Here is a 40,933-nt window from a genome sequence, read left to right as displayed (position 1 = left end):
TACTCTTCACAAAGTAAGCCTAAATTGATGTTTTCCCATAAGCCCATCAACTAGGTTGTTCTCTTAACTCTCGAAAGAGGTAAGAAGAATATGGTGGAGGGAGACGGATTCGAACCATCGAAGGCGGAGCCGGCAGATTTACAGTCTGCTCCCTTTGGCCACTCGGGAACCCCTCCAGGGTGTTTTTCCTAACTCATAATGGATAGGCTAAAGAGATGTTTTTCCCAACGCATCTCTCAAGTGCGGAGCGCATCATAGCAAACACGTTAAACCTGTAAAGAGTTTTTCTTATGGTTTTGTGTTGAATGCTGCCTTTTTGGGCAAAGATGGCGAAAAGTACGCATATTGCTCGGGAAGTGAACATCTGTACTAAGGTTTACGTAGTGATAGGTAACACCTTGAGGTAACTCGCTTTCTACATTGTGTTTGGTTTGTGCAATTCGCCAAGAAACGTAAATGGAATTTAATCTAGATTTACACTTCTTGACGTTACAGCATTCATCAGTTGATAGAATACGGTTAATTTCATTTATAGATATTAAACCTTACTTGCAGACCATTATTATGAAGCATAAATCTGTTTTAACCCTGCTTAGCTTGTCTATTCTTATGGCGTCTCCAGCCGCACTAGCTAAACGCATGGGCCCTAGCACTGTCACTGTTGTTACTGAGCAAGTTGATATTCACCAAGTTAGCCAATCTCTTTCTTTGGTAGGTAAGTTAGAAGCAGAACAATCTGTGATCATTACCTCTGAAGTAGCGGGCAGAGTTGACTCTATCAACATCAAAGCCAATCAAGATGTCACCAAAGGGCAGATGTTGGTTCAATTAGATGACGACAAAGCAAAAGCTGCAGTTGCAGAAGCGCAAGCGTACCTAAAAGACGAGCAACGTAAGCTAGCGGAATTCCAACGACTAGTGAAACGCAACGCGATCACGCAAACTGAAATTGACGCTCAGAAAACTAATGTAGAGATCGCCAATGCTCGCCTAGCTGCCGCCAATGCCAATCTTAAAGACTTACACATCAGCGCACCTTTCTCTGGCACGGTCGGTTTTATCGACTTTAGTCGCGGAAAAATGGTGACAGCAGGTACTGAGCTTGTGACTTTAGATGATTTGTCTGTGATGCAGTTAGATCTTCAAATTCCTGAGCGTTACCTTTCTAAGCTGTCTAAAGGCATGACAGTGACGGCTCGCACCAGTGCGTGGGGCGAGACTCAGTTCACTGGCACAGTGGTAGGCATTGATTCTCGTATTAATGCTGAAACCTTGAACCTTCGAGTTCGAATCCACTTTGACAACAATAATGATTACCTAAAGCCGGGCATGCTAGTGGCAGCTGATATGGATTTCCCTCCTGTAGAAGCGCCGATTATCCCAGTTCAAGCGCTTGAGTATTCTGGTACTAAGCGTTTCGTCTATGTTATTGGCGAAGATAACAAAGCGACTCGTACCGAAGTGTTCTTGGGTGCACGAATCGATAACGAAGTTGTGATCGACAAGGGCATCGAGATTGGCCAGAAGATCGTGGTGCAAGGTATCGTGAACATGCGTGACGGAGTCTTGGTTCAAGAGCTTGCCGTTAATCGCCCAGCTAAACTTGATGAAAATACAGCAGCACAAGAAGGCGCTAACTAATGTTGTTATCTGATGTTTCTGTAAAGAGACCAGTAGCGGCTGTCGTATTGAGTCTGCTTTTGGTTGTGTTTGGTATTGTCTCTTTCAATAAGCTTGCAGTTCGTGAGATGCCTGATATTGAAAGCCCGGTGGTATCGATCAGTACTCGTTATGAGGGTGCGTCTGCCACCATCATTGAAAGTCAAATAACCTCCAACCTTGAAGACCAGTTATCCGGCATCAGTGGTATCGATGAGATCGAATCCACAACGCGTAACGGTATGTCGCGTATCACGATTACTTTTGAGCTTGGTTATGACCTCAATACTGGTGTCAGTGATGTTCGTGATGCCGTAGCGCGTGCTCAGCGTTCATTGCCAGACGAAGCCGACGACCCAATTGTTTATAAGAACAACGGTAGTGGTGAAGCCTCGGTCTACATCAACTTAAGCTCGACGGAGATGGACCGAACGCAGTTAACCGATTACACCGAACGTGTGTTGATTGACCGCTTTAGTTTGATCTCAGGTGTGAGCTCGGTGGATATTTCTGGCGGTTTGTACAAAGTAATGTACGTGAAGCTCAAACCTGCGCAGATGGCTGGTCGTGGCGTTACTACTTCGGACATCACTTCTGCGTTAAACAGTGAGAACATTGAAAGCCCGGGTGGTGAAGTTCGTAACGATGCGATTGTGATGTCGGTTCGTACCGCTCGTTCATATACCCAAGCTGAAGATTTTGAGTACCTTGTTGTTAAGCGTGCCTCTGATAACACACCTATCTACTTAAAAGACGTAGCGGATGTGTACATTGGGGCAGAAAACGAGAACTCGACCTTTAAGAGTGACGGCGTTGTTAACGTTAGTATGGGGATTGTGCCTCAGTCAGATGCGAACCCACTTGAGGTTGCTGACTTGGTCCATAAAGAGGTCGAAGCAATTCAAAAGTTCTTGCCAGATGGTACTCGTTTGGCGGTCGACTATGATTCAACTGTCTTTATCGATCGTTCGATCTCAGAGGTTTACAGCACACTCTTTATTACGGGTGGTTTAGTTATCCTCGTGCTTTACGTCTTCATTGGTCAAGCGCGTGCAACGCTGATTCCAGCAGTGACCGTTCCTGTATCGCTAATCTCGTCGTTTATTGCAGCGTACTACTTCGGCTTCTCTATCAACTTGATTACCTTGATGGCACTGATTCTGTCTATAGGTCTGGTGGTTGATGACGCTATCGTAGTGGTTGAGAACATCTTCCACCACATTGAACGTGGTGAATCGCCACTGCTTGCGGCTTATAAAGGGACGCGTGAAGTAGGATTCGCGGTAATCGCAACAACGCTTGTATTGGTGATGGTATTCCTGCCAATCTCGTTCATGGATGGCATGGTCGGTCTCCTGTTTACGGAGTTCTCGGTACTGTTGGCGATGTCGGTGATCTTCTCGTCGCTAGTCGCATTGACGTTAACACCGGTTCTGGGTAGTAAAATTCTGAAAGCGAACGTGAAACCAAATCGCTTCAATCGATTTGTAGAACGTGTGTTTGGCAAGCTAGAAGCCGGGTACAAAGCGGTATTGCGCCGTGCTTTAAACTGGCGTTGGGCAGCTCCAATCATCATTATCGCGTGTATGGGCGGTAGCTATGGCTTGATGCAACAAGTGCCGTCGCAACTGACGCCTCAAGAAGACCGTGGTGTTATCTTTGCGTTTGTTCGTGGTGCTGATGCAACCAGTTACAACCGTATGTCTGCCAATATGGACATCGTTGAAGAGCGCCTAATGCCGCTGCTTGGTCAAGGTTTCTTGAAGTCATTTAGTATTCAATCACCAGCGTTTGGTGGTAATGCTGGCGACCAAACGGGCTTCGTTATCATGATCCTGGAAGATTGGGACGAACGTGATGAAACCGCTCAGGAAGCGTTGAACGAAGTTCGTAAATCTTTAAATGGTATTCCTGATGTACGTGTATTCCCGTTCATGCCGGGCTTCAAAGGTGGTTCAAGTGAGCCTGTTCAATTTGTACTGGGTGGCTCTGATTACTCTGAGCTTCAGAAATGGGGCGAACTGTTAAAGCAAGCGGCTGAAGACTCTCCAATGATGGAAGGTGCGGACATCGATTACTCTGAGAAAACGCCAGAGTTATTGGTAACCGTAGATAAGCAACGTGCAGCCGAGCTAGGCGTTAGCGTTTCGGACATTTCAGATACGTTAGAGATCATGCTTGGCGGCCGTAGTGAAACCACCTTCGTTGACCGTGGTGAAGAGTATGACGTATACCTTCGTGGTGATGAGAACAGCTTTAATAATGCCAATGACTTGAGCCAAATCTACATGCGAACTCAGTCTGGTGAGCTAGTAACGCTCGACACGCTGACGCACATTGAAGAAGTGGCATCCTCGATTCGTTTATCGCACTACAACAAGCAGAAATCGGTCACCATCAAAGCGAACCTAATGGAAGGCTACACGCTGGGTGACGCACTCGATTTCCTTGATGAACAAGCGATTGAACAGCTACCGGGCGATATTTCAGTGAGTTACTCTGGCGAGTCAAAAGACTTTAAAGAGAACCAATCGAGTATCCTAGTGGTGTTTGCGCTAGCGATGCTGGTCGCGTACTTGGTACTTGCGGCGCAGTTTGAGAGCTTCATTAACCCGTTGGTGGTGATGTTCACCGTACCTATGGGTATCTTTGGTGGTTTCTTAGGTTTGGTGTTGATGAATCAAGGCCTTAACGTCTACAGCCAGATTGGTATGATCATGTTGATCGGTATGGTGACCAAAAATGGTATCTTGATCGTAGAGTTTGCTAACCAACTTCGTGACCGTGGCATTGAGTTTGAAAAGGCGATCATTGATGCTTCGGCTCGACGTTTACGTCCAATCTTGATGACGGCGTTTACCACACTAGCCGGTGCAATCCCATTAATTACTTCAACGGGCGCAGGCTATGAAAGCCGAGTGGCAGTGGGTACGGTTATCTTCTTCGGTATGGGTTTCGCGACACTGGTAACTCTGTTCGTAATCCCTGCGATGTATCGACTGATTTCTGGCTCAACACACTCTCCGGGTCATGTGGAAGCGGTTCTAAATAAAGAGCTGAGCCACGATAACGTGGGAAGAAGCAGTCACGGTTAATGAACACGCACGGCTAATGAACATGCAATAGTGTAACAATATTGAAAAGCCTGCGTTTGCTCCTAGCGAATGGCAGGCTTTTTTTGTATAACAAACAGAGCTCAACGAATTAATACAATAAATCGAATAAAGGAAAGTAAAGTGGCTGAATTTAAATACAAAGATCTTTCTCAAGAAGAACAAGATAAGCTGGATGCAGCAACCTTTCGTCGCCTGTTAGCACACCTAGACAACAATAAGGATGTTCAGAACATCGACCTTATGATCTTGGCTGGCTTCTGCCGTAACTGTTTCAGCAAGTGGTATAAAGCGGAAGCTGAGCAACAAGGCCTAGACTTGGATATCGATGACGCTCGTGAGCGCGTATACGGCATGACTTACGATGAGTGGAAACAAAACCATCAGCCAAAAGCGACACCTGAGCAACTAGCGGCGTTTGAAGCGAAGCAGAAGCCAGAATAATTTGTTCTCGCTAGAAATTGATGAATAGAACAAACCAAAAAAGAGCCCATCAGGGCTCTTTTTATTTTTGCGTCGGTGTTTGTTCTGTGGTTAAGCCAACTCACCCGTTTGCGAGAAAGCTTCTAGCTTCGCTGCATAAGGTTGTAGGTCACCGATATTCAGATTTACCCACTCGTCATTGAAGTAAGTATCTAGGTAACGCTCACCGCTGTCACACAGTAAAGTCACGATAGAACCTTTCTCGCCACGTGCTTTCATTTCACTGGCTAGCTGAAGCACACCGTACATGTTAGTACCAGTTGATGCGCCAACCTTGCGACCAAGAATGTCAGATAACCAATGCGTCGTTGCGATACTTGCTGCATCTGGAATTTTACGCATTTCGTCAACCACACCAGGAATGAAGCTTGGCTCTGCTCGTGGGCGACCAATACCTTCAATCTTGCTGAATGTACTGCCTTTCACATTCACATTGCCTGTTTGGAAGTATTCGTGGAATACAGAGTTTTCAGGGTCGACAACACAAAGCTTAGTTTCATGCTGTTGGTAGCGAATGAAGCGGCCGATAGTTGCAGAAGTACCGCCAGTACCTGGGCTCATTACAACCCAAGCTGGAACTGGGTGATCTTCCATCTGCATTTGATTGAAAATCGAGTTCGCGATGTTGTTGTTACCACGCCAGTCGGTTGCGCGCTCAGCGTAAGTAAATTGGTCCATGTAATGGCCATTCAGCTCTTCTGCTAAACGGCGAGACTCATCGTAAATTTCATCTGAGCGGTCAACAAGATGCGCTTGGCCTCCGTAGAATTCAATCTGCTCAATTTTCTTCTTCGCTGTGCACTTTGGCATCACTGCGATAAACGGAAGACCTAGTAGGCGAGCAAAGTACGCTTCAGATACTGCAGTGCTACCCGATGAAGATTCAATGATCGTTGTTTCTGGGCCAACCCAACCGTTACAGATAGCGTATAAGAACAGAGAACGCGCTAAGCGGTGCTTCAAAGAGCCCGTTGGGTGTGTGCTTTCATCTTTAAGGTAAACATCAATGCCTTCGATACTTGGTAGTTCGAGCTTAATAAGGTGCGTATCCGCTGAGCGTTGGTAGTCCGCTTCAATTTTACGAATCGCGTTGTTAATCCATTGATGGTCAGTGCACATAAGCGTTCTCCTGATCGAGTGTAGGAATTCTTTGTAATTGGTATGGTTCTAATTTAGCTACAATTAGAGAGAAAAACTTTGCCATATTTGCTTTGTTTTGCTTAAATTGTAGAAAATAATTCTCTTTAAATGCGACTTGGTGAAAGTGTGATAGATGCCGTAGATAAAAAAATATTAGGATTACTGCAAGAAGACAGCACCCTGTCATTGAATGACATTTCTGAAGCGGTCAATCTCACCACAACGCCTTGCTGGAAAAGGCTTAAGCGCCTCGAAGAGAACGGCATTATTGAGAAAAGAGTCGCGCTGCTGAACCCAGAAAAACTCGATCTTTCTTTTACCGCGTTCGTATTGATTAAAACCAGTGATCATTCTCACGAGTGGTATGGTCGTTTTGTGAATACTGTGTCGGAGTTTCCAGAAGTGATGGAGTTTTATCGTATGGCTGGCGAATATGACTATATGATGAAGGTTCAGGTGAAAGACATGAAGTGCTTTGATGATTTCTACAAGCGTTTGGTGAATAGCATTGACGGTATCTCTAATGTGACCTCGACATTTGCGATGGAACCATTGAAGTACACGACAGCATTGCCGCTTTAAGCTACGCCTAGTTACGCATTAACAATCGTCTGAGCTTAACTATCGTCTCAGTTTAGATATCGCCTCTGCGATAAAGAAAAGGATTATTCATGTTTGCAAAAGTATCTACCGCTATCCAGCTGGTATTGGCGGTCGCCATTTTTTACTTGGGTTACACCATCTACTCGTTTACTAATAAAGTAGGGGAGATCGTCGATACTTATCCGCAGGTTATCGAAGATTTATCCGGTCTCACTAAAGGGCTCAAAGTGGAAGAGCTGCTAGCGTTTGCTGAACATGTCAGCGAGCTTGCTCCTCAAGTTTTGAACACAGTCGAAGAGGTCAGAAAGACGATCGATGACGTGAATCAAACCGTTTCATCGGTCGACAACAAAATCCCTGCGATATTAGATGAAGTGAAAAATGTCCGAACGGAAGTCGAGCAGGTAAGAACCGATGTCATCCCACCAACATTGACTGAGCTGAAACGATACCGTGTGGATGTCATGCCACCGATGCTCGCTGAAAGTAAATCGTACCGCGAGCAAACTATCCCCGCCGTTGTTACTGAATCTGAAATGCTAAGAGCGGAAGTGCCGAATATTTTGGTGCAAGCTAATTTGTTGGCAGATAAGAGTCAAGCTTTGGCTCAGGACGCTGCAGAAGGCGCTGTGAAAGGTGTGGTGCTATCACCATTTAACCTTCTGCGAGATGCCGGAGATGGCATCAAAACACGAGTACAGAGCGAGTTTGAGCCTACGCTAGAAGCAGAATAGATTTTAGTCACTCTTAAGTGACGGATTTTCGTTAGTGTTATAAAAAAGAGAGGCTAGGTATTAAACCTAGCCTCTCTTTTTGTTTTCTCGTACATATTTGGGGCTTTTAAAACAGCGCTTGATCGCTATTTATTTGATCGCTATTCATTTGATCGCTATTTAGTAAAGCGCATCACACCTTCTTGTACTGCTGTCGCTACGAGCTCACCTTTCTGATTAAAAATTTCGCCGCGCACTAGGCCACGAGTGTTCGCCGCCGTCGGGCTTTCAATCGCATAAAGCAGCCACTCATCCATTTTGAACGGGCGGTGGAACCAGATTGAGTGGTCAATCGTCGCCACTTGGAAGTTAGGCGTCATGATTGACACTTCATGTGGGTGAAGTGCTGTCACCAAGAATCCCCAATCGGACGCGTAAGCCAGCAGATATTGGTGAATCAATTGGTTGTCTGGCATTGCGCCATTTGCTCTTACCCAAAGGTACTGCTTCGCTTCCGCCTTCTTAGGATTGAGTGGATTCACGACCGTTACAGGGCGCATCTCAATCGGCTTTTCACCACAGAAGGTTTTACGCAGTTTCTCTGGTAGGAACTCAGCAATGTGGCTCGCTAACTCGGTTTCAGATGCAAAGTTCTCTGGCCCAGGAATATCAGGCATTGAAATCTGGTGCTCAAAGCCTGGAGCATCACCGTGATAAGAAGCCGTGAGATAGAAAATAGGGCGGCCATTTTGAATCGCTTTAACACGACGTGTGCTGAAGCTGCGTCCATCTCTTAGGTTCTCAACATCGTAGATAATTGGCTTTTCAGGATCGCCAGGAAATAGAAAGTAACTATGAAACGAGTGCACACTACGGTCGTCTTGAACGGTATAACGAGCAGCAGAAAGCGCTTGCCCTAATACTTGACCACCATAAACCTGTGGTAGACCTAGGTTCTCACTTTGCCCGCGGAACAGACCTTCTTCCAGCTTCTCTAGCTGAAGTAAACTTAATAATTCTTGTAAAGGTTGACTCATCGCCAGCATGCCTCTTGGTAAAATGGATGTCAGATTATTGTGTTAATCATTTAGCTTAGTCAGATATCTGTCAATAAATCATAGGGTTTCAAGACAGAATATGAAAGCTCTCTTATAATTGGTGAGTAGATTTGCCGAGTCCGGCAAACATGTTGAGAGAAATTGAATATGAAAAAGGCTCTAATTCTTATTACGTCTTTAGTATCGTTTGGCCTACTTGTTGGTTGCCAAGCAACATCAGAAACGAACGCTTCTCAGGAAGTGGTTGCAGAGAACACTCAAGTGATTTCAGGAACAGTAAGCTACCGTGAAAGAATTGCATTGCCAGAGAATGCCGTGGTGACTGTTACGTTAGAAGACATCTCACTGGCTGACGCACCATCGACAGTTATCGCAACTCAAGAGTTCACCACTGACGGTAAGCAAGTGCCGTTCGCATTCGAGCTGAGCTACGACAATAACAAGATTAAAGCTAACCACCGTTACAACATGCGCGCAACTATTCATGTTGACGGTAAACTGCGCTTCACTACTGACACTATTAAGTCAGTAATTACTGATGTAGAAAATACACAGCAAGCAGACCTACGTTTAGTTGGTGTTCGTTAACAAGAAATCGATGCCACTGTTAAGGCATCTTGATTGGCTTAACTTAGCCAGTTGAATTAGCGATTAGTGGCAGCTCTAGGGCTGCCATTTGTATATTCTGAGTTTGATCTTTCCTGCATCACTCACCTCAACCCCTTCTTTAACCAAATGCTGCTTTTGTCGGTCGAACGAATCACCCTTTAAAGATATTTCACCCTTGCTGTTGATTACCCGATACCAAGGCAGTTTGCTACCTTCTGGCAGGTTACCCAGCGCTTTACCAACATGGCGCGCATAGCCCGGAAATCCTGAAAAACGTGCGATGTCTCCATAAGTTGTTACTTTCCCATATGGAATTTGGTGAATCACAGCAAAGATTTGAGGCAAAAATTGGTCCATACTAAATGTTCCTAGTTCATTAATACCACGGATCGGTAGAAGGAGAGGGCTATGGTATTTACAACGTTTCAGTTCTTGATAACCACATTATTAGCGGTTGTCTGCGCGAGAGCAATCAGTTTAAGTGAGGGAGATATCCCAGTACTTGCAATGGTCATTCCTGCTTTATGGATTTTGCCGCAAGGAGGTATCGCAGGATTAGCTTTGCTTGTCTCCATGACCACTTATGGATTAACGCTACCACTACAACCCATCACGCTATCAGTCAGTGTATGGGTATTATTCCCACTATTGATGGTGGTCTTTTCAAAACGCAGCAGTTTGTCGGTCGTGATTATTTCTGGCTTGATCGTCGCGACGCTACAAGTCGGGATTATGGTCACGCAATCAGCAGGTAAGCTTGATGGCGTTCCGTGGGTTACCACACTACAAACCTTGTCAATCATCGTTATTTGGTGGGCGGCAAATCATCTTAAGCCAGCCAGCCGACACAGCTGGTGGTCATTAGGCTTGATACTTCCATTATGGATGGCCGATTTACCTTATGCCGCTTTGGTTGCTTTGTGTGTAACGGGCATCATGGCATCGATGGAAACACTGACGCGCTTGAAAACCTTCCGCTGGAATAAACTATTGTGTTGGACATTGCCCACGGTTGGTTTTGCGGCACTGGTGATTACCCCAAGCATCGAAGTGCCTAGTCCAGTCTTTGTGGTGTGGTTATGTCTATTAGGCACCGCGTGGATGACAGACTACATCATTCGTACAGAAGATAACGAAGACATCGATATCTAGTACGTAGATAACCCGAACCTTACAAATGCAGGTAAATGGTGAATTTACCTGCTATTTTCTAGTGGTTTGAATAAAGGATAAGCACTTAGACAGCAATTGTTCAAAAATAGGGTGGAAGGGCTTGCAATGGTTGCTGTGATGCTTAATAATCCAATCACTCTTTGAGGCAAGCCTCTTAGAAAACGAATCTATGGGGGCCTGGTCCTCCCGCAACAATAACTCGTGAACTCGGTCAGGCCTGGAAGGGAGCAGCCGCAGCGAGTGACTTGTGTGCCGGGATGTGGCTGGGTTCCCACCCCTTAAAAAAGCCGCTCTTTATGAGCGGCTTTTTGCTATCTGAAACTTTCAAAAAGTGAACAACAGTTCGTGATTGGTGGTGTTCACTCTGTACATCAGCCTACTCGTAAATGCTGTATGAAAAGTATTTACTTGCGATTTTTTGATGTTGACCATTGTCGATCAGTCTTTGTATTCCACTATCGATAAGATCTTTTAATTCGTCATCTTGTTTTCTAACAGCGACTCCAATACCACGACCAAACCACTTCTCTTCTGTAAATTTAGGGCCTGTAAAGTGATAGTCCTTACCCTGATCCGTTTCAAGAAAGCCTGCGTTGAGCCCCATTGAACCACCAAACACGCTATCTAAGCGGCCGTTGAGTAAATCGGTAAAGGCTTCATCGAATGAGCCGTAACGTTTGATATCTACATCTGGATAGATCTCAGAAAGGTACTTGTCACCAATAGTTGCTCGTTGAACCCCAATTGTTAGTTCATTTAAGCTGCCGTCATCCATATTGATTTCACGCCCCTTTTCCATGACAAAACGAGTGGGAACTTTAGCGTAAGGCATAGTGAAATTAACTTTCTTTTCACGTTCTTCGGTAATGGTCATAGCCGCTATAATTGCATCGTTTTTACGGCTTAAAAGTGATGGGATAATACCGTCCCAATCAGTCTTTGAGATGATACATTTTACTTCTAATTCGATACACAAAGCGTTGGCTAAATCGACTTCAAACCCCTCTAATTCACCATCTTGCGTTGTCCAACTGAACGGTGGGTAGGCCCCTTCAACAGTAAAGCGAATTTGTTTCCAATCTTTTGCGTATGTGAACACAGAGAAAACACTGACGAATGCAACAAGTATCCATTTCATTGGTTATTTCCTTATAGTATTAATGGATATGGATAATTAACCAATTGTTAACATTTATCAATGCAAATGTATATTGATGTGAGCAAAGGCATGCAGATCAATTAGTTTGCTCCAGTTTTATTGCCAGAAATACTGTTAGCGCATTTAAGGACGTTAACAATACTTATCCGATTAATCCGAAGGTAGCGTTACAGCAGACATTTCTTCCTCAGAATCATCGTTGTTGGATAGAACCCTCTTGCTATCTGAAGTATGTCTAAAATTGAGATGTGTTTACGTATTTTTTCCTCCCGAATGAAACTCAATTTATTGTTTTTTCCTTTACTGGCTCGACTATAGGTTGGAGCTGTGACTTGTTACTGCGAGTGCGATGGCTGCAGTTAAAAGCGCTGAGCCACCGATTTTATTCAGGTACGTTGGGTGATCTTGCATAAACCCAAGAAGCTTCTTGGCAGAGATGGCGTAAATCATCACCCACGTAAAATCCAACACTGCCATTGTGGGGCACATCACCAACATTTGTGATAACAGGGGCTTGGTTGGGTCTATGAACTGGGGGAAGAATGCAGTGAAAAAGACAATCGCTTTGGGGTTACCCGCTGCAACGAAGAAACCACTTAAATAGAGTCTGTGGCCTGAAATCGCGGTGGGTGAATTGGTGGTTATTTGTGCATCACACTCAGGTTTATCACGCAACATCTTGATACCCATATACAGCAATGTTGTGACTCCAAGCCACTTGATAACGGCGAACGCTAGTTCAGACGTTGACATTATGATGCCAAGTCCAACTGCAACAATGATCATCTGTATGAAGTTTGCTGAGATATCGCCTAGTGCCGTAAAAACAGCTTTATTAACGCCATATTTCATTGAATGAACGACGCCCAACAAAATGCTTGGACCTGGCGTCATGGTTAAGATAAGTGAAGCGAGGCAGAAGGTTAGCCATGTTTCTATAGTCATTTGTTTTCTCCGGGTGACTAGTATCTATTTTTCGGAAAAAGTAGTCTGCTAGCATAGAGATAGATATCAAAATAACCTGAGGTTATATGAATGGTTGAAGACTTGGAAAGCATCCCATCATTAGTTCCCAAATTACTTCTGCAGCTACTAGCGCTCGGAAGTATCACTGATGCCGCTCTGGTATTAGGAGTCAGTCAACCTGCTGCGAGCAAAGCTCTTCGACGTGCTGAAGATGTGTTAGGTTTCGCTTTAGTCCGAAGAGACAGTCGTCCCTTATTGTTAACAGAGGAAGGGAGGTTGATTGCTGAGTTCGCTAAACAGCAGGAATTGCAGGGAGAGGTGTTATTGAGACAGCTTCGACTTATTCAAAAAGATGGCGCTGGACAGGTGAAAGTGGCTTCTTTTGGCGCATCCGCTTCCACACATATTTTACCCAGCCTAATTCATGCGATCAGCCAACACTTACCTCAAGTTAAAATTGAAATAAGCGAGTTTACTGACGAAGGAGCATTATTAGCATTACGAGAGGGGCGCGTAGATTTTGCAATCGCGGTTGATAAAGAGTATTTGGATCTAGATATCATCCCAGTTTTTACTGACCGTATGGTGGCTTTAGTTCATGAAGATGACCCTTTATCCCAGTTGCCAGTTTTGTCGGCTGTGGATATCGAAGATCGAGATTTTATATTGAGTAAAGGGGGCAGCGAGGCGCTCATTAGAGAATGGTTTAAGCTATCAAAATCTCGCCTTAAAGAAAAACACACCATTGTTCAATTGACCTCGATACTCGCTTTGATTAGAGCGGGCTTAGGTGTTTCTATTGTTGCAGAGCTTGCCGTTCCAGAATCTCATCCCGGCGTAAATGTTATTCCTCTTGCGCCCGAGTACCCTCGTAATATTTGTGTAGCGAAAAGAAGCGGTTGTTTTTCTTCGAACGCAGCCAGGTTAACTTGGGATTTTTTGAGTAAAAATAGGTCACACAGTTACCTAAGCAAGCGAGGTCATTAAGTGCGAACAGGCGTTTATCTATCATTGCCTCATTTAATTCGCAGGCAACACAACGGCAGACGCTTCTTCCTCCGAATCTTCTTTGTCTTCTACTTGGTCAGCAACCCAATCAATTGTCTTTGTTAGATAAAGCTTGTTGGTTTCGGTGTCACACCAACTCTTAGATAATCCTCTTCGATTGAATTCACTGCCAATTGCTGCGAGTGTCTGGTTGCTTGATCGCCCGTAATACAAGGTGTCGCACAATTGCAGGTTCGACATGGATTGAGGATACGTATTGACTGGCGAGGAGTTCATGCTCAGTGCTTTTGATTGGTTATGAGTGCACCCAGTTAGGCTCAGGAAAAAGAAAAGGATTAGCGTATTTTTCATGGTGTATCAGGTCTATTGCCGATGATTTGAAGACAGTATTGCCATGATAGCCACACTAATTTGTCAATTTCTCGCCAACTAGTTATAGACCAAGACTTTCCTCCCAGTTAGAAAGCGTTATTAAGCCAACGATAAAAACAGTATTAACAAACAAAAGCGCAATTTTGTACAAAAGCTGAAAGAGACTATAGAGTAGACTGATAAGTCACTCGATAATCAACAGGCTTGGGGATTGTTATGGAGAACAAGAAACGCTCTAAAGAAAAGGCCGAATATAAGATCACAGAAGAGCTCGGTGGCCTTGAAACCCTTAATGCTGAATACGAAAAGCAGAACTTCTCGCGCCATAGCCACGAGGGCTACACACTTGGTGTTATTGAGCAGGGCGCTCAGCGTTTCTATCGGACGGGCGGGCATCATATAGCACCACAAGATGCGATCATTCTGGTCAATGCCGACGAAGTTCATAGTGGTCACTCTGCCACTGAAGGTGGTTGGGCATATCGAGCCATGTATCCTCTCCCAGAGCAACTTGCCAAGATCACTCAAGAGCTTAACCTACCGAACTACGGCGCGCCTTACTTCCCAAGAGCGGTTGTTGAAGACCCTGAACTCGCCAATCAATTGAGATTAGTCTTTAACACGATTGATGAATCTGACAATCGCTTGTTAAGAGAAACCTTGATGTACGGGATGTTGGTTAAACTGATTAGCCGACACGGAAAATCGCCGCTTAACCCTCAACTCGATGGGAAAACTCAGCGCCAACTTGTCTTAGTGAAAGAGTTCTTAGATGATTTTCCACAAGCCGATGTGTCCCTAGAGGAGCTATCTAAGCTAGCGGCATTGAGCCCGTTTCACTTAGTGCGTTCTTTTCAGAAAGAATTTGGTCTTCCGCCACATGCTTATCAGATCCAGTCTCGATTAAGGTTGGCTCGTACGTTACTCAAACAGGGGCATTCGATTTCCGATACGGCGCAAGAATGTGGTTTCCACGACCAAAGCCACTTTCATCGTCACTTTAAGAAAGCCAACGGTTATACGCCGGGTCAGTACGTTAAGATGCGTTGAGATTTGTGCTTTATACCTTAGATATAGAGCAAGTTTGTACAATCGAATAAGTTAACCCTCTCTTACATTGAATAGCCAATGCAAAGAGAACTAGGAAAATATGGATAACAACACAATGAATAGACGCTCGCAGTTATGGAAAGGCGTTTTGGCTGCGATGCCATTGAGTATTGCTGTAATACCGTGGGGCATATTAGCTGGCTCGTATGCAATAGATGCTGGTCTGAATCAGCTTCAAGCTCAGGCTATGTCTGCGATTTTGTTTGCGGGTTCAGCGCAATTAGTGGCGGCGGGGATGTTCAAATCGGGCATTGGGTTAGGGACTATGTTGTTAACCACGTTCTTTATTACTTCAAGGCATTTTCTTTATAGCGTATCGATGCGCGACAAAATTAGTCATCTTCCCGCTCGGTGGCGTTTACTGCTTGGCTTTTGGCTAACGGATGAACTGTTCGCGATTTGCAGTGGGCAGTCTCAACAAGAATTTAATCGTTGGTATGCAGCGGGTGTAGGTGGTGGTTTTTATCTGGTTTGGAACATCGCGAGTTTCGTCGGCATTGTCGCAGGAAGTCAGATTCCGTCACTCAATGAAATCGGTCTCGATTTTGCGGTGGCAGCGACCTTTATTGCTTTGGTTTTCCCATTAATCCGAACATGGCCCGTGGTGGTATGTGTTGTGGTGTCTTTGATCGCCTCAGTTGCCTTGTCAGTCAACAATGTTGAAGGTGGCCTTATGATTGCTGCTATTTCGGGTATGTTAGCCGGCTTTATCAGCGAGTCATTTGTGGAACGTAGAAACGGCAATAAGCTCATCAAAGAAGGGGAATCGGCATGATCTGGCTATCGATATTCCTCATGACGGCGATTGTGTTTCTTAGTCGATATTTGTTTCTAGAACCGGCCATCCCGCTTCGATTAAACAGCACTGCGAGACGGTTGTTACGTTATTCGAGCCCTGCGGTATTAACGGCGATCTGGGGGCCGATTGTGTTCGCACCAGAGCAAGCTTTTTGGCCAAGCCTAGAAAACCCTTATTTGATCGGCGCGGTAGTGACTGGGCTTTTGATTTGGAAAACGGGCAATGTGCTACTAACGATCGGTGTCAGCATGGCGGTGTTCTTGTTCTACAACCTTGTCGCGGTTGATTTCCTTTTTCATTAATACGCAGCTCAATTGATACGGTGTGTCACGGCATTAGTTATCCTCGTTTCAAGTGTATGAGTCATTACTTGAAACGAGTGGCCCTAGGTTCTATCTAGTATAAATATCTGTGCTTCTTTATTCCGAGGCGATCTGTCCTTACCTCCCTAAACATTTCCGAATGATGTTTCTTATTTGAATGCAATTGATTTTATATGGCTTCGTGCTGTTTAATTCGTTTTACTTATGGATTAAAAGAAAGTAAATTTGCAAATAATTCAACATGTTGAGTTGCTATTTTACGTATGTCGATTTCGCAATTAGGTAAGGTTTAAATGAATTGGTTTATTGAAGTATTAAAGAAGCCTGTGGAGTTTAGAGGGAGAGCTCGTCGCAAAGAGTACTGGTACTTTTTCGCTGTAAGCGTCGTAATTACTCTCGTTTTAACTCTCATAGATCAAGGGCTAAGTTGGTATAACTCGAATTCTGCGATCGGAATTTTAAGTGGGGTATTTTCTTTATTTATCATCTTACCAAGCTTATCAGTCACGGTCCGAAGGTTACACGATATGGGAAGGACTGGATGGTGGGTACTTCTCTTTTTTGTTCCAGTAGCCGGCTTTTTTATCATACTATGTTTCTTAGCATTTAATGGTACTGCAGGTGCAAACAAGTATGGTGATAATCCTAGATCGGTAACCCAAGTTTAATTCGCTCAATATGATGCGTTATGCGTGGCATTTAAGGGTGTGTTCGATGAGCTATCTATATGTCGAACGCATAGCGTAATTAATTTAACAGGATATAAGGGCTTAACAATGTACAGATTTCTCGTAATCTTATTTTTACTCGTACCTCTGAAATTATCGGCTGCACAAGATACTAAGCAAGCATTAGTACAAGAGCTTCTTCAGATTATGGATGTCGATTCCACGTTGGACGCGGTATACGTTCAAATGGATAGCATGATGGCTAATATGTCTAAAGACCTAGGGGTTTCAGAGTCAGAACAAGCTATTTTTGATGATTACTATCAGGGCATGAACGACTTAATGAAAGAGGAAGTTAGCTGGCAAAAGCTAGAGCCAGGAATTGTAACGATTTACAGCAATCAATTCACTGAAGAAGAGCTCAGTGCAATGATCGATTTCTACAAAACAGAACATGGAAAAAGCATTCTGAAAAAAATGCCAACCGTGACAACAGAGTCAATGATCATGACTCAGTCGTTAATGCAACAAGTTCTCCCAAAAGTTAAAAAGTTAACGACCAAACTAAAACAAGACCTTGAAGCACATAGAGGTTCTTGATCAGAAGCCGTTAGGTTTGTGATTAGAAATAACGCTCTATACTTGGTCGATAACGTAGATATTCTTGAAACACACGCTGCATTTCATGCAATGATTTATGTGTTTCAAGCGTAATCAGGCATAATTACTACCCCATAGCTGAATCATTTTAGGTGTGGGTATTGTGTATTTAGGTTTTGGTAAGGAGTTAGTTTGGCTAAGAAATATTATGTGGTTTGGAAAGGTCGTACACCGGGTATTTTTACCACTTGGAACGAGTGTAAATCCCAAGTCGATGGCTTTGCAGGGGCGAGATATAAATCGTTTCCAACACTAGGTGAGGCTGAGTCTGCTTTCGGTGGTAAAACGTCGTCTGCGTCAGGTTCTACAGCGACAAAGCCAAGCTCTGCGGGTAAGGCGACGAAAGTGAAGGTGCCGCCTCTTTCGGAGCAGCAAATCACAGATATGCCTTTTGATATCAAGATCTTTACCGATGGTGCTTGTGAGCCAAATCCTGGTGAAGCGGGGACGGGTTTAGCGGTATACCAAAACAACCAATTAACAGAATTGTGGTATGGCTTGTATCAGCCTGTTGGTACCAACAATACCGCCGAGTTACATGGGCTTAAGCAAGCGTTTATTCTCGCGAAAGAGAAGTTAAACGCGGGTCTGTCTGTTGCGATTTATTGTGACTCTAAGTACTCAATTGATTGTATTACTAAGTGGGCAACGGGCTGGGAGAAAAAGGGCTGGACTAAGTCGGGCGGCGAGATCAAAAACCTCGATATTATTAAGCCTGCGTATGCTTTCTACCAAGAACTGGCTTCAAAAATCACCATCTACCATGTGAACGGACACGTTGGTATTGAAGGTAACGAATTGGCCGATAGAATGTCGATTGTGGCTATTTCATCGAAAGAGCAGGAGCTAGCTCAATATCGTGACATCGAAGATATTGAGTCTATTTTGGCACTTCGAGCCGGCTAGCTAGGCTTCTTAATGAAAAGCTAATGAAAGTTACTGAAAGCATAAGTTGCCATCATTAGGCTGTGCTAAGTTGAGCGTTACATTCCAAATTGATGTAGCGCTCTTTTGATCTTGTGGTGCTCAGTCGCTTTTGTGAGGCATAGCTGTCTGAGTTAATCCTTATTGAGCTGGGTTCTCTATCCAACGAGATAATTGCTGAGCTTGTTTGATCGAATTAAAACTGTCTTTCACTCTCTCACGTGCCTTTAAACCCATCGATGCTTTATCGTTACTGCTTAGCTGCGCGAAACGCTCAATCGCTTCTCTTAATTCTTCCACGTTTTTTTCGCTAACCACAAAACCTGTCTCTGGTGAGACGATCTCTTTGCATCCCATTATATTGGTGGTAATGACGGGAGTTCCCACGGCCATCGCTTCTTTTAAAACAAGTGGTCCTGTATCCACACACCCAGTTTCGGAAAAACAGAAGGGCGCGATTAGGCTGTCATAGTTCGATAGTTTTTCTTTGACCCACTCGTGAGGTTTAGCGCCAAGAAAGGTCACGTTTCGAGTGAGCCCTTGCTCTTTGACCTGCAATTTTAACTGTTGCTCTAAATCGCCAGTACCGATGATATCGAGATGAATATCGAGAGGTTCGGCAATCGGCGCTAATGCATCAATAAGATGGTGGATGCCTTTTTGCTCGACTAACCGGCCAAGGAAAACAAAGCGAAGTTGCTTCGTTTCGGTTTTTGGGTTGAGTTGGAATTGTTTGGTATTGACTCCGCAGTGCAGGAGCTTAATGTTTCCTTTTGCCATGGTGTTGAAGTCAGCGAGCATGTCTTTGCACACTGCGACCACAAAATCACTCGACGAAATCTTCTGTTCAATATCATAAGCGAACTCGTAAACATCATGACCGTGAGCAACGAACGAGCAGGTGATATTCAGAAGCTTTGCCGCGACGATGGCGTGAGCTGTGGTGTGCTGACAGAAATGCGCATGAACGTGTTCGACGTCATTTTCCGCGAGTTGCAGCGCCAGTTTGAATCCATAAGCGAACAGTGATTTTTTGGGCATACTAGTTTGCTTGGAAACAAAGGATACCGCTCTGACAAAGCCAAACCAACTGATGTTTGTGATCTTACCAATTCGAATATCTCGACCAATTTTAACAATGTCATAGTCAAATGACTTTTCATTCTCCTCTATCTCAAATGCCATCACGCAAACATCGTGTCCACAAGCTTTCACCGAGTCGACTTCTGTTTGGATGAAGGTCTCACTGAGTACAGGATAAGTTGGTGCTATAAATGCTACTTTCTTCATTTTTTGCTCCTTTGACTAATGCTATTAAAGTCAAATAAGCAAAATACGAACCAAGATAAAATCGTAGCTTTGGAGGGCTTTCGGTGGTTTTCCGAAGGTTATCCCTCCAGAAGTCGCTCATTTTCTCAAATTGATAATCAAATTGGAGTTTTGACGCTCATGTCTGATCACCCTGTTCGTCATTTTGAGAGTGTCTGCGTAGGCGACTGATCTAAAAGTGATTTCATAGCAATACACTCTCGGCATAGAACCTGCAACGTCAGCCATATAATGTATAATTCTGGGGGCGTCATTATGGCTAAAGTAAGTGTTGTTATCCCGACCTACAATTGTTTGGATTACCTGCCGAAGGCAATTGGCAGCGTACTTAAGCAGACTCATCAAGACTTGGAGTTGATCATTATTGACGACAACAGCAACGATGGAACGTCTACTTATCTCGCGTCAATCCATGATGAACGCATCATTAAATTATCCACTTTGGGTGTTGGCGCGCCTCAAGCGAGAAACCTAGGGATTGAAAAGGCGACCGGTGAATACATTGCTTTTTTAGACGCGGACGACTTTTGGTTTCCAGAAAAAATAGAGCGCCAACTCGAATTTCATCAACGATACTCAGATCTCGCGATGAGCTTTACTAACTACGAACACCTTACTGAAGACTATCAAGTGATAGTCGACTGCTTTAGTTATTGGTCGCAGTTTCAAGACCAAGATGAAGCGTTTATCAATATTGAAAACCCGTTAGAGTTGATCATTGAAAACAATGTTATTGGAACATCAACGGTGATGGTGAAAGCGGATGTGTTCTCTCAAACAGACAGTTTCAATGCTGACATTAAGTATGGGGAAGATTGGGAACTGTGGCTTCGAATGAGTGAAAGCCATCAGATCGGTGTGTTGAACTCCGTGCAGGTTGGTTACTTGATGAGAGCGAGTTCCGTTACCCAAACGGAAAGTCTTAAATTGAGAAATTTGCAGTCTATAGAGACCATTCTCCAGCGTTACCAAAATGACAATCAACGATGGAACCTACCGACGTCCAGTTTCAAAATTGCAAAGGCAAGAATACTAGAAGGTTACGCCGACTATTACAGAGGCTTACAACAGAACCGACGGGCCATGTCTTATAGCATCCGCTCGTTAGCGTTGGCTCCTCAAAAAAGAACCTTACGACATCTTCTTGGGGACTGTAAAAGTTTCCTAATGCCTGCATTGTAAGGAATAGGTGACTTCTATGGGTTCATTAAAACAGTCGGCCTATTACGCCATCGGCATCGTGATGATGAAAGGGATCTCGCTCGTGATGATCCCCTATATCACCCATAAGATGACGTTGGCTGAATACGGTTCTTTAGAAGCCATCGTCTTGTTGGCTGACATCGGGACGATCTTGTTTAGCTTTGGGATTGTTGAGGCAATGTACCGGTATGTGGGCGTCGCTGAGGGTGAAGAAAAGAGAAAGCTTGTCTCGAACTGTTTCACGTTGAGTGTCTTGGTCTGTGTGCTAGGAGGGGCTTTAATTGCTCTTAGTATGCCGTTGTTGTTACTGATGCTTCCCGTCGAGTTCCAACCTTATCAAATCCTACTTTTGCTAATACCGACCATGTTAGATGGTGCGATTTCTATCCCGTTAACATTGATGCGAATGAATGCGATGGCTAAGCGCTTTTGCATGCTCAATGTAATGAAGGCGAGTGTGCAAGCTGCTATGACGTTTGCATTGCTTGAAGCGGGTTATGGCATTGATGGTGTACTAATATCTGCCGCTGTTTCGAGTGTGTTATTGATGCTGTGTTTACTGCGTTATCAATGGCAGGAGATGGGCTCATTTGGCAGCCTCAAATACTCCGCTAAGATCCTAAAGTTTGGATTGCCCACGTTAGTCGGTGGAGCTTCGATGTATATGATCACAGGGCTAGACCGCTGGGTGATGGCGAGCTTTGTGGGCGTTGAAGAACTGGCGATTTACGCGGTCAGTGGTAAGTTTGCGTTGCTTCTTGGCTTACTACTACAGCCTTATGCTTTGTGGTGGTTTCCAAATCGGGTGGCCATGCTGCAACAACCTGATGGTAAGAAAGAGTGTGCGGACAGAGCGCTAGTCGGCGTTAATCTGGCCATTGTGTTGGGTTGTTTGATGATCCTCACTGTACCCGGTTTTATTACTTTGATTTTGCCCAGCAGTTATCAATATGCGGGTACCATCGTCGTGGCACTCTTGGCCATCGGCGTGATTAAGAATGCAGGGGATTACCTTAACCTTGGTTGTTTTAGCGGTGACTCAAGTCAGTCGCAAATGTGGATACAGGGTGGTTGTGCGATCTTAGCAACCATTGGCTATCTTGTTGTGACACCGATTTATGGCGTGTGGGCCGTGGTGGTGGTGCTTTGTGGTACTTATGCCGTGAGGTTGTCACTGCTCTATATCGTGAGCCAAAAAATGGAATATTTACCTTATGATCACCGTAAATGGATGGCAGCGTTGAGTATCGCCATACTTGCGATTACCAGTGACAGGCTTCTTGGTTGGGTGTTGATTGATGTTCATGACTTTGTTTTAGGCAGTTTTGTGGCAATAGTGACGTTAGTCGTCTTTGTTCGATACTCTGTTATTCCTGTTCCGCAAGCGCTGCTTGATAAGTTTACGCTAGGTAAGCAATCACATGTAAGTTGAACTCACTTCATCTAGATCGCGGGAAATCCTGATAAGCGTCTAGAGATATATGAATTATTAATAATAAAACACTGTTCATAATTATTTTAATTAGATAGTATTTATAAATATAACGAATGCTAACGATGGAAAGATATATGAATAAGTGGATGCTGCTCCTTTCTCTGTTTTCAGCTGTCTCATACAGCGCCTCTAATTTTTCAAGCGAGGGTATTACTGCTCCCGACTTCAATTCACCAGATTTCAAGCCGCCAGAAGTTTCTCAGCAGGAACAACACAATATCGTTTGTGAAAGCGTGGTCTGCAAATCAACGTCTGCACGCCCGTCGGTTCCTGTTGTTGGTGAAGTGCCCGATAGAGAGCTTAATCAAACCATCGAAACCCTTGCGAGTGCTATCTATATTGTCGGTGAAATTGGCGTCGCGGAAAATTTGTCTACGCCAGAATATGAGAAATTTTTTGAGAACTAATTAGCACGGTGCGCCAGAGAATGGTTACTGCTTTCAAATGTTGCTACCAAAGATATTAAATGCTGTTATAAAAGGTAAAGTCTCGTTCAACGATTCAATCACCGCGGCATCTGGCAATTAGGAAGCACCAATGGAAATCTGGAAGTTACTGCTGTTCATCCCCGCTTGTTTTGCGCTCAACATGACACCGGGCCCAAACAATTTGTTATCAATGAACAACGCCCGTTGTTATGGGTTTCAGGCCGCCTTTGTAGCGGGCCTGGGACGAATCATCGCTTTTTCTGGCATGATTGCTTTGGCTGCATCCGGCTTGGCTGTCGTGCTTTATACCTCTGAAACTTTGTTTTTCCTTATTAAGCTATTTGGCGCGATGTATCTATTATGGATTGCGTTCAACCTATGGCGCTCACAAGCCAGCCCAGTCGCGGATATCGAACGAAATAAGAATTGGTTTGGTCTGGTTAAACAAGAGTTCGCGCTCGCGGCGGGCAATCCAAAAGCGATACTCATTTTTACTGCATTCCTCCCTCAATTTGTCGATGTTTCAGCGAACGTAAATACTCAATTCTTTGTTTTAGGAAGCACGTTTCTTGTATTAGAAATGCTCGCGATTTCTATCTATGCGGCCTTTGGTTTATATCTACGAAATTGGTTTTCAAAACCTCAAATGGCCAAGCGCTTCAATAAAGCATGTTCTGTGTTTCTTGCCTTATCTGGTGCGAATTTGTTAGTGAGCCGTCAGTAGGGTTCGTTCTGCTGTTTACACGGATAGAAGGAATGTGATGAGTAATCAAGACCTTTCACAAATGGGCGCTGCGCAGGTTTCATTAACTGAACGTAATGGCGCTCCTTGTATTCATAAACAAGGGGCTGGCGAGGTTGAAGTCGCTTTTTACCAACACGTAGCGCAGCATCTTGATGGAGTGAATACGCCTCAACTTCTTGCGGTCGATGGCTGTGAGCTTTATCTCGAATACATTCCTAATTCGGTTTGCCTTACCGAGCTACAAACAACAAGTGACGTATTTCAGCAGCTCGCGAGTATTCATCGTTCTCAATATCGACCAACATTCGAAGTTAAGCGTCATCAATGGAGTTTAGATGACACCACATCGGCTTTATCTTCCCTACAGTTGCCTCAAGTTACGCAAGACAGTCTTAAGTATATTCAATCGCAGAGTGATGTTCTTTTTAATCATGACACATTAATTTCGGGTGACTCCAATGAAGGAAATTGGGGAAGAAGAGATAACGGTCAGCTCGTGTTATTTGATTGGGAGAGGTTTGGCTTTGGTAGCCCCGCGATAGACTTGGCGCCACTCGTTTCTCAAATGGGTACTCTGAAAGATTATGAGCTGATTGTTGAACAGTATCTTTGCCATAACACCTTGATTCCGCGTGAAGAATTAATAAAGCAATTGATCATCGCTAAAAGCTGGATCGTAATAGAAGTCACGAATATATTAGTCGGTCGTAACAACCCACAAGCTTCCAAGTACATCAATTGGTTTAGAGAGCAATTACCAACTTGGCTGGCTTCAGTTGAAGATCAGTTGTAGCTGAATCGCGGTAGCAGTTAATCTATTTAAGGTCGATGTATGAATGTTGTTTGTGCGGAAAAACAAGAACTGGCTTATATCTATCAGCTTGAACATGCTTTGTTTGGCGATCACGCCTATCCGCTGTTTTTCTTTCGTCAGGCATTTGATTGCTGGGGGAAGGGCTTGCTGGTGGCGAAACAGGATTCGCAGGTTGCGGGCTATGTATTGATGACGCCAACCGATAAACAACAACAGTATTGGGTGTTGTCACTGGCTGTTGATACTGCTTACCGAGGCATGGGGATTGGCCGTTCATTGATGCAGCAGGCGATAGAAACCTTGCCACAAGATTCCAAGCTGTTGCTTACTGTTGATCCAAATAACAACTCGGCTTGTGAGCTGTACTTGTCGATGGGCTTCGTGACCATCAAAGAAGAGAGTAATTATTTCGGAGACGATGAGCCTCGTCTGGTCATGCAGCTCATCGTCTAGTTCCCGTTTCACTGTGTCTATTTAGATGCAGGCATCACGCGCTTAGGTCAACATCACGATACCGTGCATCAACACTACGCTAGAGGTTAATCGGGTTCGCATATCAAAATAGCCGTCGGGGCCTTCACTTTGGTTCTCTTCTCTCATTGACCTCTCCGCTCGCCAAACCGCAATGTAGCCAATGATAAGAATCAGTGTGGTGAGGAACTCTTGCTGCTCACCGAGTAGCACCGCTAACCACGCTGCCAACACAATAACATTGCTAAGAATCAGAGCCTTGTTGCTGGATTGGCTTTCGAAGTTCTCTATCCCATTGCCCCACAAAATGCCCGACAAAAAGCTCAAGATAACCACGCTGTAGGTGATGAAGAGTGTTTCGCCGCTCAAGCTAAAGAATTGGCTTTCGGTGAGTGACAACAGTAGACCGAACAAAAATGGGATTAAACCCATATAACCAAGCTTGGCCATGGTGTTGCGTGTTTGAGTTGTGTCCAAGTAATCTGACCTCATAACTGCTGCTCTATTGCATTTTTGAGGGTACTACTGGTTGGCGATGTAGAACTCGGGAAGGTTGCTATCACTTTGCCTTCTTTGCTGACCAAGAACTTGTAGAAATTCCATTTCGGTTTGATACCGGCTTGTTGTTGGATTTCGGCAAAGACTGGATTTGCGTCTGGCCCTGAGAGTGAAGCGCGCGCCATCATCGGAAAAGTCACACCATAATCTAGGTAGCAGATTTTAGCGGATTGCTCCTCGCTTCCTCTGTCTTGGCGAAAATCATTACTTGGGAAACCAACAACCGTGAACCCTTCATCTTTATACGTTTGGTGAAGCTGCTCAAGTTGTTCGAACTGAGGCGTGAAACCGCATTGGCTTGCCGTATTTACGATCAATAAAGTCTTGCCTTGAAACTCTTCACACAGCTCAATTTCTTCGTTTGAATTTAACAGCCTTTGTTTGCCGTTGAGTATATCAGGGCAGCTTGCTGAAAAAGCGAATGAACTTGTTAGGTTCGCGATTAGGGCGGTGGAGCACAGCAGTGAATGTTTCATAAGTCTGACTCATTTTAGTTGGCGTAACTGTTATTACTGTTCAGCGACTTGAAATGATCACTTTAAAGACCAGAATCGCTCCAGTATCAGCTGTCGCTTGAGTGTCAATTGTCGCTTAGCAAATAGGGCTCCACCAAGCGTCTGATGTTTACCTTGGCTCCAAGGCGAGATGCCAGCAGGTACATGCCTCCGATCTTTCGGTGGAGGAATAGGGCATCGGCTGGTGGTGTGTGCCAATACTCTTGTTCCATGCTGAGTATGGTTCCTGCTTCACGAAGCCTTTGTGCTAAACCACTGGCTTTGAAGTCGTAATCTTCATCGACAAGCATGGGTTCACAGGCCATTTTCACTAAGTTGAGAATCGCTTGGCGTTGGTCTGGGAGGATGGTCTCGCTAAAAAATCCAATCTGCTCTAACGCCTTGTTGAGTCCTTGTTCATCGTGAGTAATCACAGAGGTAAAAGCCAAACGATAGCCATCACTGAAGCGGCCGCTGTATTCTCGGGTTGCCCCAAAATCTAACAGCCCAATCTGACGCGTGTTTTCAACGTAAAGGTAGTTGGCGAAGTTGGGATCGGTTTGCACCATCTTGAAGTCGAATAACTCTCTGAACAGAAGTTCGAGTAAGCTGTGCATCACAAAATCACGGGTGCTTTGATCGTAACCTTCTATTTGCTCTATCGAGACGCCTTCAATGAAGTCCATTGCGAGCACTGATTCTGAAGACATTTGAGGGTGAATTTTAGGTACAACGAAGTGAGCGTGTTCTTTTAATGCATTGTGATAACGAGTCGCATAGTCAGCCTCGCGAGCATAGTCGGCTTCATCATGTAGTTGTTTTTTTGCCTCTTCTAATAAGCCTTTGTAATCGACAGACTTGGGAATCAAACCAACGATATTGAGCAATGTACCTACGTTGTCTACATCACTGTCGATGCTTTTTCGAATGCCTGGGTATTGGACTTTTATGGCAAGTTTGTCTCCAGAGTCGCTATACGCTTGGTGAACCTGACCGATGGACGCACTGGCGATGGGCTTAAAGTTGAAGGAGATAAACTCCGCCTTCCAGTTCAGTCCGAGTGAATTTTCTAACACTTGGCTGAGCTGTTTTGCTGGCAGAGGGTCAGCGTCTGAACGCAGGCGAGCGAGAACGTTGGCTAACTCGGGTTCAAGAATATCACCCGCATCCATTGATAGCATCTGCCCCAGTTTCATTGCTGCACCTCGCAGATGTGCGAGTTGATCGGTTAGACGAGCAATGTTTTGTGGCGTTAGCAGTAAGTCTTTTGCTTTAGGCCTGTTGCCTTGTGCTATTTGCTTGGTGCCTTCCGTTAGCACATTACCCGCGACCCTTGTTGCCAGCGAGGCAAACTTACTGAATCTAGAAATTCGATGAGTGGGAAGGTTTCTCTCTTTTGCCGACATAAAGGTTCTCACTTAGTTATCAAGATTGATACCAATCGTAGTAAATAACTGTTCACCCTAGCTTGTTAAAAATCTCGATAACGTCGTTAGATTTTTTGATTGTAGAATAACTACTTATCGAAAAAATCCGCCTTGTTCTCCAGCTTTTTTCCTGCGCTATTTTTGACCACTTACTTACTGTGATTGGTATGACTACAAAGTTCTATAAATCATTACCCAACCGAATGTTTTGTTGTGGTAACGTGTCTCGCGAAACAGTAAACAGAATTTAAAGGGAAAAACATGAAGTTTATTTGGTTAAAAGTCGCGGTTACCGTTTTAGTTTTTGCTGGGCTGTTTGGTGTGGTGTATTACAAAGTCGCAAGTGGTATGTCTTAACCAAGTACTATTTTGTGCAGCTGTTACCATCGCAGCGTGACTTTCCAGTTAGCCAGAAAGAGACTTTGTATCGGTTCTTGGCAAACCGAAGATAACACCAGTCGGCCACTGGCTTGAATATCGCCCAACGTAAAGGGGCGTATAGCCAACCTTTTCCTACTAAGCGCCACGCTTGGTAGGTCACGTCTAAACCTAGCAGCAGTTTTCCATTCTCATCCAGTGCATGCAAAACGGTGTTGGCTGCGTCGGCATCAATCTGAGGGTAGTCTGAAAAGGCTTCACTGTAGATATCGATGGTTTGAATCTTATTATCGACATCATGCTTTGCAAGTGCCGCCATCTCCTTTGCGCACAACGGGCATGTCCCATCGTAAAATATCGTAAGTTGTGTCATCGTCTGTTCGCCTATCATTTCACGACCTGAACCTTCAGTTACCCGTTAAGTCGGCACCCGTCAATTCAATCGCTTGTTATTCAATAATCTAGCAATGGCTACGTGATTGTACCTTTTAAAGATCACTCTCCCTCGTATCAAAGCTAAAAAAATGTCTGATGTAGACACTTTGTTCATCCTTTCAAGTCCTTGATTGTTTGGTCAAATCTCTGGTTTATGGACAAATGATAACAAAGCGTCCAATAAAGGTGTGCCTTCAATATATAAACATCAATTAATTCAACAAGTTGAACTTGGCTTGGAATATGCTCTATCGAACCTACGAATTGCTAAAGGATTTTCTCCAATTTGGGCAGGCAGAAAACCCTAAAAGCATAAGTATGAACATATGGAGAGAGAACATGAAGGTTATAAATTATTTACTTAGTGTGCTTTTGTTGTTTAGTAGCCCCCAGTTGGCGTGGGCTACTGTTGATGTGATGGAACTCGATGGTAACGCGACCAGTGATAATAGTGGTATTGATTGGGATGACGTAAATGATCCTAACAGCATGGTTGGGATTGCAGAATTTTTCCAAAAAGACCGTAACGGTATCGACCAAATCTTTTGGAAGGGTGGATCAAAAGATGATTCCGACATTACAGATTGGGCGTTCCGTACCGCGTCACCACAACCAAAAGATGACTTTACCAATGCGTATGCCGCTGCCTTTGAAAGCGAAGGTGACTTGCTGATTTACTTTGGTGCAGACCGATATGCGAACAATGGTGATATGTACATTGGCTTCTGGTTCTTACAAGACCAAGTAGGATTGCCGGATGGGAAAACTAAGGGCGACTTTGTTGGACAGCATATCAATGGAGACATCCTTGTGCTGATTTCATTCCCACAAGCAAGTGGCGGTAATCCGTATATAGAAGTGTTGCAGTGGGATTTGAATAATGGCGATGTCACCGACAACATGACGAGAATCTTCCAAACTGACGGTGACCCTAAGTCGAATGATTTCGTTGGTGCAAGATGTGGCAGTGGTGCTGTCGGTGTCGAGAAGATATGTGCGATTTCAAATGATGATTCTATCGGGGCAATTGATCTTCCCAATGTACAAGGTTGGGAATACCTAGCGAAAACGGGTGAAACAACCTCTATTCCGACAGAGAGCTTTGTTGAAGGACGTCTGAATTTATCTGCGTTGTTGAACGATGAGTTTGGTATTGAAGATATTCCATGTTTCAGTAGCTTCTTAGTGGAGTCACGAGCTTCCCGTTCGATTGATGCATCTTTGGCTGACTTCGTTGTCGGTTCATTCAGTTTATGTAGTATCAGCATAGCGGCGACTTGTAACACAACCAGCTTTACGGTTGATGGTATGTTCAACATAGATTACACCGTGACGGTCACCAACACTGGCCCTGGTTCGTTAGGCACCAATGGTGACTACGAAGTGGCCTTTTTATCTGAGTCACCAATCTTAGGTGCGCTTCCAGTGGTTGGTAACGGCGATGAAGTGTGGAGTGTCGGTGAGTCATTCGCAATCATGGGGAATTATCTGTCTGTAAATAACGGTGCCGTCGGCGTGATAGATGGTGCGGTGGATCTTGATGGGCTTATCGTGAATGCTCAAGCGCCAGTGGCCTACAATTGTCCACCAATAGACTTGAGTCCAATGGTTGAGATTTCTAAGGTGTGTAATAGCTTCTTAGAGGTTGATGGCGGTCAAGTTGTGCTTAAGAAAACCTATGATGTTGAAATATGTAATACCGGTGATATCCCATTGGCCATTGAATCGCTGGTGGATTCTAAGGATGACTCTCTGAGCCGTTCTGATTTACCTACTGAAGTAGTCAACAGCAGTTATTACCTCGACTTTGCTTTGCCTTGTGATGATCTTGAGGATGTGACCACATGTGGTGCTGGTAATATGTGTAGTGCATTAAGTGCCGACCCTGAGTTGTTTGCTTGTAAAACAGGTGAAGGAGAGTGGATACCGAACTTTGGTGATGCGATTGGTCAAGTGTGTACACAAGTAAGTAAAACTTATGCACCAAATGTGTTACCAACCGGAACTGCAGGGATGCTATCTAATCAAGTGACAGCAACGTTTGACTCGCTGTTCTTGCAACAAGCATTTATGGAAACATCGAACATTGCAACCTGTGATGTTTGTCCATTTACTGTTCTTGAGCCATAAGTACTTTCATTAATTGAGTACAACTAAACTCCAAAGCAGCCTAGTTCGTTAGGCTGCTTTATTAGTTATTTAGTTAGCTAGCTAGTTAGGCGACTTAAATTACTATCTGATGTTTTTTAATCAGCTTGTATAAGGTTGTTCGGGAAATAGACAATGCTTTAGCGGATTGGGAAATATTGTAGTGGTGTTGCTGAATCACTCGACGAACATTTTTTGAAGACAGTCGTGCGTCACTCTCAGTATCGGGCGACGCGTCTTTTAATTGAATTCCCATATGACGAGTAGAGAGGGCGCTTGAGTTAGAAAGAACAATCGCTCTTTTTATGCAGTTGAATAATTCTCTGACATTGCCTGGCCAATGGTACTGTTTCATTTGCTCAAGGGTGTCACTAGGCAGTTTGGTTTTGGATGCGTAATTGTGCTTCAGTTCAAATCGAACCAAATCTTCAATGTCTTCTTTGTGATCATTGAGTGGTACTAGGTCTAATGGAAGTACATTGATGCGATGAAAGAGATCCTTTCGAAATTTACCCGCAGCAACGGCTTGTTCGATATTGACGTTGGTGGCGAAAATTACACGGCAATCTACGGGCAATTGGTTATTACTACCGAGTCGTTCTATCGAACTATTTTCAAGAAAGTGGAGCAGGTAAGTTTGCAGCGAAAGTTCAAGGTCGCCGATCTCATCCAAAAATAGTGTGCCACCATTCGCTCTTTCCACGTGTCCGACGTAGCGTTTGTTTGCACCCGTGAACGAGCCTTTTTCAAAGCCAAATAACTCTGAGTGAATCAGGGATTGTGGAATTGCGCCACAATTTACAGCGATGAAAGGTTTTTGACTGCGGGCTGAGGCCTCATGTATTAAACGCGCACATAGGCTTTTTCCTGTTCCGGTTTCCCCTTGAATTAGCACTGGAAAATCGTTGTTAGCGATCTTGGCTATCTTCTTTTTAAGTTGCTGGATGGTTCTGGATTGCCCCACCAATTGACATTCATGGCACGAGACAGGCTTAGGTCTAGTTTGCTTGATGTCTACCATGCCATACGCATGCCCTAAATTTCGACAAAGCCATTCTGTATCAATAGGGAGGTGGTAATAATCCCAAAAGGTTTGCTTAATGAGCGATAAGTTGCGGCTTGGTGGTTGGTTGCAGATAGCGATTGCTTTTAAATTTGGAGAGTGAACCTTTAACGCTGATATTTGCTCACACTGTTTGTCGATTGAGGATGATGTTAGACAAGAAACCACAATTGGTGCGTAGCTTTCGCTGCGTGTATCGAGTAAGTGAATGGCCTGTTCGGTTGTTTCTGCAACTTGAGCTTCCCAGTTATGGAGACGCAGTTCGCCCACCCACTGACTATGGTGCAGGCATGCGGTGTTGCATAACAAAATCACAGAACGAGTTATTGGCTCAGGTGATACTCTTTTTGATGGCATTGTGCTCACTCTTCATGTTTCGATATCCATGATGAAACCTTCAGTAAGCCCCCTAAATATCCCATAAGCTTAGAAGCAAAATTCAATTAATTCGAGCACACAAATCTGATGGCGTTTGGCTGACAAGTGTCATTATCTCAAGCGGGAAAGCCAATCTGGTGCTTTACTTACTGATATTTATGCTTATTAATTAAAGGTATTCACGAATATCGTGTTTTTACTGTTTTGTTTATTGATGATCACACAGTAAACTCCGCGCTAATCACTAACGATAAAGAGCTGATATTGATGATAATTAACGTAGCAAAAAAGTTCATTTTGGCAGCGTCTGCACTGATGCTAGGCGGTTGTGTGAGCTACAGCGTGACCGAGCAAGAAATGACGAACTACCTTCAAGATTCGGTGATGTTAGAGCAAGAAGTGGGTGTACAAAACGTTATGTATGCGCAAGTCGCTGTCGATGACTTAGCGGTGCAAATTGGCCGAGCTGATGCCGAGCGCGTGTCTGTTCTGGCGAATACCAATGCACAAGTTCAGGTGTTTAACGTGCCGAATATGAGGTTGGGTCTTGATATCGAGTTCAGTGCGATTCCTGAATATGACAAAGAGAGTGGCGAGATTTATTTGAAATCACTGCGTTTAGAGCGCTTTGAAGAAAAAGATAAACAGCTTTCGCCTGAGGTCGCCAAACTACTTAAGCCTGCCGTTTCTATGATTGGCTTTGCTTTGTCCCAGTCGCCAGTTTACAAACTGGACAGCAACAAGGTCCAAGAGTCATTGATCAAGTCATCGGAACCTAATCTAGTGATTAAAGACAACAAGCTGGTCATCGAGTTATTCGATTAACCTTTCACGTTTAGCTTAGACTCAGATTTAAAACACAATGGCTGCCGATTTGGTGGCCATTTTTGTTTGTGTTGAATCAGCAAGATTTCTGTTTTTAGGCTGTCTATCCAGCTTGTTTTCTCTGGCTCATTTATTGAATTAGCCGCGTATCTCACCTTTACTTTACTCTTGTGAGCAAGTCATCGCTTCAGTCATCAAATCATAAGAAAGAAAAGGTGAGCGAACTATGAAGAATCCAGTAATAGCGGATAACAAACCCGTTAAGGTCGAGCTAACAGAAGGGGAGGAGTATTACTTCTGTACCTGTGGGAAATCGAAAAACCAACCGTTTTGTGATGGTTCTCATGCAGGAACGGGCTTCAAACCGAAGAGTTTCGTGGCCGAGGAAACCGGCGACGCTTACCTGTGCCGCTGTAAGTATTCGAACAATCTCCCTTTCTGTGATGGCACCCATAAACAGTTTACGGCTGAGCAAGTGGGCCAAGAAGGCCCCGATGTTCACATCCAAGCGGCAACGCCCGATCTCTCACCTGCGGCTTCTGCAACCAAAGAAGAGCCCACGGTCGAATTCATTCATCAATTAGCACGAGATGGCTTATCCAAAGTGGGTCACCATGGGCCAATGACTTCAATGGGTGTTCCAAGATATCTACTGCCTCACTGGGATGATATTCAAGTGATGGTTGCACAAATGGCGACCAAACCGTTATTGGAACATGTGTCCGTCGGTACTGAGCTTATTATTGGACCAAAAGCGAAAAAGCCACTCAAGTTGAACATATCCTTATTTGTTTCTGATATGAGTTTTGGGTCGCTATCTGAAGAAGCAAAAGTCTCGTTGGCGACAGGCGCGGAGCTGGCGGGAACGGGGATCTGCTCGGGTGAGGGCGGAATGTTACCCGAAGAGCAAGCGGCGAACTCACGTTACTTTTACGAACTAGCCAGCGCACAATTTGGTTACGATGAATCTAAGCTCAAAAATGTCCAAGCCTTCCATTTTAAGGGTGGGCAGGGTGCTAAAACCGGAACAGGTGGTCACTTACCTGGGGCGAAGAACATTGGTAAGATAGCTGAGGTGCGTGGCATTGAAGCAGGTACAGCCGCGATTTCTCCACCCACCTTTGTTGATCTAAAAACCGTCGAGGATTTCAAAAATTTTGCCGACCGAGTTCGAGAAGTGACGGGCGGGATCCCAATTGGCTTCAAGTTGAGTGCTAATCATATTGAAGAGGATATTCAGTTCGCACTTGATGCCAGTGCCGATTACATCATCTTGGATGGTCGAGGCGGTGGTACTGGGGCGGCGCCAGAAATGTTCCGTGACCATATTAGTGTGCCGACCATTCCAGCGCTTGCTCGTGCCAGAGCCTATCTGGATAAACAAGGCGTAAGTGACAGAGTCACCTTAATCATTACCGGTGGGCTTCGTGTTCCGATGGACTTCGTAAAAGCGATGGCGCTTGGCGCAGATGGTGTCGCTATCTCGAACAGTGCCATGCAGTCGATAGGGTGTGTTGCTGCCCGAATGTGTAATACCAATAATTGCCCGGCGGGCATCGCGACTCAAAAAGCCGATTTACGCCAACGGTTAAATGTCGAGAAGGCCTCGAATCAATTGAAGAACTTCTTCGAAGCCTCGACTGAATTGATGCAAGTGATGGCGAGAGCATGTGGTCACGACCATTTGAATCAATTTAATCCTCACGATTTGGCAACATGGAATCGCGAAATGGCCGAGCTATCCGGAGTCGCTTACTCTGGTGTCAGTCCATTAAATCAACTTAAGTAAATAGTATTTCGATCAAGCACACTCACTGTATTTTGGGTGTGCTTATTTTTGTCTGTGTAATACTAACCTATGTTTAACCTTTCGTAATTAACTGCTTTATAAGTGTTTTTAAATTATTTCCTATTTTTTGAAAATATCGCTTTACCTCAAGTTAACTTGAAGTTCTATCATCGTCCCCAATCTAAAAACACAATCTATCACCTTGTCGCCTAGTGCAGGTTTTGATGTTATCAAACAGACGTTACGAATCTTCAGTTATGAACTTTGAGCTCCGTAATTGAAGTCATGAGTGCAAAAAGGTGAGAAAAATGAACAAGGATCAACAATGAAAGTATTAGCGATTGGCGCGACCAACAGTAAAGCATCGATTAACCAACAATTGGCAGCGTACACCGCAAGCTTAGTTGAGGGCGCGCAAGTAGAGGTGCTCGATCTTAATGATTTCGAGATGCCCATTTACAGTGAAGACAGAGAAAAAGAGTCCGGTGTCCATCAACATGCGCAGCGCTTTTTTAGCAAGATTGGCGAAGCAGATGCTGTGGTCATCTCTTTTGCAGAGTACAACGGTTCATACACCGCAGCCTTTAAGAATGTGTTTGATTGGACATCACGAATCGACATGAAAGTGTATCAAGGCAAACCTGTTGTTATGCTCTCCACATCACCAGGCCCAGGTGGCGCAAGCTCTGTGTTGTCGTCTGCGGTAAACTCGGCACCTTACTTTGACGCAGATGTGAAGGGCTCGATGTCGGTACCAAGTTTCTACGACAACTTTAATGTAGAAACGGGTGAGATCATCAATGCCGAAATAGCAGAGAACTTGAAATCGATCATGAGTCAGATTTAGAGAGCGAGAACACCACAATAAAACAAAGCAGCCATTTGCGTGGTTTCTTTTCATTGCGCCCGTTGTCAAAGTTTAAGGACATTAACTGGTTAAGGTAACAATAGGTCGCTATTCTAAAGTTAAAGTAAGCTTTAAATATTTATGATCTCAAGGATAGTGTAACAATGAGAAACATCGTATACCTCACCATCGGCCAGTTGGCTGAGCGTAGTGGCGTGGCTCCTTCGGCCTTACGTTTTTACGAAACCAAGGGGTTGATTGCTTCGATTCGTACTAACGGAAATCAGCGCCGGTATCAGTCGGCGATGTTGAGACGAATAGCATTGATACAAGTCGCGCAGTCGATAGGCTTCACGCTGGAAGAGATCACCGAAGAGTTATCGACACTGCCGATGAACCATACCGCGACTAAGCGAGATTGGGAGCGCGTTGCTAAGAAGTGGCAGGGGCAACTCGACAGTAAAATGGCGCAGATTAAATCGCTACAAGAGAACTTAACCGGCTGTATCGGTTGCGGGTGTTTGAGTATGCAGAAATGCCACTTGTTGAACCCTGAAGATATTCTGCATGACCAAGGACAGGGCGCACAACGGATCGTTGAGTAGCCCTGAATTAAAAAACTATCTGAGATCGTTGAATCCAATGCACTCAATCTGATGCTCAGCCAACCACTGTTTTAGCGCAGGGCTAGTGAGAAGTTGATGCTCTTCGACGCGTTTATCACTATAGCTTGATAGGGACTTAAGCTGTTCACTTGCCACTGATGAAGGGTGGCACATTAACTCAAGCACACCGTCAGGCATCATAGCTTGGTAGCTCAGCAATAAATCTTGCAGGCCATTCAGCGATACGCCTTCGTCAAAGAAACGCATATCGAAAGCGTCTGGCGTTGGCACTCGCAGTGCATCTTGGCCACTTAGGATGTTATCGATTCGTCTAACTGGAAGACCAATGCGATTCACTGTGCGGGTAAACGCTGCTTTTAGAGATTTAAATACACCACCAAAGTGATGGCTGTCGATATGGTTAATCTTTAAACCGGCATCGACAGCGGCTTGATATTGCGCGTTGAGTTCGAGCATCACCTCATCTTCATTCACGTCTGATTTATCGAACAGGGTGACGTTGCTAAAGAAGTGGCCGTGTTCGTCGACTAAGCTCGGAACTAACTCTGGTGAAGTCAGTGGTTTGCCTGCGGTGACCGTAAAGTGCAAGCCAACTTCAGGGACTAAACCTTGATGATAGAGCTCAATCGCGTGCTGTGTACCCGGTTGATTCATCATGATGGTGGTCGACTTAACCAACCCCGCCTTGAAGCAGTCAACGATGCCATGGTTCACGCTTTCAGTGAGGCCGAAATCATCGGCGTTGAGTATCAATTTCATCATGACCTCTTATTAAAAGATTTGGATTCAATATCTTGAATTAGCTCTGCTGTCATTGAGCTCATTAGCTTGTTATCACCGAGCTTATTAGCTGCTAACAAAATGCCACATTAAGCGAGTCGATGAGCGAACGCAGGCATGAAGTCTAAGTTCTCGCGAATGGTTTCTTGCAAAGCCTCGTCGATATGCGAACCACTATCGACGATAGGGTTTAAGATCAGAGCACGTTTTGCTGTTGCAGTGTCCCCCGTCATCGCCGCTTTAACGGTCAAGGTTTCAAACTCTTTCATCTGCTGAATCAAGCGCAGCGTATCGCTATCAAAAGGTTCAACGTTCAGTGGCAGGATTGCACTGCTGGTGATTACCGAACTTACTTCTACCGCACAGTCATCAGGTAATCCTTGAATCGCACCATTGTTGCGAGTGTTAACGTGCATGATAGAACGTTTGTTATTGTGAATACTGCTCATCAGCTCACAGGCCGCTTCAGAGTAGTAAGCACCGCCTCGTTCTTCTAACAATTTAGGCTTGGTATCGAGCATGGGATCTTTGTAGATCTCTAACAACTGTTGTTCAACCTTGGCAACTAAGTCTGCGCGATTGGTGCTGTTTTCAGACGCAGCAAACTCTTTGTCTAAGATGTCTCTGGATTGGTAGTAGTAACGTAGGTAAGCACAAGGAACGATGTTCAGAGAACGAATCAATTCAGCGTCCCACTCAAAAGGAGGAATGTTCTTTGGCATCATTTGATCGTTACCACCAAGGAGTTGTTCGATGAGTTCTGCCAACTTGTCTTCACCTTTATGAAGCACCTTACGAGCCCACACTAGATGGTTTAAGCCAGCGATCTGCATCGTGACATCTTTACGCTCTGCACCGAGCATTTTCGCCGCGCCTAGCTCCATATTGACGGGAACGTTACATAGACCAACGGTTTTAATGGTTGAGTGCTTAATCAGTGCTTCCGTTACCATGCCTGATGGGTTGGTGAAGTTGAGTAACCACGCATTCGGACACAATACTTCCATCTCTTTCGCTATCTCGAGCGCAATCGGAATGGTTCGGCAAGCATTAGAGAAACCACCCAAGCCATTGGTCTCTTGTCCGATCATGCGATACTTCAGAGCAATCCTCTCGTCACGTAATCTGGCTTCCATTCTTCCGGCGCGAAATTGTGAGCAAACAAAATCCGCGTCTTTCAGCGCTGATTTTCGATCCGTGGTGAGGTGAACATTAATCTCACAGCCTGCTTTGTTTATCATTCGCTTGGTGAGCGCCGCGATTATCTCTGCTTTTTCCATGCCTTGTTCGATATCGACCAACCACAGATCAGAGATAGGTAATTCGTGATGGCGCTTGAGCAGTCCTTCAATGAGCTCTGGGGTGTAGCTTGAGCCACCACCAATCACGGTTACTTTGAGTTTTTGTTTCTGTTGCATGCTGTTCACCATTTTATGTTGTAGATTACTTGGTTTAATTTATATGATGGTTACATACACCGACAAACCAGTTATGACGACTTATGAATTAGTGGGGTTAATGCATGGGGCTGTTCGAAAATCGCCAACAAACGCTGTCACTGCTGCACACCTTCAGTGTTGCGGCTAAACATTTAAGCTTTACGCTTGCCGCCGATGAGCTCTTCTTAACGCAGGGAGGGGTCAGCCATCGCATTAAAAAACTCGAACAACAATTGAAGTTCAACCTGTTTGTGCGCAAGACAAGAAAGCTCGAACTGACGCCAGAAGGTCAGCGCGTGTTATCCATGTTGAACGTCTCGTTTGAGTCTATCTTTTCCGAACTCATGGATATTCAAACGGGTGAGCTAAGTGGGGAGTTGTACATCGCGACATCGCCTTATTTTGCTTCCTCGTGGTTAATGCCACGTTTGCCAGAATTCAGACGCTTGTATCCGAATCTAAGCATCAAACTGCAAACCAAACAGAGCCAGTCAGACTTCCAGTTTGAACCTTATGACGTGGCAATTTTCTATAGCGAAGGCCATTACCCAAACCATTACAGCGAGCGATTATTCAGTGGAGTAAGAACTCCTGTGTGCAGCCCTGAATACGCGAAACACTTCAAACTAGACCAGGCATACAACACTTAGACGATGTTCGCTTCATTCACAGTGGCGATATCACTGCGTGGCAGCGTTGGTTGTATGAAGCTCAAAGTGATACCAACTGCGTACTTCAGTGTGACTATTACAGCGATAACCGCTTGGCGATGGATGCGGCGATATTATCGATGGGACTGGCACTAGGGCGGCTAGAGTTTATGACACCGCAGATTGAACAAGGCTTGTTGGTCGCACCTCTTATGAGCGTTGAATCGGGCAAAGGGTATGATTTAGTGTGCCCGAAAGGCATGGAGCAGCGAACTAAGTTTCAGGTGTTTGCTCAATGGGTTAAGCAACAGTTGTGACCGAATAGCGTGCCTAGACAAACACGAATTATAGGTCTAGTTTAGGTGGCTCTTTCAATAAAAGAAGAGGTTAGTTATGTTCAGCCATGTTTTTCTCGGTACCGAAGATATTGAACGCGCGAAGGCTTTTTATGACCCAATCATGAAAGTGCTTGGTTATAGCGAAGGCTCTGTTGATCCTAAAGGGCGCTGTGTTTACGTTAGCCAAACGGGTGTGTTGGGCTTAACGAAGCCGATTGATGGTCAGCCTGCGACTCACGGCAACGGCATGACGGTGGGTTTTCTTGCGTCTTCTCCTGAAGTTGTAGATGACTGGCATCGAGTTGGCGTCGAAAATGGCGGTACCAGCATTGAAAACGGGCCCGGAGCGAGAGGTTCTGACGAGCGTCGCTTGTACATGGCTTATTTGCGAGATCCTGATGGAAACAAGATCTGTGCAACTCACTTTATGCCATAGTTCGCCTTATGCCACAGTTCGCCTTATGCCATCGTTTAAAATATGCCACAGTGGCGTATAATTAGAGTGTATTGATAGTTCGGAGTTAGTTTATCGCTGCTCTGAACTAACCTGTTATTTTAAAAACCTGCTGACTATTGCAAAGGACTTGCTAGATGAAACCGAACGAACTGTTTTATGAAAGCTTTGAGCGCTGCCGGATTGACCAAGAATTTTTGGAGAGCTTTCTGGTGGATTTTTGCGAGCATAATCCAAGGTTTTCAGAACGTTTTGAAAAGATAGGGTTAGAGCAGCAAACCAAGATGCTTAAAGCCTCGATCATTCTTATCTATAATTCTGCTGGTCTGCCGAGCGTGCGTAACTCAGTAAAGAAATTGGGTAAAAGGCATAAAGACTTAGGACTGGATATTTCCGAGATTGAGCTCAACGAGTGGTTTAATTCGTTACTCAATACGGTTAAAAAATACGATCCTCACTATGATGAAAGCGTTGAACAAGCTTGGACAGAAACTCTCGAAGCTGGCTTAACTATCATGAAGAAAGAGTGCGTAGTCTGAACCAAAATGTGTAACGAAGTAAGCCTCGTCTAACAAGAGGCTTACTCATTTTTTCTACTCAATTAAAAGGTAAAGCCTGCTTGGATACTTAGTACTGACTCAGCGGTATACCAACCAGTACTTCCTCCGAACTCATACCAATCAAATCCAGCTCGAGTCACAAACTTGGAGTGGCCGAAAACTGGTTTTAGTGACTTGTATTCTGCGCCGATACCGTAAGTTAAGCCAAAATCACCATGGGACCCTTTGTGGACTTCATTATTATCGCTAGATAGGAAAACCAGTTTGGTATCTGAGTGTGCGTAAAAAGCGCCCGCCTTACCATAAACAGCGAAGTTTTCGCTGAAGCTGTGCTTATACATAGGTGTTAATGAAAGCATTAAAGAATCGAACTCTTGCTTTGTTTGAAGATCCTTTTCATCAGTGCTAATAACAAGCAACGTTGATTCAACATACCACTTGCTTTGCATGATTTGGCTACCAAATGTGAATTGGCCACCGACATCGCCATCATCCATCCCGAAACCGCCTAGTGCATACATTTCATTTGATGCAAAAGCTGAAGTTGATGCGATGCCGGTAACTGAGGCAATCGTAAGAGCCGCTAAGATTAATTTGGCTCTTCGACGTTTTGTGTGGATTTGGGTTAAAATATGCACCTCCTAAATAGGCTCCAATACAAGGTCCAGCCACATTGAATTCTTCTGATATTTTTATGCTCGGGTTGGGGCTGCAAGCAC

42 protein-coding genes, 1 tRNA gene, 1 other RNA gene and 1 pseudogene are annotated in these 40,933 nt (G+C 44.5%); 29 read left to right on the top strand and 16 right to left on the bottom strand.

Annotation, left to right across the window (positions count from 1 at the left end; translation table 11 throughout):
• Nucleotides 1-91 precede the first annotated feature (91 nt).
• Nucleotides 92-176, bottom strand: a tRNA-Tyr gene (locus tag H5300_RS01380).
• Between the two features lie 388 nt (nt 177-564).
• Between H5300_RS01380 and H5300_RS01375 the strand changes: the two genes are divergently transcribed.
• From H5300_RS01375 to H5300_RS01365, 3 genes are all read left to right on the top strand, one after another.
• Nucleotides 565-1,641 (top strand): efflux RND transporter periplasmic adaptor subunit, encoded by a 1,077-nt coding sequence (locus H5300_RS01375; RefSeq protein ID WP_029222602.1) that lies wholly within the window; start codon nt 565-567, stop codon nt 1,639-1,641.
• Nucleotides 1,641-4,754: a vibriobactin export RND transporter permease subunit VexH gene (gene vexH / locus H5300_RS01370; RefSeq protein ID WP_182795279.1), complete on the top strand. Its 3,114-nt coding sequence runs from the start codon at nt 1,641-1,643 to the stop codon at nt 4,752-4,754. The genes H5300_RS01375 and vexH overlap by 1 nt, the downstream gene beginning before the upstream one ends.
• A 141-nt stretch (nt 4,755-4,895) precedes the next feature.
• On the top strand, nt 4,896-5,216 hold the full coding sequence (locus tag H5300_RS01365) for a DUF1244 domain-containing protein (protein ID WP_004736423.1): 321 nt from the start codon (nt 4,896-4,898) through the stop codon (nt 5,214-5,216).
• A gap of 90 nt (nt 5,217-5,306) precedes the next feature.
• Here H5300_RS01365 and H5300_RS01360 read toward each other — a convergent pair whose 3' ends face one another.
• Entirely contained in the window at nt 5,307-6,374 is a 1,068-nt protein-coding gene (locus tag H5300_RS01360; protein ID WP_121603492.1) for a PLP-dependent cysteine synthase family protein, read from the bottom strand.
• Nucleotides 6,375-6,503: 129 nt separating this feature from the next.
• Here H5300_RS01360 and H5300_RS01355 point away from each other — a divergent pair, with 129 nt between their 5' ends.
• Both H5300_RS01355 and H5300_RS01350 read left to right on the top strand, forming a co-directional pair.
• Nucleotides 6,504-6,977, top strand: a complete 474-nt coding sequence (locus tag H5300_RS01355) for an Lrp/AsnC family transcriptional regulator (protein WP_220503420.1) — start codon at nt 6,504-6,506, stop codon at nt 6,975-6,977.
• An 89-nt stretch (nt 6,978-7,066) separates the two neighbouring features.
• Entirely contained in the window at nt 7,067-7,732 is a 666-nt protein-coding gene (locus H5300_RS01350) for a hypothetical protein (protein ID WP_017078856.1), read from the top strand.
• Nucleotides 7,733-7,887: 155 nt separating this feature from the next.
• Here the strand turns inward: H5300_RS01350 and tesB are convergent, their stop codons facing one another.
• On the bottom strand, nt 7,888-8,748 hold the full coding sequence (tesB, locus tag H5300_RS01345; protein WP_026012255.1) for an acyl-CoA thioesterase II: 861 nt from the start codon (nt 8,746-8,748) through the stop codon (nt 7,888-7,890).
• Between the two features lie 168 nt (nt 8,749-8,916).
• Here tesB and H5300_RS01340 point away from each other — a divergent pair, with 168 nt between their 5' ends.
• On the top strand, nt 8,917-9,357 hold the full coding sequence (locus H5300_RS01340) for a YbaY family lipoprotein (RefSeq protein WP_029222253.1): 441 nt from the start codon (nt 8,917-8,919) through the stop codon (nt 9,355-9,357).
• Between the two features lie 75 nt (nt 9,358-9,432).
• On the opposite strand, the gene H5300_RS01335 is transcribed toward H5300_RS01340, so the two are convergent.
• Complete coding sequence (locus H5300_RS01335) at nt 9,433-9,735, bottom strand: MGMT family protein (protein WP_004736416.1); 303 nt, start codon at nt 9,733-9,735, stop codon at nt 9,433-9,435.
• 51 nt (nt 9,736-9,786) lie between these two features.
• Between H5300_RS01335 and H5300_RS01330 the strand changes: the two genes are divergently transcribed.
• Nucleotides 9,787-10,530 carry a hypothetical protein gene (locus H5300_RS01330; RefSeq protein WP_004736415.1) on the top strand — a complete coding sequence of 248 codons (744 nt, stop codon included), beginning with the start codon at nt 9,787-9,789 and terminating at the stop codon, nt 10,528-10,530.
• Between the two features lie 196 nt (nt 10,531-10,726).
• Nucleotides 10,727-10,823, top strand: an RNA gene (ffs, locus tag H5300_RS01325) — signal recognition particle sRNA small type.
• A gap of 104 nt (nt 10,824-10,927) precedes the next feature.
• On the opposite strand, the gene H5300_RS01320 is transcribed toward ffs, so the two are convergent.
• Nucleotides 10,928-11,689, bottom strand: coding sequence for a transporter substrate-binding domain-containing protein (locus H5300_RS01320; RefSeq protein WP_004736414.1), 762 nt, complete (start codon nt 11,687-11,689; stop codon nt 10,928-10,930).
• A 333-nt stretch (nt 11,690-12,022) separates the two neighbouring features.
• Complete coding sequence (locus tag H5300_RS01315) at nt 12,023-12,655, bottom strand: LysE family translocator (protein WP_017084568.1); 633 nt, start codon at nt 12,653-12,655, stop codon at nt 12,023-12,025.
• Nucleotides 12,656-12,745: 90 nt separating this feature from the next.
• Between H5300_RS01315 and H5300_RS01310 the strand changes: the two genes are divergently transcribed.
• Nucleotides 12,746-13,663 carry a LysR family transcriptional regulator gene (locus tag H5300_RS01310; RefSeq protein ID WP_017084569.1) on the top strand — a complete coding sequence of 306 codons (918 nt, stop codon included), beginning with the start codon at nt 12,746-12,748 and terminating at the stop codon, nt 13,661-13,663.
• 33 nt (nt 13,664-13,696) lie between these two features.
• Here H5300_RS01310 and H5300_RS01305 read toward each other — a convergent pair whose 3' ends face one another.
• A complete protein-coding gene (locus H5300_RS01305) occupies nt 13,697-14,035 on the bottom strand; it encodes a hypothetical protein (protein ID WP_012604479.1) in 339 nt (112 codons plus the stop codon).
• A 237-nt stretch (nt 14,036-14,272) separates the two neighbouring features.
• Between H5300_RS01305 and H5300_RS01300 the strand changes: the two genes are divergently transcribed.
• The 6 genes from H5300_RS01300 to H5300_RS01275 all read left to right on the top strand — a co-directional run bounded on the left by H5300_RS01300 (nt 14,273) and on the right by H5300_RS01275 (nt 18,522).
• Nucleotides 14,273-15,106 (top strand): AraC family transcriptional regulator, encoded by an 834-nt coding sequence (locus H5300_RS01300; RefSeq protein WP_029224664.1) that lies wholly within the window; start codon nt 14,273-14,275, stop codon nt 15,104-15,106.
• Between the two features lie 100 nt (nt 15,107-15,206).
• On the top strand, nt 15,207-15,941 hold the full coding sequence (locus H5300_RS01295) for an AzlC family ABC transporter permease (protein ID WP_017084572.1): 735 nt from the start codon (nt 15,207-15,209) through the stop codon (nt 15,939-15,941).
• Nucleotides 15,938-16,267 (top strand): AzlD domain-containing protein, encoded by a 330-nt coding sequence (locus H5300_RS01290; protein WP_017084573.1) that lies wholly within the window; start codon nt 15,938-15,940, stop codon nt 16,265-16,267. The genes H5300_RS01295 and H5300_RS01290 overlap by 4 nt, the downstream gene beginning before the upstream one ends.
• Before the next feature lie 314 nt (nt 16,268-16,581).
• Entirely contained in the window at nt 16,582-16,956 is a 375-nt protein-coding gene (locus H5300_RS01285) for a DUF805 domain-containing protein (protein ID WP_182795278.1), read from the top strand.
• A gap of 108 nt (nt 16,957-17,064) precedes the next feature.
• Nucleotides 17,065-17,556, top strand: coding sequence for a DUF2059 domain-containing protein (locus tag H5300_RS01280; RefSeq protein WP_017084575.1), 492 nt, complete (start codon nt 17,065-17,067; stop codon nt 17,554-17,556).
• A 192-nt stretch (nt 17,557-17,748) separates the two neighbouring features.
• Nucleotides 17,749-18,522: a ribonuclease H family protein gene (locus H5300_RS01275; RefSeq protein ID WP_017084576.1), complete on the top strand. Its 774-nt coding sequence runs from the start codon at nt 17,749-17,751 to the stop codon at nt 18,520-18,522.
• Nucleotides 18,523-18,681: 159 nt separating this feature from the next.
• On the opposite strand, the gene H5300_RS01270 is transcribed toward H5300_RS01275, so the two are convergent.
• A complete protein-coding gene (locus H5300_RS01270; protein WP_182795277.1) occupies nt 18,682-19,830 on the bottom strand; it encodes a glycosyltransferase family 4 protein in 1,149 nt (382 codons plus the stop codon).
• A 294-nt stretch (nt 19,831-20,124) separates the two neighbouring features.
• Here H5300_RS01270 and H5300_RS01265 point away from each other — a divergent pair, with 294 nt between their 5' ends.
• The 6 genes from H5300_RS01265 to H5300_RS01240 all read left to right on the top strand — a co-directional run bounded on the left by H5300_RS01265 (nt 20,125) and on the right by H5300_RS01240 (nt 25,007).
• Nucleotides 20,125-21,051, top strand: a complete 927-nt coding sequence (locus H5300_RS01265; RefSeq protein WP_017084578.1) for a glycosyltransferase — start codon at nt 20,125-20,127, stop codon at nt 21,049-21,051.
• A 16-nt stretch (nt 21,052-21,067) separates the two neighbouring features.
• A complete protein-coding gene (locus H5300_RS01260) occupies nt 21,068-22,504 on the top strand; it encodes a lipopolysaccharide biosynthesis protein (RefSeq protein ID WP_054541732.1) in 1,437 nt (478 codons plus the stop codon).
• Between the two features lie 116 nt (nt 22,505-22,620).
• Nucleotides 22,621-22,974 (top strand): hypothetical protein, encoded by a 354-nt coding sequence (locus H5300_RS01255; protein WP_017084580.1) that lies wholly within the window; start codon nt 22,621-22,623, stop codon nt 22,972-22,974.
• A gap of 130 nt (nt 22,975-23,104) precedes the next feature.
• Nucleotides 23,105-23,719, top strand: a complete 615-nt coding sequence (locus H5300_RS01250; protein ID WP_017084581.1) for a LysE family translocator — start codon at nt 23,105-23,107, stop codon at nt 23,717-23,719.
• Between the two features lie 37 nt (nt 23,720-23,756).
• Nucleotides 23,757-24,533, top strand: coding sequence for a phosphotransferase family protein (locus H5300_RS01245; protein WP_017084582.1), 777 nt, complete (start codon nt 23,757-23,759; stop codon nt 24,531-24,533).
• A 39-nt stretch (nt 24,534-24,572) separates the two neighbouring features.
• Nucleotides 24,573-25,007 (top strand): N-acetyltransferase, encoded by a 435-nt coding sequence (locus H5300_RS01240; protein WP_017084583.1) that lies wholly within the window; start codon nt 24,573-24,575, stop codon nt 25,005-25,007.
• Between the two features lie 42 nt (nt 25,008-25,049).
• On the opposite strand, the gene H5300_RS01235 is transcribed toward H5300_RS01240, so the two are convergent.
• From H5300_RS01235 to H5300_RS01220, 4 genes are all read right to left on the bottom strand, one after another.
• A complete protein-coding gene (locus H5300_RS01235; RefSeq protein ID WP_004736398.1) occupies nt 25,050-25,517 on the bottom strand; it encodes a DUF3429 domain-containing protein in 468 nt (155 codons plus the stop codon).
• Complete coding sequence (locus tag H5300_RS01230) at nt 25,514-26,059, bottom strand: glutathione peroxidase (RefSeq protein ID WP_182795276.1); 546 nt, start codon at nt 26,057-26,059, stop codon at nt 25,514-25,516. Before H5300_RS01230 ends, H5300_RS01235 begins: the two co-directional genes overlap by 4 nt.
• A gap of 104 nt (nt 26,060-26,163) precedes the next feature.
• A complete protein-coding gene (locus H5300_RS01225; RefSeq protein ID WP_004736396.1) occupies nt 26,164-27,483 on the bottom strand; it encodes an AarF/ABC1/UbiB kinase family protein in 1,320 nt (439 codons plus the stop codon).
• Nucleotides 27,484-27,868: 385 nt separating this feature from the next.
• Nucleotides 27,869-28,255 (bottom strand): thiol-disulfide oxidoreductase DCC family protein, encoded by a 387-nt coding sequence (locus H5300_RS01220; protein ID WP_182795275.1) that lies wholly within the window; start codon nt 28,253-28,255, stop codon nt 27,869-27,871.
• Nucleotides 28,256-28,656: 401 nt separating this feature from the next.
• On the opposite strand from H5300_RS01220, the gene H5300_RS01215 reads away from it, so the two are divergent.
• Nucleotides 28,657-30,447 carry a hypothetical protein gene (locus tag H5300_RS01215; RefSeq protein WP_182795274.1) on the top strand — a complete coding sequence of 597 codons (1,791 nt, stop codon included), beginning with the start codon at nt 28,657-28,659 and terminating at the stop codon, nt 30,445-30,447.
• A gap of 94 nt (nt 30,448-30,541) precedes the next feature.
• Here the strand turns inward: H5300_RS01215 and H5300_RS01210 are convergent, their stop codons facing one another.
• Entirely contained in the window at nt 30,542-31,885 is a 1,344-nt protein-coding gene (locus H5300_RS01210; RefSeq protein WP_076649014.1) for a sigma-54-dependent Fis family transcriptional regulator, read from the bottom strand.
• A 288-nt stretch (nt 31,886-32,173) separates the two neighbouring features.
• On the opposite strand from H5300_RS01210, the gene H5300_RS01205 reads away from it, so the two are divergent.
• The 4 genes from H5300_RS01205 to soxR all read left to right on the top strand — a co-directional run bounded on the left by H5300_RS01205 (nt 32,174) and on the right by soxR (nt 35,972).
• A complete protein-coding gene (locus H5300_RS01205; RefSeq protein ID WP_182795273.1) occupies nt 32,174-32,731 on the top strand; it encodes a DUF1439 domain-containing protein in 558 nt (185 codons plus the stop codon).
• A gap of 226 nt (nt 32,732-32,957) precedes the next feature.
• Complete coding sequence (locus H5300_RS01200; RefSeq protein WP_182795272.1) at nt 32,958-34,520, top strand: glutamate synthase-related protein; 1,563 nt, start codon at nt 32,958-32,960, stop codon at nt 34,518-34,520.
• Nucleotides 34,521-34,845: 325 nt separating this feature from the next.
• A complete protein-coding gene (locus H5300_RS01195; RefSeq protein ID WP_020477192.1) occupies nt 34,846-35,367 on the top strand; it encodes an NADPH-dependent FMN reductase in 522 nt (173 codons plus the stop codon).
• A 164-nt stretch (nt 35,368-35,531) separates the two neighbouring features.
• Nucleotides 35,532-35,972 carry a redox-sensitive transcriptional activator SoxR gene (gene soxR / locus H5300_RS01190; RefSeq protein ID WP_004736387.1) on the top strand — a complete coding sequence of 147 codons (441 nt, stop codon included), beginning with the start codon at nt 35,532-35,534 and terminating at the stop codon, nt 35,970-35,972.
• A gap of 15 nt (nt 35,973-35,987) precedes the next feature.
• Here soxR and H5300_RS01185 read toward each other — a convergent pair whose 3' ends face one another.
• Both H5300_RS01185 and H5300_RS01180 read right to left on the bottom strand, forming a co-directional pair.
• On the bottom strand, nt 35,988-36,752 hold the full coding sequence (locus tag H5300_RS01185) for a carbohydrate deacetylase (RefSeq protein ID WP_004736386.1): 765 nt from the start codon (nt 36,750-36,752) through the stop codon (nt 35,988-35,990).
• A gap of 110 nt (nt 36,753-36,862) precedes the next feature.
• Nucleotides 36,863-38,191 carry a 6-phospho-beta-glucosidase gene (locus H5300_RS01180; protein ID WP_182795271.1) on the bottom strand — a complete coding sequence of 443 codons (1,329 nt, stop codon included), beginning with the start codon at nt 38,189-38,191 and terminating at the stop codon, nt 36,863-36,865.
• A gap of 104 nt (nt 38,192-38,295) precedes the next feature.
• Here H5300_RS01180 and H5300_RS01175 point away from each other — a divergent pair.
• The 3 genes and pseudogenes from H5300_RS01175 (at nt 38,296) to H5300_RS01165 (ending at nt 40,193) form a co-directional block, all read left to right on the top strand.
• Nucleotides 38,296-39,179 (top strand): annotated as a pseudogene (locus H5300_RS01175) (LysR substrate-binding domain-containing protein).
• 76 nt (nt 39,180-39,255) lie between these two features.
• Entirely contained in the window at nt 39,256-39,636 is a 381-nt protein-coding gene (locus H5300_RS01170; RefSeq protein WP_017092556.1) for a VOC family protein, read from the top strand.
• Nucleotides 39,637-39,791: 155 nt separating this feature from the next.
• A complete protein-coding gene (locus tag H5300_RS01165) occupies nt 39,792-40,193 on the top strand; it encodes a globin (protein WP_182795270.1) in 402 nt (133 codons plus the stop codon).
• A gap of 62 nt (nt 40,194-40,255) precedes the next feature.
• On the opposite strand, the gene H5300_RS01160 is transcribed toward H5300_RS01165, so the two are convergent.
• Nucleotides 40,256-40,846: a hypothetical protein gene (locus H5300_RS01160; RefSeq protein WP_310736113.1), complete on the bottom strand. Its 591-nt coding sequence runs from the start codon at nt 40,844-40,846 to the stop codon at nt 40,256-40,258.
• Nucleotides 40,847-40,933 lie beyond the last annotated feature (87 nt).

Source organism: Vibrio sp. SG41-7 (genome assembly GCF_014164465.1).
Lineage (GTDB): Bacteria > Pseudomonadota > Gammaproteobacteria > Enterobacterales > Vibrionaceae > Vibrio > Vibrio splendidus.
The sequence above is the reverse complement of the archived record's forward strand: the minus strand, read 5'-3'. Positions and strand labels throughout refer to the sequence as shown.

Bases quoted from the DNA above. Each gene is read 5' to 3' on its own strand.
- H5300_RS01360 (WP_121603492.1), bottom strand. From the start codon at position 6,374: ATGTGCACTGACCATCAATGGATTAACAACGCGATTCGTAAAATTGAA.
- H5300_RS01180 (WP_182795271.1), bottom strand. From the start codon at position 38,191: ATGCAACAGAAACAAAAACTCAAAGTAACCGTGATTGGTGGTGGCTCA.
- H5300_RS01340 (WP_029222253.1), top strand. From the start codon at position 8,917: ATGAAAAAGGCTCTAATTCTTATTACGTCTTTAGTATCGTTTGGCCTA.
- H5300_RS01285 (WP_182795278.1), top strand. From the start codon at position 16,582: ATGAATTGGTTTATTGAAGTATTAAAGAAGCCTGTGGAGTTTAGAGGG.
- H5300_RS01245 (WP_017084582.1), top strand. From the start codon at position 23,757: ATGAGTAATCAAGACCTTTCACAAATGGGCGCTGCGCAGGTTTCATTA.
- H5300_RS01320 (WP_004736414.1), bottom strand. From the start codon at position 11,689: ATGAAATGGATACTTGTTGCATTCGTCAGTGTTTTCTCTGTGTTCACA.
- H5300_RS01210 (WP_076649014.1), bottom strand. From the start codon at position 31,885: ATGCCATCAAAAAGAGTATCACCTGAGCCAATAACTCGTTCTGTGATT.
- H5300_RS01295 (WP_017084572.1), top strand. From the start codon at position 15,207: ATGGATAACAACACAATGAATAGACGCTCGCAGTTATGGAAAGGCGTT.
- H5300_RS01200 (WP_182795272.1), top strand. From the start codon at position 32,958: ATGAAGAATCCAGTAATAGCGGATAACAAACCCGTTAAGGTCGAGCTA.
- H5300_RS01310 (WP_017084569.1), top strand. From the start codon at position 12,746: ATGGTTGAAGACTTGGAAAGCATCCCATCATTAGTTCCCAAATTACTT.
- H5300_RS01305 (WP_012604479.1), bottom strand. From the start codon at position 14,035: ATGAAAAATACGCTAATCCTTTTCTTTTTCCTGAGCCTAACTGGGTGC.
- H5300_RS01240 (WP_017084583.1), top strand. From the start codon at position 24,573: ATGAATGTTGTTTGTGCGGAAAAACAAGAACTGGCTTATATCTATCAG.
- tesB (WP_026012255.1), bottom strand. From the start codon at position 8,748: ATGAGTCAACCTTTACAAGAATTATTAAGTTTACTTCAGCTAGAGAAG.
- H5300_RS01170 (WP_017092556.1), top strand. From the start codon at position 39,256: ATGTTCAGCCATGTTTTTCTCGGTACCGAAGATATTGAACGCGCGAAG.
- H5300_RS01315 (WP_017084568.1), bottom strand. From the start codon at position 12,655: ATGACTATAGAAACATGGCTAACCTTCTGCCTCGCTTCACTTATCTTA.
- H5300_RS01265 (WP_017084578.1), top strand. From the start codon at position 20,125: ATGGCTAAAGTAAGTGTTGTTATCCCGACCTACAATTGTTTGGATTAC.
- H5300_RS01375 (WP_029222602.1), top strand. From the start codon at position 565: ATGAAGCATAAATCTGTTTTAACCCTGCTTAGCTTGTCTATTCTTATG.
- H5300_RS01215 (WP_182795274.1), top strand. From the start codon at position 28,657: ATGAAGGTTATAAATTATTTACTTAGTGTGCTTTTGTTGTTTAGTAGC.
- H5300_RS01335 (WP_004736416.1), bottom strand. From the start codon at position 9,735: ATGGACCAATTTTTGCCTCAAATCTTTGCTGTGATTCACCAAATTCCA.
- H5300_RS01270 (WP_182795277.1), bottom strand. From the start codon at position 19,830: ATGAAGAAAGTAGCATTTATAGCACCAACTTATCCTGTACTCAGTGAG.
- H5300_RS01250 (WP_017084581.1), top strand. From the start codon at position 23,105: ATGGAAATCTGGAAGTTACTGCTGTTCATCCCCGCTTGTTTTGCGCTC.
- H5300_RS01330 (WP_004736415.1), top strand. From the start codon at position 9,787: ATGGTATTTACAACGTTTCAGTTCTTGATAACCACATTATTAGCGGTT.
- soxR (WP_004736387.1), top strand. From the start codon at position 35,532: ATGAGAAACATCGTATACCTCACCATCGGCCAGTTGGCTGAGCGTAGT.
- H5300_RS01165 (WP_182795270.1), top strand. From the start codon at position 39,792: ATGAAACCGAACGAACTGTTTTATGAAAGCTTTGAGCGCTGCCGGATT.
- H5300_RS01235 (WP_004736398.1), bottom strand. From the start codon at position 25,517: ATGAGGTCAGATTACTTGGACACAACTCAAACACGCAACACCATGGCC.
- H5300_RS01255 (WP_017084580.1), top strand. From the start codon at position 22,621: ATGCTAACGATGGAAAGATATATGAATAAGTGGATGCTGCTCCTTTCT.
- H5300_RS01185 (WP_004736386.1), bottom strand. From the start codon at position 36,752: ATGAAATTGATACTCAACGCCGATGATTTCGGCCTCACTGAAAGCGTG.
- vexH (WP_182795279.1), top strand. From the start codon at position 1,641: ATGTTGTTATCTGATGTTTCTGTAAAGAGACCAGTAGCGGCTGTCGTA.
- H5300_RS01195 (WP_020477192.1), top strand. From the start codon at position 34,846: ATGAAAGTATTAGCGATTGGCGCGACCAACAGTAAAGCATCGATTAAC.
- H5300_RS01220 (WP_182795275.1), bottom strand. From the start codon at position 28,255: ATGACACAACTTACGATATTTTACGATGGGACATGCCCGTTGTGCGCA.
- H5300_RS01260 (WP_054541732.1), top strand. From the start codon at position 21,068: ATGGGTTCATTAAAACAGTCGGCCTATTACGCCATCGGCATCGTGATG.
- H5300_RS01225 (WP_004736396.1), bottom strand. From the start codon at position 27,483: ATGTCGGCAAAAGAGAGAAACCTTCCCACTCATCGAATTTCTAGATTC.
- H5300_RS01350 (WP_017078856.1), top strand. From the start codon at position 7,067: ATGTTTGCAAAAGTATCTACCGCTATCCAGCTGGTATTGGCGGTCGCC.
- H5300_RS01290 (WP_017084573.1), top strand. From the start codon at position 15,938: ATGATCTGGCTATCGATATTCCTCATGACGGCGATTGTGTTTCTTAGT.
- H5300_RS01300 (WP_029224664.1), top strand. From the start codon at position 14,273: ATGGAGAACAAGAAACGCTCTAAAGAAAAGGCCGAATATAAGATCACA.
- H5300_RS01355 (WP_220503420.1), top strand. From the start codon at position 6,504: ATGCGACTTGGTGAAAGTGTGATAGATGCCGTAGATAAAAAAATATTA.
- H5300_RS01205 (WP_182795273.1), top strand. From the start codon at position 32,174: ATGATAATTAACGTAGCAAAAAAGTTCATTTTGGCAGCGTCTGCACTG.
- H5300_RS01230 (WP_182795276.1), bottom strand. From the start codon at position 26,059: ATGAAACATTCACTGCTGTGCTCCACCGCCCTAATCGCGAACCTAACA.
- H5300_RS01280 (WP_017084575.1), top strand. From the start codon at position 17,065: ATGTACAGATTTCTCGTAATCTTATTTTTACTCGTACCTCTGAAATTA.